Annotated in this window: 49 protein-coding genes (2 of these 49 cut by a window edge); 20 read left to right on the top strand and 29 right to left on the bottom strand. The window is 47.5% G+C overall.

The features are described 5' to 3' along the window. The 4 genes from OZ401_RS19730 to OZ401_RS19715 form a co-directional block, all read right to left on the bottom strand. Window positions 1-864: the 5' portion of an MFS transporter gene (locus OZ401_RS19730; protein ID WP_341470236.1), read on the bottom strand. It extends 402 nt beyond the left edge of the window; 864 of the gene's 1,266 nt are visible here — the first part of the coding sequence; its start codon is at window positions 862-864; its stop codon lies beyond the left edge, outside the window. Then, window positions 846-989 carry a hypothetical protein gene (locus tag OZ401_RS19725; RefSeq protein WP_341470235.1) on the bottom strand — a complete coding sequence of 48 codons (144 nt, stop codon included), beginning with the start codon at window positions 987-989 and terminating at the stop codon, window positions 846-848. The genes OZ401_RS19730 and OZ401_RS19725 overlap by 19 nt, the downstream gene beginning before the upstream one ends. 90 nt (window positions 990-1,079) lie before the next feature. Then, on the bottom strand, window positions 1,080-1,361 hold the full coding sequence (locus tag OZ401_RS19720) for a hypothetical protein (RefSeq protein WP_341470234.1): 282 nt from the start codon (window positions 1,359-1,361) through the stop codon (window positions 1,080-1,082). Window positions 1,362-1,406: 45 nt separating this feature from the next. Continuing rightward, window positions 1,407-1,574 (bottom strand): hypothetical protein, encoded by a 168-nt coding sequence (locus tag OZ401_RS19715; protein ID WP_341470233.1) that lies wholly within the window; start codon window positions 1,572-1,574, stop codon window positions 1,407-1,409. A 609-nt stretch (window positions 1,575-2,183) separates the two neighbouring features. Here OZ401_RS19715 and OZ401_RS19710 point away from each other — a divergent pair. Then, a complete protein-coding gene (locus OZ401_RS19710) occupies window positions 2,184-3,215 on the top strand; it encodes a HEAT repeat domain-containing protein (RefSeq protein WP_341470232.1) in 1,032 nt (343 codons plus the stop codon). A 383-nt stretch (window positions 3,216-3,598) separates the two neighbouring features. Beyond that, a complete protein-coding gene (locus tag OZ401_RS19705) occupies window positions 3,599-4,675 on the top strand; it encodes an IS110 family RNA-guided transposase (RefSeq protein ID WP_341470231.1) in 1,077 nt (358 codons plus the stop codon). A gap of 172 nt (window positions 4,676-4,847) precedes the next feature. Here the strand turns inward: OZ401_RS19705 and OZ401_RS19700 are convergent, their stop codons facing one another. Beyond that, window positions 4,848-5,507 (bottom strand): transposase family protein, encoded by a 660-nt coding sequence (locus OZ401_RS19700; protein WP_341470230.1) that lies wholly within the window; start codon window positions 5,505-5,507, stop codon window positions 4,848-4,850. A 67-nt stretch (window positions 5,508-5,574) separates the two neighbouring features. Then, on the bottom strand, window positions 5,575-5,868 hold the full coding sequence (locus OZ401_RS19695) for a transposase (RefSeq protein WP_341470229.1): 294 nt from the start codon (window positions 5,866-5,868) through the stop codon (window positions 5,575-5,577). A gap of 387 nt (window positions 5,869-6,255) precedes the next feature. On the opposite strand from OZ401_RS19695, the gene OZ401_RS19690 reads away from it, so the two are divergent. Then, window positions 6,256-7,236, top strand: coding sequence for a tyrosine-type recombinase/integrase (locus OZ401_RS19690; protein WP_341470228.1), 981 nt, complete (start codon window positions 6,256-6,258; stop codon window positions 7,234-7,236). A gap of 239 nt (window positions 7,237-7,475) precedes the next feature. Further along, window positions 7,476-8,632, top strand: a protein-coding gene (locus tag OZ401_RS19685) for an IS3 family transposase (protein ID WP_341470227.1) whose coding sequence is annotated in 2 segments (ribosomal slippage) — window positions 7,476-7,743 and window positions 7,743-8,632 — 1,158 coding nt in all. Because the reading frame shifts where the segments join, the coding sequence is not laid out codon by codon here. A gap of 16 nt (window positions 8,633-8,648) precedes the next feature. Here OZ401_RS19685 and OZ401_RS19680 read toward each other — a convergent pair. Next, window positions 8,649-9,266 carry a trypsin-like peptidase domain-containing protein gene (locus OZ401_RS19680; RefSeq protein WP_341470226.1) on the bottom strand — a complete coding sequence of 206 codons (618 nt, stop codon included), beginning with the start codon at window positions 9,264-9,266 and terminating at the stop codon, window positions 8,649-8,651. Between the two features lie 314 nt (window positions 9,267-9,580). On the opposite strand from OZ401_RS19680, the gene OZ401_RS19675 reads away from it, so the two are divergent. From OZ401_RS19675 to OZ401_RS19650, 6 genes are all read left to right on the top strand, one after another. Continuing rightward, window positions 9,581-13,069, top strand: coding sequence for a PAS domain S-box protein (locus OZ401_RS19675; RefSeq protein ID WP_341470225.1), 3,489 nt, complete (start codon window positions 9,581-9,583; stop codon window positions 13,067-13,069). Between the two features lie 361 nt (window positions 13,070-13,430). After that, on the top strand, window positions 13,431-15,128 hold the full coding sequence (gene kaiC / locus OZ401_RS19670) for a circadian clock protein KaiC (RefSeq protein ID WP_341470224.1): 1,698 nt from the start codon (window positions 13,431-13,433) through the stop codon (window positions 15,126-15,128). Between the two features lie 128 nt (window positions 15,129-15,256). Next, the gene (locus tag OZ401_RS19665) at window positions 15,257-15,592 is read left to right on the top strand and encodes a circadian clock KaiB family protein (RefSeq protein WP_341470223.1); all 336 of its coding nucleotides are present in this window, start codon (window positions 15,257-15,259) and stop codon (window positions 15,590-15,592) included. Then, a complete protein-coding gene (locus OZ401_RS19660) occupies window positions 15,589-15,960 on the top strand; it encodes a circadian clock KaiB family protein (RefSeq protein WP_341470222.1) in 372 nt (123 codons plus the stop codon). The genes OZ401_RS19665 and OZ401_RS19660 overlap by 4 nt, the downstream gene beginning before the upstream one ends. A gap of 13 nt (window positions 15,961-15,973) precedes the next feature. Further along, window positions 15,974-17,131, top strand: coding sequence for a PAS domain-containing sensor histidine kinase (locus OZ401_RS19655; protein WP_341470221.1), 1,158 nt, complete (start codon window positions 15,974-15,976; stop codon window positions 17,129-17,131). A 4-nt stretch (window positions 17,132-17,135) separates the two neighbouring features. Then, window positions 17,136-21,314 carry a hybrid sensor histidine kinase/response regulator gene (locus OZ401_RS19650; protein ID WP_341470220.1) on the top strand — a complete coding sequence of 1,393 codons (4,179 nt, stop codon included), beginning with the start codon at window positions 17,136-17,138 and terminating at the stop codon, window positions 21,312-21,314. Between the two features lie 116 nt (window positions 21,315-21,430). Here OZ401_RS19650 and mreB read toward each other — a convergent pair whose 3' ends face one another. From mreB to OZ401_RS19625, 5 genes are all read right to left on the bottom strand, one after another. Further along, window positions 21,431-22,441 (bottom strand): rod shape-determining protein, encoded by a 1,011-nt coding sequence (gene mreB / locus OZ401_RS19645; protein ID WP_341470219.1) that lies wholly within the window; start codon window positions 22,439-22,441, stop codon window positions 21,431-21,433. A 78-nt stretch (window positions 22,442-22,519) separates the two neighbouring features. After that, window positions 22,520-24,553, bottom strand: a complete 2,034-nt coding sequence (locus OZ401_RS19640) for a peptidase C39 family protein (protein WP_341470218.1) — start codon at window positions 24,551-24,553, stop codon at window positions 22,520-22,522. 32 nt (window positions 24,554-24,585) lie between these two features. Further along, window positions 24,586-25,122: a GNAT family N-acetyltransferase gene (locus tag OZ401_RS19635; protein WP_341470217.1), complete on the bottom strand. Its 537-nt coding sequence runs from the start codon at window positions 25,120-25,122 to the stop codon at window positions 24,586-24,588. 32 nt (window positions 25,123-25,154) lie between these two features. After that, on the bottom strand, window positions 25,155-26,408 hold the full coding sequence (gene hemW / locus OZ401_RS19630) for a radical SAM family heme chaperone HemW (protein WP_341470216.1): 1,254 nt from the start codon (window positions 26,406-26,408) through the stop codon (window positions 25,155-25,157). Between the two features lie 371 nt (window positions 26,409-26,779). Then, complete coding sequence (locus tag OZ401_RS19625; RefSeq protein WP_341470215.1) at window positions 26,780-27,991, bottom strand: MFS transporter; 1,212 nt, start codon at window positions 27,989-27,991, stop codon at window positions 26,780-26,782. A gap of 118 nt (window positions 27,992-28,109) precedes the next feature. Between OZ401_RS19625 and OZ401_RS19620 the strand changes: the two genes are divergently transcribed. Beyond that, on the top strand, window positions 28,110-29,003 hold the full coding sequence (locus OZ401_RS19620; protein WP_341470214.1) for a LysR family transcriptional regulator: 894 nt from the start codon (window positions 28,110-28,112) through the stop codon (window positions 29,001-29,003). Between the two features lie 109 nt (window positions 29,004-29,112). On the opposite strand, the gene OZ401_RS19615 is transcribed toward OZ401_RS19620, so the two are convergent. Then, window positions 29,113-29,583: an NUDIX domain-containing protein gene (locus OZ401_RS19615; RefSeq protein WP_341470213.1), complete on the bottom strand. Its 471-nt coding sequence runs from the start codon at window positions 29,581-29,583 to the stop codon at window positions 29,113-29,115. Between the two features lie 147 nt (window positions 29,584-29,730). Between OZ401_RS19615 and OZ401_RS19610 the strand changes: the two genes are divergently transcribed. Further along, window positions 29,731-32,181: a penicillin acylase family protein gene (locus tag OZ401_RS19610; RefSeq protein WP_341470212.1), complete on the top strand. Its 2,451-nt coding sequence runs from the start codon at window positions 29,731-29,733 to the stop codon at window positions 32,179-32,181. A gap of 225 nt (window positions 32,182-32,406) precedes the next feature. On the opposite strand, the gene tgt is transcribed toward OZ401_RS19610, so the two are convergent. The 6 genes from tgt to lepB all read right to left on the bottom strand — a co-directional run bounded on the left by tgt (window position 32,407) and on the right by lepB (window position 37,479). Further along, complete coding sequence (tgt, locus tag OZ401_RS19605; protein ID WP_341470211.1) at window positions 32,407-33,594, bottom strand: tRNA guanosine(34) transglycosylase Tgt; 1,188 nt, start codon at window positions 33,592-33,594, stop codon at window positions 32,407-32,409. A gap of 12 nt (window positions 33,595-33,606) precedes the next feature. Further along, window positions 33,607-34,341 carry an SDR family oxidoreductase gene (locus OZ401_RS19600; protein WP_341470210.1) on the bottom strand — a complete coding sequence of 245 codons (735 nt, stop codon included), beginning with the start codon at window positions 34,339-34,341 and terminating at the stop codon, window positions 33,607-33,609. An 8-nt stretch (window positions 34,342-34,349) separates the two neighbouring features. Next, window positions 34,350-35,417 (bottom strand): tRNA preQ1(34) S-adenosylmethionine ribosyltransferase-isomerase QueA, encoded by a 1,068-nt coding sequence (queA, locus tag OZ401_RS19595; RefSeq protein ID WP_341470209.1) that lies wholly within the window; start codon window positions 35,415-35,417, stop codon window positions 34,350-34,352. 3 nt (window positions 35,418-35,420) lie between these two features. After that, window positions 35,421-35,921 (bottom strand): DinB family protein, encoded by a 501-nt coding sequence (locus tag OZ401_RS19590; protein ID WP_341470208.1) that lies wholly within the window; start codon window positions 35,919-35,921, stop codon window positions 35,421-35,423. A 94-nt stretch (window positions 35,922-36,015) separates the two neighbouring features. Continuing rightward, the gene (locus tag OZ401_RS19585; RefSeq protein ID WP_341470207.1) at window positions 36,016-36,546 is read right to left on the bottom strand and encodes a bifunctional nuclease family protein; all 531 of its coding nucleotides are present in this window, start codon (window positions 36,544-36,546) and stop codon (window positions 36,016-36,018) included. 105 nt (window positions 36,547-36,651) lie between these two features. Then, window positions 36,652-37,479, bottom strand: coding sequence for a signal peptidase I (gene lepB, locus OZ401_RS19580; RefSeq protein ID WP_341470206.1), 828 nt, complete (start codon window positions 37,477-37,479; stop codon window positions 36,652-36,654). A gap of 216 nt (window positions 37,480-37,695) precedes the next feature. Here lepB and OZ401_RS19575 point away from each other — a divergent pair, with 216 nt between their 5' ends. From OZ401_RS19575 to ispE, 7 genes are all read left to right on the top strand, one after another. Further along, window positions 37,696-38,778: a radical SAM protein gene (locus OZ401_RS19575; RefSeq protein ID WP_341470205.1), complete on the top strand. Its 1,083-nt coding sequence runs from the start codon at window positions 37,696-37,698 to the stop codon at window positions 38,776-38,778. A 233-nt stretch (window positions 38,779-39,011) separates the two neighbouring features. Continuing rightward, window positions 39,012-41,141 (top strand): beta-alanine-activating enzyme beta-propeller domain-containing protein, encoded by a 2,130-nt coding sequence (locus OZ401_RS19570; RefSeq protein ID WP_341470204.1) that lies wholly within the window; start codon window positions 39,012-39,014, stop codon window positions 41,139-41,141. 17 nt (window positions 41,142-41,158) lie between these two features. Next, window positions 41,159-42,202 carry a PP2C family protein-serine/threonine phosphatase gene (locus tag OZ401_RS19565; RefSeq protein WP_341470203.1) on the top strand — a complete coding sequence of 348 codons (1,044 nt, stop codon included), beginning with the start codon at window positions 41,159-41,161 and terminating at the stop codon, window positions 42,200-42,202. An 18-nt stretch (window positions 42,203-42,220) separates the two neighbouring features. Beyond that, on the top strand, window positions 42,221-43,561 hold the full coding sequence (locus OZ401_RS19560) for a vWA domain-containing protein (protein WP_341470202.1): 1,341 nt from the start codon (window positions 42,221-42,223) through the stop codon (window positions 43,559-43,561). A gap of 36 nt (window positions 43,562-43,597) precedes the next feature. Next, window positions 43,598-44,164, top strand: a complete 567-nt coding sequence (locus tag OZ401_RS19555) for an FHA domain-containing protein (RefSeq protein WP_341470201.1) — start codon at window positions 43,598-43,600, stop codon at window positions 44,162-44,164. Between the two features lie 53 nt (window positions 44,165-44,217). Continuing rightward, window positions 44,218-44,460, top strand: a complete 243-nt coding sequence (locus OZ401_RS19550) for a hypothetical protein (RefSeq protein WP_341470200.1) — start codon at window positions 44,218-44,220, stop codon at window positions 44,458-44,460. Further along, window positions 44,457-45,410, top strand: a complete 954-nt coding sequence (gene ispE, locus OZ401_RS19545; RefSeq protein WP_341470199.1) for a 4-(cytidine 5'-diphospho)-2-C-methyl-D-erythritol kinase — start codon at window positions 44,457-44,459, stop codon at window positions 45,408-45,410. Before OZ401_RS19550 ends, ispE begins: the two co-directional genes overlap by 4 nt. On the opposite strand, the gene OZ401_RS19540 is transcribed toward ispE, so the two are convergent. From OZ401_RS19540 to OZ401_RS19500, 9 genes are all read right to left on the bottom strand, one after another. Further along, window positions 45,374-46,501: a beta/alpha barrel domain-containing protein gene (locus OZ401_RS19540; RefSeq protein ID WP_341470198.1), complete on the bottom strand. Its 1,128-nt coding sequence runs from the start codon at window positions 46,499-46,501 to the stop codon at window positions 45,374-45,376. The genes ispE and OZ401_RS19540 overlap by 37 nt on opposite strands. A gap of 38 nt (window positions 46,502-46,539) precedes the next feature. After that, complete coding sequence (locus tag OZ401_RS19535; RefSeq protein ID WP_341470197.1) at window positions 46,540-47,064, bottom strand: hypothetical protein; 525 nt, start codon at window positions 47,062-47,064, stop codon at window positions 46,540-46,542. A gap of 55 nt (window positions 47,065-47,119) precedes the next feature. After that, window positions 47,120-48,133, bottom strand: a complete 1,014-nt coding sequence (gene pyrB / locus OZ401_RS19530) for an aspartate carbamoyltransferase (protein WP_341470196.1) — start codon at window positions 48,131-48,133, stop codon at window positions 47,120-47,122. A 95-nt stretch (window positions 48,134-48,228) separates the two neighbouring features. After that, the gene (locus OZ401_RS19525; RefSeq protein WP_341470195.1) at window positions 48,229-49,317 is read right to left on the bottom strand and encodes a dihydroorotase; all 1,089 of its coding nucleotides are present in this window, start codon (window positions 49,315-49,317) and stop codon (window positions 48,229-48,231) included. A 5-nt stretch (window positions 49,318-49,322) separates the two neighbouring features. Beyond that, complete coding sequence (locus tag OZ401_RS19520; protein WP_341470194.1) at window positions 49,323-49,976, bottom strand: orotate phosphoribosyltransferase; 654 nt, start codon at window positions 49,974-49,976, stop codon at window positions 49,323-49,325. Then, window positions 49,976-50,863 (bottom strand): orotidine-5'-phosphate decarboxylase, encoded by an 888-nt coding sequence (gene pyrF / locus OZ401_RS19515; RefSeq protein ID WP_341470193.1) that lies wholly within the window; start codon window positions 50,861-50,863, stop codon window positions 49,976-49,978. The genes OZ401_RS19520 and pyrF overlap by 1 nt, the downstream gene beginning before the upstream one ends. Before the next feature lie 192 nt (window positions 50,864-51,055). Beyond that, entirely contained in the window at window positions 51,056-51,904 is an 849-nt protein-coding gene (locus OZ401_RS19510; protein ID WP_341470192.1) for a class I SAM-dependent methyltransferase, read from the bottom strand. Between the two features lie 6 nt (window positions 51,905-51,910). Beyond that, window positions 51,911-53,410: a glycoside hydrolase family 13 protein gene (locus OZ401_RS19505; protein WP_341470191.1), complete on the bottom strand. Its 1,500-nt coding sequence runs from the start codon at window positions 53,408-53,410 to the stop codon at window positions 51,911-51,913. Window positions 53,411-53,423: 13 nt separating this feature from the next. Beyond that, window positions 53,424-54,188 (bottom strand): enoyl-ACP reductase FabI, encoded by a 765-nt coding sequence (locus OZ401_RS19500; protein WP_341471842.1) that lies wholly within the window; start codon window positions 54,186-54,188, stop codon window positions 53,424-53,426. 226 nt (window positions 54,189-54,414) lie between these two features. Here OZ401_RS19500 and OZ401_RS19495 point away from each other — a divergent pair, with 226 nt between their 5' ends. After that, complete coding sequence (locus OZ401_RS19495; RefSeq protein ID WP_341470190.1) at window positions 54,415-56,550, top strand: N-acetylmuramoyl-L-alanine amidase; 2,136 nt, start codon at window positions 54,415-54,417, stop codon at window positions 56,548-56,550. 2 nt (window positions 56,551-56,552) lie between these two features. Here OZ401_RS19495 and OZ401_RS19490 read toward each other — a convergent pair whose 3' ends face one another. Further along, a protein-coding gene (locus tag OZ401_RS19490; protein ID WP_341470189.1) for an alpha/beta fold hydrolase crosses the window boundary here: on the bottom strand, window positions 56,553-57,671 show its 3' portion. The gene runs 606 nt beyond the window's last position; 1,119 of the gene's 1,725 nt are visible here — the last part of the coding sequence; its start codon lies off the right edge, out of view — the gene reads right to left on this strand; its stop codon occupies window positions 56,553-56,555.

Here is a 57,671-nt window from a genome sequence, read left to right as displayed (position 1 = left end):
CCAAATACCACTTGCAATTGCCCCGATACTGGCTACTCCTAGAACCAACCCTACCGTATCATCGCTTTGCTTAAGTGGGGTTTTTAGGTAAAAGATAAATAGATCTAGCCCGGCAGTGGATATAAGCGAATTTACCGCCAGCAATAATGCTACCGCGCGTAGCACCGGTTGCCGAAATAGGAACTTTGCCCCATTCAGCCATTCGTTCCAGATATTAGGTTTATTCTCTTCTTCAGGTTGTGGCTGTATCTGCCAGCGTACCAACCAGAGTGAGTTTGCCGAAAGCAGGAAAGAAATTGAATCTAAACCAAGCGCAACTACCGGACCGAAAATGGCTGAAATCAACCCGGCTAACATCGGACCGGCTACATAGCAAATGCCTACCGTTACCTGCAATCTCCCATTTGCTTCTGTTACCTGTTCTCGTTCAACCAATCCGGCTACGGCAGTGATATAGGCAACCTGAAAGAAGGCTGAAAGAATTGCTCCTGTAAAGGTGAGAAGGTAAATCAACCAGATTTGTGTGCCAATTAACCACCAGCCTATTGGTACCAGTATATAAACCAACGCCTGTCCGATGTCACACATTATCATTAATTTGCGGCGGTTTACACGATCAACTACTAATCCTGCAACTAAATTTGCTAGCAATTGCCCCAAACCAAATATTCCGGTTACTAAGCCCATTTGCGCTATTGAGCCTGTTGCTTGCAAAACCAGCAAAGGTAGCGCAATAAAAGCGAAAGAATCTCCGAGGCTATTTATGGTTTGTCCCACCCAGAAGATATTGAAATTGCGGTTGTGCCACAGGTTTACCGGAGCAATTTTGCTTTCTATTGGAGAATCTAATAACCCACTTGACATAAATACTCAGCTTCTTCTTTTTTCAAACCACTTACCTCTGTCGGTTCTTCGGCAAGTTGCTCTATGAGGTCGGGGCGTGGGTTACAATGTTTTGCATTTTCACACGCACCAACCCGGCTACCCATGTGGCGGCTTTGATGCAACTTACATAATAACACTATCTTTGCACTTTAGAATTCATTGAACAGCAACGCGCCCGACTAATAGTCTATCAATTATCGGCATACTCTCCAGATTACAATCCGATCGAGTATTTTTGGCGGAAGACCATGCGCAAAGCAACCCATCATAAATATTTTACCTAGTTTGGCAAGGTGGCGGAAAGGGTAGAGCAAGCCCAAGCGTGTTCTCAGCCAGCCCCTGAGGAAAGGATGCCCTTGCACCCACAGGGTCAGATTACGTAAAATGGCTAGAATATGGGGACCCTCCCCTCGATGTAAAGTGCTGGCAGCTTCCCCAAAGACTACATCTCGCACCCAATGCAGTTTATTCTCCAATGCCCGCGCTTTAGTTCTAACAGCCGTGGCAGGTCGGCAACTTCCTTATAGGGCTAGCAGCGCCCCTAATAGCATACTGCTCAAACTATATTGCAGATTTCGACCTTGCGGTAGATCAGGTATTTTGCCGAATACTTGTTTTAGTGTCTTAAAATCCAGTTCATATTCTATTGCTGGAGTTGCGTCTAGTTCCCCATTAGCGTTATAGTACATTTTGCGTTCCTTTTGTTTGATTTTAGTAGGCTAACCAAAATCTTACCAGAGAAACCCCCTCTCCAAAACGCATAACCCCTGGGGTGGGAGCAATATTAAATGTCAGCATACAATTGGATTGATATACAAGAAAATTGCATATCATGCTTAACTTTCTCGGTAATACGTTGCCAGACCCATATTGCATCAAGTTATCTTGGAGACTCAACCGGGAGATTTCACAATAGAGTATATAGGATTGGTCAAAAAATGGCTTGGTGGTTGCTATCAGACCCTAGGTATTTTAGTTGGTGTGTGAATAATTTAAAGATGAACGAAATTTATCAGTTTGAGAACTGCGAAGAGTGTTGTTATGCAACTTGTAGTAATTGCAATTGCGAGTTATATGCTATTTTACGCTTTAAAGATATTACTCCAGTTGAGTTAATTGAGATTGGCAAAATTGAAGATTGGCCGGATAATTTTTTGAAGTAGTGCAAGTTAAGGGGTTGCGCTAGTTACAAAATTACCCTCAAGCTTCTTAAGTAAATCTCTGATTTTAGCCTACTCTGTCAGATTTTGAACCAGCTTTGAGTTTAACTAGCACAATCCCATAGTTAGGGATTCATAATGATCGAAGCATATGACCAAAATCAAAAAGATTTTAACGACTACATTGGCCTGCTAATGCATGATAGTTATACGATCAAGGGGAGAGTAATTGTTTCGCTTATTAAAATAGCCAAAACTTCTTCGATCAATACCTTAGAATTATTGTTGAACTATTTTAAAGATGATAATTATAAAGAAATAAGAGAATCTTTAGCGATTATATTGGGTAGTTCTAATCGACCTGAGTTATTTGAGCAACTTGCGCCTTTGCTTGCCAGCGATAATTGGAGTGTACGTGCGTATAGTGCTGAAGCTATTTCTAGAATGTCTTGGGAGAGAAGACGGGAAGCAAATGGTCTTATTCTAAAATTGTTAGAGGATACTAATACATTTGTGCGTGAAAATGCTGCAAATGCTATTGCAAAAATGGGTACTCTGAAAAACGAAGAAATCTCTCAGATTCTCAACTATCTCGATGATAGTTCAAGCACAGTTCGCATCAAGCTCATTTATGCTTTAGGTAAAGATGATCCTACCTATTATAGTGCGATAAAACCGTTAATTAATTTTTTAGATTCTTCTGAGGAGGAGCTAAGAAGTAGTGCTGCAATAAGTTTAGGAAGAATTGGAAGTGCTGCAAATGAAGCCGCGGAACCACTTTATAAGCTATTGAGTGATGAAAATGTTCAAGTAAGACGGCAGTCTGCATCAGCGATAGGAAAGATAGGAGTTAAAAACCCTGAAATTATAAGCAAATTGTTAAGTTTAACACACGATGATGAGCGTTTGGTGAGGCTTGCTGCGATTCAAGCTCTAGGTAAGCTTAAAGTAGGAACACCTGAAGTAGTACATATTTTAATAGCACTGTTGTATGACGAGGATGTAGATGTACTAGGCAAAACAATTCAAACTTTAGGGGAAATCGGAAACACACAGGTTATAGTTGCACTTAAAAGGTTCCTAACAAAATCAACTCTTTATACTGAAGATGGATTTAGTATAGGTAATTTAGCAAAGAAATCAATCGAACTTATTCAAACTTTAAATTAAACGTGTTCAACACATCCTGCGCTATTTGTTCGGATACTTTGAAATGACCCAGTTTGTCAAGACAAAAATAAAAGCTTGGTTAAGGAGTGTCGCTTTTATGTCCTACATCTGTCCAATATGTGGCTATGATGAGTTAAAAGAACCTCCTTGTATAATGAAAATGTACGACACCAGGTTAAAAGAGAGGTTCAGAACCTCCTTGCGGCCAGACCGCCTCAAAAAGATAGACCCTCTTTTGATCTGGGCCACCTAATAATCTCAACCGTATCTAGCGGCTAAGCAGACCGCCCATACAAGGCCAGAAATAAGGGTAGCCCCGGTGTCAGTTACTGCTAACTAACTCCCGACAAACCTGTGGACTTAATGGAGGCACCATAATTACAATGGCCCCTGCTAAAGACCCGCCTGTCCTCAAATCCCGCCCGAAATATGAGTATTACGCCGGGCTGGATATAGCCGCCAAAACCTTCACCGCGGCGACTTGCTACCGCGATGCTGAACCTACCCGTGCGGTTAGCTTGTCTCAATCGCCCGAAGGCTACGCCAGCCTGACCAAGCTCTTACTTAAAGCCGACCATCCGCTTGACCAGATTCTGGTAGTGATGGAAGCCACCGGCACTTACTGGATCGAACTGGCTACCTACCTGCAAGGTGAAGGTTTCGCAGTTAGCGTGATCAACCCCAAACAGGCTCACGACTTCGCCGGCGCGCTTGGCCTCAAGCCTAAAAACGACCGGTTCGATGCTCAACTCCTGGCCCGGCTTTCGGCTACCCTGCAACCGGCTCGTTGGACCCCACCACCCCAGATTTACCGCGAGCTTTACCAACGTCTTACGCACCGTCTCAGTCTTTTGGAAGCCCGCCAGCAGTTCCGTAACCAATTGCATGCTCTTTCAGTCGCCCAGCCAGTGGAAGGGGTAGTGACGAGCCTGGAGAACCTAATCGCCACCCTGACCGAACGCATCAAGCAGGTAGATAAGGAGATAAAAGAGTTCCTCAAGCTGGACCAGGAATGGGCCGCTTCAGTTACTCTTCTCCAAACTATCACCGGCATCGGACGGTTGACGGCGGTGTGGCTGGTGGTCGTGACCCTCAATTTTACGAACTGCTCCAGCGCTGAAGGGTTGACCCTCTTTACTGGCTTGGCTCCCATCGAACGCAGTAGCGGGACCAGTGTGAGAAGCCGGCCAATGATCGGAAAAGGCGGTCATAGTCGGCTACGTGCGCTCCTTTATATGGCGGCAGGCAGCGCCATGCGGTTCAACCCGGTGATAAAAGCCTACTGTGAGCGCTTGCAAAAAACTAAGGGTCGGGCTTACAAAGAAGTGCGGTGTGCCGCCGCCCGCAAGCTGGTCCACCTGGGTTTTGCCGTAGTTAAGAGCGGGCTGCCCTTCGATCCGGCCTACCAGCCCTCGCCCCAGAAAGAGGCGGGTGCTTCACCGGAGGCAAAGGCCAGCTAGGGCAGTGCGGTTAACGAAAACTAGAACTTATTCTTGCGCCGAGCGAGGACAGCCGCCGCTTGGTTTATTTGTGTTGCGGCTCACTTTGCGCCTGTTCGCAGCGCTGGTGTGGTGGCGGCTTTGGCTGCAACTTTTTGAATTTTTCTGTCCTTAACAAATTCCTTTCGTCATTTCAAAATTGGCTCTTGACAGCTAATACCGTATCTCTATCGCGGCAGATTATTTCCACCCCTGGATGCGTCTGCAACCATTTAGCGAAAGTTTCTGCCGTGCGATCTTTGAGCAATTCCACCGGTGAACGACGCTCTAGGTCCACCAGGATCGCCCCGTATATTCCCCCTTTTTTCCAGGACCATTCATCTACCCCTAAAACCCGAGGAGTAGGGTATTGGGGTATTGGCTGAGCGTTGAGCAAGCGTAACAATGTGCGGGAACTGCTAGGCATTTTTAATAGAAAAGCTAAACGGGCACCAGCTTCCCCGACCAAACCATAAGTAATATTCACGAGGGCTTCAGTAAGACGTTGAGTACGTCTAGCAAAAGGAGGGATGGCAGGACTCAGTGGTTCCACAAAAGTAAAAGATGAACAAGCCGAATTAGCACAAAAAAAGCGCCTGACTTTGATTTTAAGCTTGACTATTCGATCAGAAAAAGGCAAATCGGCAACAGTACGGGTATACCGACTATGGACCCGCCGAGAATAATGGTGGCAAGCTGGGCAGGCTACTAAAAGATTAGTCCTCGAAATTTGTAACAAAATAGAGGTTCCAACGATTTCAGTGAAATTCAAATGGAAAGCTCCAAGGGTTTGTAACATTAAAGCATCTAACAAGGTAAGTTCCTCCTACATTAGAAATGTATATTCCATGTACGTTGGAACCTACTACTCTATTTCTTTTTCACGCAAATTGGCGAGGAGCCAGCATATGAGCTAGTCTGGTGCGCACCATCTGGGCGGCTTGCCGATCGGTGATATTTTCGAGAAACTGGAACAAAATGATAAGGGCTAATCGCCAGAGCGCCAGTCCAGGTTGCCTGCGAGTTGGAAAAAGGGTGGTAAAAGCTTGATCCTCAAAAATTAAGCCAAAGTCATCTCGAAAACGCATTATGAGACAGCTTTTAGGGAAGACTGCGCGGGCTACTCGGGCGGTTTCTGTTGGAATTGGGTTTATTGTTTCAGGTTTTAGTGGCATTTTTGCTTTCTAACTTTGATTTGAATTAGGCTTGATTTGTTTACTCGCTTATTTTATCAAAGTTCTTTCTGCTTTTCTGCCTCGCTTGAATTCGCCAACGGTATCTTGCAAAGGCTTAACTTCATTGAGTAATTTGAGTCTTAAGTTCCCTATCAGGTTAATCAATGAGCCTTAGCTGAGCTCAATCGGTTGCGAATTAGACGCTAATAGACGTTTTCTGTCCAAAAATTGCTCTGACCCGAATTACTGAAAACCTAAACCCAGGAGAGGTGAATTAATCTGATTCCTGGTTTCAGGTAATGACAATTAACCTTGTGGGAACTTGGATAGCTGTGGTACACTGTAATAGAAATAAATCAGGTTAAAAACCTCAGCGAAAGAACAAATATGGCAGATGAGCAGGTAATACCAGTAGCACAATCAGTAGAAATAGTCTCGGTAAACCAGGAGGAAACTAACTCGCTGCCGCTTGATCAGAATCCGGCAGCGGTTTATCTCGCTACTCTGCGCCCGGTTGGTCGGCGTGGAATGCTCCGTGCTCTCACTCTTATAGCCGAAGTCGTCAGTGGTGGCAAACAAACTGCCCTGACCCTGCCCTGGCATAAACTGCGTTACCAGCATACCGCTGCCATCGCCCCCGTCCTGGTGGAACGCGGCTACCGCCCCGCCACCGTCAATCAGGCTTTGTCAGGCTTGCGTAGTGTCCTCTACCATGCTTGGAAATTGGGGCTAATGGAAAGCGAAGATTACCAGCGTGCCCGCGATGTTAAAAACCGCCGGGGTGAAACCCTCCCGCGGGGTCGCGCTTTGGATAAAGATGAGTTAAAGGCCCTGATCAAAACCTGCCAAGCTGAAAAAACGCCGGGCGGGTTACGGGATGCTGCCCTGATCGGGTTGATGTACGGCACCGGACTGCGCCGTTCGGAAGTGGTCAAGCTAGAGCTGAAGGATTATAACCCTGCCACCGGGGCGCTAACTATTAGAGGAGCCAAGGGTGGCAAAGACCGACTGGTATATGTCAAAGGTGGAGCCGCTAAATCTCTGGCGGTATGGCTGGGGCAACGGGGTGACACTGCCGGAGCGCTCTTCTGCCCGGTGCATAAAAGCGGTAAAGTCAGAGTGGTAGTTATGACCGACCAGTCGGTAATGAAGATATTAAAAAAACGTGGTTTACAAACCGACTTAGAATCGTTTAGCCCCCACGACCTACGACGCACCTTTATTTCGGATCTCTTAGATGCAGGAGCGGATATAGCCACTGTTCAGAAGTTAGCGGGACATGCCAGTGTCACCACCACTGCTCGTTACGATCGACGGGGAGAAGCAGCCAAAAGCAAAGCCACCGACCTGCTTGAAATTCCTTACTAAACCGTTGTCGCACTGGAATTCGTTTTCTTCCCACGAAATCTTCTGCCAAGTTGGGCAAAAGAGTTAGTTCTCAGGTATATTTTTGTCAGAATGGCAAAAAAGCCTCATGCTACAAAGCCTGTTAAGGCGGCTCTTGCGCGAATTGTGCCATATTGGTACACTTTGAAGATTGAAGTTGACCCGGAATCGTGGAGTAAAGGAAGAGGCAGATGCTATAATAAACCACGAAAGGGGCAGAAATGGGAGATAAGCAGAAAGAGTATCCAGTAGAATTTAAGCGAGAAGCAGTGCGGTTAATGGAAACCAGCGGTAAAACAGCGGTACAAATCGCTAGAGAACTAGGGGTATCCGACAGTGTACTCTACCATTGGCGTAAAATATTGGCTGAAAAAGGAGAGCAAGCTTTTCCTGGTAAAGGTCATCAAACTGAGGCTGAAGAAGAACTCCGTCGGCTGCGAATGGAGAATGAACGACTGCGGATAGAAAGGGATATCTTAAAAAAAGCCCTAGCCATCTTCACGCAGAACCAAAAGTGAAGTTTCAGTTCATTTATGAGCACAAGCAGGAATTTGCGGTGAGGTTAATGTGCAAGGTGCAGGTGGTTTCTGAGAGCGGCTATTACGCCTGGCGGAAACGACCAGAAAGTGCCAGAGCCAAGGCTGACCGAGCACTGGAAGCAGAAATTGAGCCTATATTCGAGCAGTCTCGGCAAACTTACGGTAGTCCCAGAGTAAAGGCGGCGTTAAGGGGTAAGGGGATAAACTGTTCGAGGAAGCGGGTAGCCAGACTGATGCGGTTGCTGGGGCTAGTCTCCTGTCATCGTCGTAAGAAGCGAAAGGTCATAACGACTGATAGCCAGCACAGCAATCCGGTGGCACCCAACCGGCTAAAGCGGAATTTCACGGCTACCAAGCCTGATGAGAAATGGGTGGGAGATATTACCGGGGTGTTGACTAATGAAGGTTGGTTGTACCTAGCAGCCTTGGTAGATATATATTCGAGAAAAGTGGTGGGTTGGTCGATGGGCGCCAACCGGGATGAAGCGTTGGTGGAAAGAGCTTTGGTTATGGCATTGGAGCGACGTAAACCGGGAAAGGGTCTTTTACATCATACCGATCGAGGTAGCCAATACACCAGTAGGGGTTACCGAGGATTGCTGGAGCAGTACGGGATCGAAACCAGTATGAGCCGAAAGGGTGATTGTTGGGACAATGCTCTCATAGAAAGCTTCTTTGGGACATTGAAAGTGGAATGTACAGATCGTTATAATTTTAAGACTATGACAGAGGTTAGAACAGTTATTTTCGAATATATGGAAGTATTTTACAATCGGCAGCGGCTACATTCGGCGTTGGGTTTTATGACACCTACAGAATTTGAACTATTGCCTGTCTGACTATTCCCACACTCCACTAAACCGGGGCAAGCTCATCCCCAACCTGTAAGACACTTGAGTCGCCTAATTCTGCTACTGTAAGTTCGCTTCCGGTAGGGTCAATTTTGATTACCGCCAGATCGTTTTGTGGTTTTGAACCTACTACTGTAGCCTCAAGCGTAGTTCCATCGGACAAGGTAACTTCTAGGCTGTTTGTATTTTCTATGACATGGTAGTTGATTAGAATGTAACCAGCGCTGTCGATGATAATCCCTGAACCTACTCCGGTTGCCTGTGTGCTACCAGAACCTGCTGAGAAGCGGTTTGAAGAAGTTGTCACCTGAGAGGTTATCTGCACCACTGTGGGACATACTTTTTGCGCAACCTGTGCCACAGTTAGAGTTTGGTTTGTCTGTAACGCAATTATATTTGTTGGTATAGAGGCGGCAGCTACGGGAGCGTACACTGGGGCGCTAACATTGTTATTATTCAAGTTATCGGCAATGAAATAGCCTGTGCCAAAGGTAAACATAAGGGCTAACGCTAACAATCCTCGTTTGACCGGTTTAGCCCAATGGTTAGGCTTTTTCTCATATACGGGTGGCAGCGGATTATTATTTGGCGGTTGGTTACTTTGATAATTAATAGTTGACATTTTTATTACCTCTTCTTTTTTGATTTTTTATTCTGTATTTAGCTTGGGCTGAAATTTTATTCAGCCAGAGTAATATTTGCATTTCTTGTCTCTATAACCAGCTTATAAACTTCAAATGAAGTTTGTATTGAAAGTTTGTGAGGAATTTCTCATAAAGGGTAATCAAAGGCGTACTCGCAGTGTGATTGTACTGAGTCGGGTACTGTTCGTAAGAATTGTTCGATTATATAATTAGTTATCTGCTCAAAATGACACGCTTGACAACGTCCTAGAAACGTTAACAAGCTAAAAAATTGACATCTCCAAGAGGCAATATGAACACTAATGTTCTGAGCGAATCCTACACAGTTCTAATCGTTGATGAATCTGCAGAAAATCGAGCCACCGTTAAGAGATACTTAAACCAAGACCCCGATCACACCTACCGCTTTGAAGAAACCGAATTGGGAAAAGCCGGGCTGGAACTGTGCGTATCTCGGCAGCCCAATCTTATTCTACTGAATTGTAGTCTCCCAGATATTACCGGTCTGGAATTTCTGAAGGCTTTGACTGCACGGATGACAGAAGGGCATTGCCCGGTAATAGTGCTAGCTGACGAGACTAGCGCTGCCGGGTGTATGAAGTACGGGGCGCAGGATTATCTGGTTAAAGACAAGCTCACTCCCGAAAGCCTACGCCACGTAGTTCAAGTTAGCCTCCAAACCTACCAACTCAAGCTACAAGAACGTCACTTTCTAGCTACCTCAATTCTGGAAAGCATCAGCGAGGCTTTCTGTGCACTAGACGCGGAAGAACGCTTTACCTATGTGAACCACAGAGCAGAAGAATTCTGGAATATATCTCGGAAAGAACTACTGGGCAAGAAGTTTGGGGAAATCTTCCCCCGGATGGCAGGCATAGCGGAGTACCAATACTTACGTCAGGCTATAACCGAGCAAACTCCACTTAATTTTGAAAGCTACATAAGCGCTATCCAACGGTGGATAAAGATCAAAGTGTACCCGGCTAATGATGGGGTTTCGGTTTATTTTGAGGATATAACCGCCCAAAAACAAGCCGAGGAGCAACTACGGCGTTGGAATGAAGAACTAGAAAAGCGGGTGGAGGAGCGTACTGCTGCACTGACAGCTGAGATTGAGGAGCACAAGCGAACAGAAGAAGCCCTGCGCGAGAGTGAGGAGCGTTTTCGCTTGGTGGCTGAAAACTCGACTGATGTGATTTGGACGATGAATATGGAAGGACAGTTTACCTATGTCAGTCCTTCCGTACTACAACTTAGAGGCTATACTCCCGAAGAGGTTTTAAAACAATCTATGGCGGAAGCTCTCACCCCAAAATCTGTGATAATTGCCCGTGAGGGCTTGCTGGGAATTTTGCAGGTTACACAGGAAGGTAATCCTGGCAGGAGACTGGATCAAATGGAGCAACCCTGCAAAGATGGCAGTACCGTTTGGACAGAGGTTTCAACCTGCTTGATGTATGCCAGCAACGGAGAGTTCAAGGGTATTTTGGGTATCAGCCGGGATATTAGCGAGCGTAAGCGAGCGGAGGAAGCCCTGCGCGAAAGTGAGGAGAAGTTTGCCGCTATCTTCCAGTCCAGCCCGGTAGCAACTCTCATCTCAAACCTAGCAGATGGGCTGATCCTCGATGCAAATAGCCAAGCCCAGGAGTTTTTTGGTTACAGACATGACCTGTTGGTGGGGCATACTTCTCTAGAACTAAATATTTGGCTGGACCCCACCCTCAGAGACCAACTGCAACAAAAGCTGATCCAACAGGGCAGTATCAGAAATTTTGAAACCTCTTTCAGACGCAGCAATGGTGAAATCCGGCACGCGCTGGCTTCTTATGAGTTGTTAGAACTGGGCGGTAAAACACTAGTGCTATCCCTTCTGCACGATATAACCGAAATAGCCAAAGCCAATCGTGCCCAGGCGATGTTAGCGGCAATCGTCGAGTCTTCTGAGGATGCCATACTCAGTGTAAACTTGGCAGGTTGCCTCCAGAGTTGGAATGCGGGCGCTACCAAATTGTTTGGCTATACTGCTTCAGAAATCATGGGTCAGCATTTTTCGCTGCTGGTAACGTCTGAACAACTTGAGGAACAATCTAGGATTGTAGCAAAAATCCTAGGTGGAGAGGTTGTAGGACATTTTGATACCTTTCGAAGACACAAGAATGGAACTAAGATAGCGGTTTCAATGGCGGTCTCGCCGATGAAAACCTCCTCCGGGGAAATTATAGGAGTCTGCACTACTATCCGAGATATTACAGCGAGGAAAGAGGCAGAAGAAGCCTTACGGCAAAGCGAGATGCGTAATCGCCTGTTTGCCGAAGCTATTAGAAATGCGGACGATGCCATAGTTATCACAGATGCAGTCCTAGATTCTCCTGGTCCACAGATTATTTTTGCCAACCCGGCTTTCACCACCATGACCGGATATACCCTAGAAGAGGCTTACGGAAAAACGCCCCGGATACTCCAGGGAGCCAAGTCGGATCGGGCTGTGCTGGATTGCTTGAGGCGAAACTTAGCAGCAGGGGAGAACTTTCAGGGAGAAATAATAAATTATCGCAAGGACGGGAGCGAGTTATATCAGGAGTTCCGCATTTCACCGGTGAAAGACGAACAAGGCAAAACCACCAATTTTATTGCCATCAAACGGGATATAACCGCTCGGAAGCAGGCGGAAGCAGCGTTACGTGAGAGCGAAGAGCGTTATCGCTTTCTCGCCGAGAACAGCACCGACACGATCAGCCGACTATCATATGCGGGAGTTTTCGAGTATGTTTCCCCTGCTTCCCAGAAAATCATCGGGTTTGCCCCTGAAGAATTGGTGGGTCATACCTTCCTAGAATTTGTCCATCCCGATGACCACGAACAGTTTCTAAAGCTTCTTTCAAATTGGCAGGGGCAAAACAACTTTTTAGTGACCTACCGTGCTTGCTGCAAAAACGATCAATACATCTGGGTGGAAGCCAGCGTGCATCTCACGAGCAATCCCGATACCGGTCAAGTGCTAAATGTCATCATGGTAACCCGCGATATAACCGAGCGGCGAAAAATGGAAGAAGCGTTGGCGGCTGAGAAACTCAAAGCTAAAAACCTCGAATCGTTGGGAGTGCTGGCGGGGGGAATTGCCCATAGCTTTAATAATGCCCTGACCGGAGTGACCGGCTATATGTCCCTAGCCAAGCTTGAACTGGAGGAAACCAGTGAAGCTTATACCTGTTTGGAGGAAGCAGAGAAAGCTACCCAGCACCTTACAGAATTAGCACAACGGTTGGTGCCCTTTGCCAGTGGGGGCGCGCCTGTTAAACAAAAAATCAAGCTCGAAAACATAATCAAAAACGCCGCCAGCTTTATGACCCAAAACCCTAACCTGCGCTACCACTTTGATTTGCCTACCGAGATCTGGCTTGTGTCGGCTGACTCTGTCCAAATTAGGGAGGCGCTCCAGAACCTGATCAAAAATGCGCTGGAAGCGATGCCGGAAGGTGGAATTATCGGGGTTAAAGCTACTAATGTTACGTTGGAAGCAAATCAGATTCCCTTACTCAATCCGGGTAGGTATGTGCGGGTGACGGTGCAAGATCAAGGCTGTGGGATTAGATCGGAAGAGTTAGCGCGTATATTCGACCCCTATTACACCACCAAATTTATGGGTAATGGCTTGGGACTTACGCTAAGCTACTCCATAATCCGGCGGCACGGAGGTCAGCTTGTAGTGGAGAGTGAGTGGCGCAAAGGTACTACCGTACACTTTTACCTACCTACCCTACCCGAAGAAGCAGGAGTTTGAGGTTGAAGAAAGGCGAAAAACGCTTGAAAAAAACGGAAGTTGGGGAATTACCAAGTGATTACTCCCACGCCCAAAGGTTGGTAAATCCTTTTGAATGGGAAAGGTATTAGTCAATTTCGTTGCTAAAATGGGGAAACATCTTCATTTTATGCCGATAAATAGACCTGAAGTGGGGCTAAAACCTCACAAATGTTAATAAACCAACAGTAACCCTAAAGCTAGAGGACTTACAGCACGTTTGTTAATCCGGAACCGCCTGCGATTTTCAGTTACAAATTCCATCGACAGGTGCGAATGATTATGACACACTTACTTGCTTAAAGAAACGCAAGGGCAGGTTGCCAACAGAAGGAGCAAATTGATGAGTAAAATCCAGGACAATGTGGCGGAAACACTGCCCAAATGCCCTACCGGCATTGATGGGTTGGATGCTCTGCTGGAGGGCGGGTTGCCGAAAGGTCGCCCCACACTGCTATGCGGTGGAGCAGGTTGTGGCAAAACTTTAGTCGGGGTGGAGTTCTTGGTACAGGGCGCTCGCAGATTTGGTGAACCCGGTGTCTTAATAACTTTTGAAGAAAACGCGGAAGAAATAACCAAAAATGTGAACTCCTTGGGCTTTAATCTCAATGAATTGGTTGCCCAGAAAAAAATGGTGTTGGATCATGTATATATCGAGCGTTCCGAAATCGAGGAAAGCGGGGATTTTGACCTAGACGGGTTATTCATTCGCCTAGCGTATGCCATTGATTCCATCGAGGCTAAACGGGTGGTGCTGGACACCCTCGAAGTGCTTTTCTCAGGCTTTAGCAATGAGGCGACCCTTCGCGCAGAGCTTCGCAGGCTCTTTCGGTGGCTGAAAGATAAAGGGGTAACCGCCATTATCACTGCCGAGCGCGGTTCAAACGGTACGCTCACCCGGCAAGGGTTGGAAGAATATGTTTCGGACTGTGTTATTGTGCTGGAACATCGCACCGTTGATTCTATTTCCACCCGGCATTTGCAAGTCATCAAGTATCGCGGTTCCGCACACGGCACTAACGAGTATCCCTTCCTGATTGACGAAAGCGGCATTTCGGTACTCCCCATAACCTCTAGCGGTCTCGAATATTCGGTATCAAATGAACGAATCTCTACTGGGATACCCAGCCTAGACGATATGCTGGAAGGGAAAGGTTTTTATCGTGGCAGTTCGGTACTGATTTCTGGTACCGCCGGAACCGGTAAAACCAGCATAGCATCTAGCTTTGCCAACTCCGTCTGCCAAAATGGGGAACGTTGCCTTTATTTGGCTTTCGAGGAATCTACCGGACAGATAGTCCGCAATATGCGCTCCATCGGTTTGGATTTGTCGCCATGGATTGAGGCTAATCTCTTGAAGTTCCATACCACCCGCGCTACCATGTACGGTCTGGAAATGCACTTGGTGGTGATACATCAATTGGTTAAAGCTTTCCAACCCTCAGTGGTGATTATTGACCCGGTGACAAATTTCCTTAACAACGGTAGCAACCTTGAAGTGCGCTCGATGGTCACCAGATTGCTGGATTTCCTCAAAATGCAGCAAATAACCGCCTTTTTCACCAGCCTAACTTTTGCCGGAGGCTTTGAGGAACATACCCTGACCAATATTTCCTCCTTGATTGACACTTGGCTATTGTTGAAAGACATCGAAGTTGATGGGGAGCGCAACCGGGGATTGTTCGTGCTTAAATCACGCGGTATGGCTAGTTCTAACCAGATTCGCGAGTTCATTTTGTCCCACACAGGCATCGAGCTTAAAGAGGCATATCTAGGTCAGGCGGGAGTGCTTACAGGCTCGGCACGTTTGGCACAAGAAGCTAAAGAAAGAGCGGAGGCACAGTTACGGGAACAGGAAGCAATGCGAGTCCAGTTCAACCTTGAGCGCAAACGCCAGATGCTGGAAAACCAGATTGCGATTATGCGGGCTGAATTTGAAGTCGAAGAAGCCGAAAGCCTAAACTTGCTTAAACAATCAAAGGCAATTGAGGAGCAGTTGGAAATTGAGCGAAATAAAATGAAAATAAGCCGTAAAGTATAAGCGAGAGTCTTTCATAATTCGATTTCTGGCGTTTTTGCAATCATTTTTGATAAGCGATCAGGTTAAAACAGCAATTTCACCCTCCAAAAACGCTTTCAAATCAGGTCAAAATGTAGAGGAGTAGGAAAATGGATGACGCTAACGAATTGGGGAAAGCTAAATGGGAGTTGCGGCTATATGTCGCGGGACAAACTCCTAAATCGTTAATCGCCTTTGCCAACCTAAAGAAGATTTGCGAAGAATATTTAGAGGGGGAGTACCAAATAGAAATAATCGACCTGTTGGAAAAGCCGCAACTTGCCAGCGGAGATCAGATTGTAGCAACCCCCACCCTTGTACGCAAACTGCCTGAACCGGTGCGTAAAATAATTGGCGATCTCTCCAATACAGAGCGGGTTCTGGTAGGGCTAAACCTGATTCAAATTGGGGTAGCTAACCATCAAAAGGCAGTGGGTGATATATGAAAGATTCAGAGAATGAGGATACCGATAGTACCCTCGATGCTTTTGAAAAAGCGCTGGAACAGGTGAATTCTGAGCATTACATCCTGAGATTATTCGTAACCGGAACCACTCCTAAATCTGCTCAAGCTATCCAGAACATCCAGAGAATCTGTGAAGAGCATCTTCAAGGGCGGTACAAATTGGAAGTGATTGATATTTACCAGCAACCGGAGAAAGCCAAAGAAGCCCAAATCGTGGCAGTGCCCACTCTCATAAAGCAACTCCCGCTTCCCTTGAGAAAAGTGGTAGGCAATTTATCTGATGTGGAACGAGTAGTAGCAGGCTTGGGCTTGCAGATGGAAAACCCGGGCAACAAGCCCCAAAAATGAATTCAGGTAAGGTATGAGTGATCAGCTAAAAACGTTACTTGAGGAAGTAGAGTCGTTACGGGAGCAACTGGCGGAAGCGAGGGAAACCCTTGATGCTATTCGGCGGCACGAAGTTGACGCACTGGTTATGGAAGACCCAAATGGAACTTACGAGATTTTTACCATAAAAGGGGCAGATTTCCCCTATCGTCTCTTTGTGGAACAAATGTCGCAGGGTGCTGTTACTTTGAATCTATCCGGTATTATCCTTTATTGCAACCAGCGCTTCGCCGAACTTATGGAACTGCCGATAGAGCAGATTATCGGCTCATATTTACAACAGTTTGTTGCCATTGAAGACAAGCCTTTTCTTGAGGGGGCGCTGGAGAAGGGTAGTATAGCAAACTTTCGGTATGAAATGAATCTCAGCACGGTTACTGGCAAGCAGGCGCCTTTCGATCTAGCTTTTAGCCCTATGCAAGTTGACGTGCTTCCCGTAATTTGCCTAGTGGCAACGGATTTGACCGCGCAAAAACAGGCAGAGAGTCAAATAAGGGCGAACCTTGTAGAGAAAGAGACCTTGCTCAAAGAGTTGCACCATCGCGTCAAAAATAACTTGCAGGTGGTTTATAGCTTGCTGAAACTTCAGGCGGCTAATATAAAAGACCCAGAGATTGCTGACTTATTTATTGAAACCCAGAACCGGGTGCAGAGTATGGCGCTGGTACATCAAAAGCTCTACCAAGCAGAAAGCTTTTCAAGGGTTGATATGGAAAACTATATCCAGAGCTTAATTACTAATCTGCATCATTCACTGAGCTTTGATCCCAAAAAAGTATTTTTAGATGTAAAAATCGAAGGGGTTTTGCTCAATATGGATACGGCTATCCCATGCGGTCTTATTATAAATGAGCTTTTATATAATGCCTTTAAACACGCCTTTCCGGACAACCGCAATGGTATCGTCAAGATTGAGCTTTCAAGAGATGCGACAGCTATGTTTTGCCTGCGAATAAGCGATGATGGAGTTGGTCTCCCTGAGAATTTAGATCCTCACAATACAGAAACGCTTGGCATGCAGTTGGTAGCTATGCTAACCAGACAATTGGATGGAACGCTGGAATTATTGAAAGAGCACGGGACTACTTTCATAATCAAGTTCCGGGAACTAAGATACCGGGAGAGGGTGTAATGCTATGGCTAAAGCACAAATTCTGGTGGTTGAAGATGAGGAAATCGTAGCGGCAAGTATTAAAAGAACCCTTATGGCGCTTGACTACAGCGTATTGGCTATGGTTTCTTCGGGCGAAGAAGCGGTTAAAAGTGTAACTAAGAACCGCCCAGACTTGGTACTGATGGATATTATCCTGAAAGGTAAAATGGATGGGGTTGAAACCGCTTCCCAGATTCATGCTATTTACGATATTCCGGTAATCTATCTCACTGCTTATTCAGACGATGCTACGTTGGAACGCGCCAAAATCACCCTACCGTATGCCTATATATTGAAGCCTTTCGATGATCGAGAGTTAAAAGTTGCAATCGAACTAGCGCTTCACAAAAGCCAGATGGATCACAAAGTGAAAAAGCTGGATGAATGGCTCACTATCACTGTAAAGAACCTTGGCGAGGGGTTGATTGCCGTTGATATGGCAGGAGCTATCACTTTCATAAATCCGACTGCTGAAGGTCTAATCGGTTGGAAACAAGCGGACGTGCTGGGCAAACATTTAGGCGAAGTTGTAAGGTTACAATACGAGAGTAGGGGACTTCCGGCGGAAGCTTTAACTATATCGGCTATTACCAATGGGCTGTTTTCAAAACAGGACGAGCCTTTGACCTTGGTGGCAAGGGATGGGCGCAAATTATTCGTCAAAATGAATACCGTACCTGTTCAAGACGAGCAAGGTAATATCAGTAGGGTAGCGTTGGTTTTTCAGAATATTACCGAACTCATAAAGAGCGAGGCAAAATTCTCCAAAATATTCCAGTCCGGTCCGATAGCATCTTTTATTTCTACGAGCGAAGGACGTATTCTGGAGGTCAATGATTACGCCCTGAAGCTTTTCGGCTATACCAAAGAGGAAGCAATCGGGCGCACTTCGTTTGAGCTTGATTCGCTGAATGCCTCTGACATCAGAAAGCAGTGGCAAGCATTAGTCCGTAAAGAGGGTTATCTGCATGGGGTGGAGATGTCCTTGAAACGACGGGACGGGGATGTGCTGCACTTGCTGGGTTACTTCGAGCTAATAGAACTGAACGGGGAAAACTTCGTACTAAGCCAACTTCAGGATATTACCGAACTTAGAAAAGCTACTACAGCGCAGGCGCAGTTGGCTGCCATCGTGGAATATTCCGAGGATGCAATCATTAGCAAGACGCTGGAGGGGATAATTCAAACTTGGAATGTCGGCGCAACCAAAATGTATGGCTATACCGCTGAGGAAATGATTGGTTGTTCTATCAATCTACTGGAGCTTCCGGGGCATCACGCTGAAATGTCCTCGCTAGTAGAAGCTCTCCGGCGGGGCGAACGTGTTAGCAGTTATGAGACGGTGTGTCTCCGCAAAGACGGCACTGAAATTGATGTTTCATTGACCCTTTCGCCGGTGAAGGATATCTACGGAAACATTATCGGCACTTCTGTCATTTCCCACGATATAACAGCCCGTAAACAGGCTGAAATTGCTTTGCAGAAGAGTGAGGAACGCTTCCGGCTTGTCGCGGAAAATTCTAGTGATGTGATATGGACGATGAATATAGAAAGGCAATTTACCTATGTCAGCCCGTCAGTGCTATATCTTCGAGGTTATACTCCAGAAGAGGTTATGCACCAAACTATTGAAGAAGCTGTGACCCCTAAATCTGCCGAGGTGATGCGGCAGAGCATGGTCAGTCTTTTTCAGGATGCCCAAGCAGGTAAGCTTCGGCGGAGAATACATCAGGTGGAACAACCTTGCAAGGATGGCAGCACCGTCTGGACTGAGGTATCAACCAGCCTGATGTTTGATTCTGCTGGTACTTTCAAGGGAATACTGGGTATCACCCGCGATATAACCGAACGCAAGCGGCTGGAAACTGCCCTGTATCGGAGCGAAGCGCGGTTCCAGGCTTTTATGGACAATTCCCCAACGCTCTCCTGGATGCTGGATGCTGCGGGGGGGGTTCGCTACATAAACAAATCTTTCGCACGCCTGATCGGGCGGGAAAAGGAACAAATCATTGGCAAGACCGCCTTTGATATATTTCCTAAAGAAATGGCAGAACAATACCAGCTAGACAACCTGAAAGTATTTGAAAACAATGAAACGCTCGAAGTGGAAGAGAGTTATGTGCGGTGGGATGGTTCCATAGGGTATGTGCTGACAAATAAATTCCCACTTGGTGATTCGGCGCTAATAGGCGGAGTAGCAATAGATATTACAGAGCGGGTGCGAGCGGAAAAGGCGTTGCGACAGAGCGAAGCCAGTTACCGCTTGCTGGCGCATAACCTGCCAGATAGCGCCGTAATGGTTTTTGATGGTGATTTGCGTTTCTTGGTGGTAGAAGGCGATGCTTTGGAACGGGACAGCTTTGTCACTAAGGATTTGGAAGGTAAAACCCTCCACGAAGTGTTGCCGCCCGAATCGGTGGACGCACTTTTGCCCTATTACCGGGCTGCCCTTGCTGGAATTGAAAGCACCTTCGAGACTTCCTTTAACGAGCGGGCATTTCTAGTCAAGGCAGTACCTATCAAGGATGAACAGGGGAATATACTCAGTGGCTTAATTTTAAGTCAGGATATTACCGACCTCAAGCGAATCGAGCAATCCCTGGCGGATGAAAAAGAACGACTTTCCGTGACCCTGCGTTCTATCGGGGATGCGGTAATCACTACCGACCTGAAAGGCAATATTACGCTCCTCAACCGGGTAGCGGAAGAGTTGACCGGTTGGCGCCACACCGAAGCAATCGGACAACCGCTTGATATGGTCTTTAGCCTTTGGGACAAAGAAACCCACCAACCTCGCCAAAGCCCGCTCTGGGAAACTCTTAATAGCGGACATGTAATATTGCTGCAAAATAATACCTTGCTGGTAGCCAGTGATGGGGTTGAGCGCCTCATTATGGATAGCTGTGCCCCCATTCGAGACCATAGTAGTAATATTATTGGGGCAGTGTTGGTCTTCCGGGATGTTACAGAACAGCTAAAGTTGGAACAAGAAGTACAGAAAACGTCAAAGCTGGAATCGTTGGGGGTATTTGCGGGCGGTTTGGCACACGATTTTAACAATTTGCTCACTGGCATAACCGGGTACTTAGACCTCAGTAAATATTATCTTGAAAATAGCGAATCGGTACAAATTGCAGAACTCAAAGATTTTATTGAGCAGGCTCAAATCGCCACTCAGCGCGCGCGCGAACTAACCATCCAGCTTTTGACCTTTTCTAAGGGCGGTCACCCGGTTAAGCAAATCATTACCCTTCCGCAAATAATTGAAGAATCTTCCAGTTTCATTCTGCACGGTACCAACGTAAAGGCGGTGTTTGACCTGCCACGAGACCTGTTCGCGATAGAGGCGGATGCCGGGCAATTAGGGCAGGTTTTTCAAAACTTGGTGTTGAATTCAATTCAGGCAATGCCGCAAGGCGGTATCATTAACATCTCAGCCCAGAATTTGAGGCTTGGAGCGGACACGTTACCGGAATTAGGGGCAGGACTCTATGTACAGCTTAGCTTCCGGGATGGGGGAGCGGGTATCCCTCATGAAAATCTGTTAAAGATATTTGACCCTTACTTTACCACCAAGAAAGCCGGTAGCGGATTGGGGCTGGCGGTTTGCCATTCCATTATCCGACAACATAATGGACATATTGAGGTAGAAAGCGTGGTAGGTAAGGGTACAACCTTTACCATTTATCTGCCTGCCACCAATCAACAAGCGGATTCTGCTGTGCGGAGTCACATCGCGGCGGTTTCAAGACTTACGCAAGCAGTTACCCCTATGAAAATATTAATCATGGATGATGAGCAACTCTTGAGAAATTTGGTGAAACAATATTTGCAGAGACTAGGGCACACGGTGGCAGTAGCCGAAGAAGGAGAGGTAGCCTACCAACTTTACAGTACCGCATTCGAAGCTGGTCAGCCTTTCGATGTGGTGCTGCTCGATCTAACGATTCCGGGCGGAATGGGTGGCAAACAAACTATGAAAAAGCTGTTAGAACTAGATCCACAGGTCACAGGGGTGGTGTGTAGCGGCTACTCCAATGACCCAATAATGAGTAATTATATGCATTTTGGCTTCAAAGCAGTGCTACCCAAGCCGTATCATATGGCAGATTTACAAAGAGTACTAGACAAACTGTCAGCGGAAAAATCTGGAAACTTTTAGGGGTGCTTACACCGAACTCTCAACAACGTAAGGCAGAGAAACGAAAAATACGACACTTGGAAATAAATACAGGGCGTGGTTATTCCACACCCTGTTTATATTAAATGCTTTTCTGGTTAAAAATCCCCACTGAGTGAGTCGCGCAAGAGGTCGATGTATTCCAATGCTACGCCCGTACCGATGGCTACACAGTTCATCGGGTTATCCGCCACATAGCATGGAACGCCCGTTACGTCTGCCAATAACTGGCTGATATTGCGCAATTGGCTACTGCCCCCCGTCATGACCATACCACGATCTATAATGTCGCTGGCGAGTTCGGGTGGAGTATCTTCCAGCACCGTTCGCACCGCCCCAATAATGGATTCGAGCGGGTCTGCCAACGCTTCAGTTATTTCATTGCTGCGTACAATGACGGTACGCGGCAAACCGCTCACCTGATCGCGCCCACGCACTTCCATTGAGAGTTCTTCTTCCATCGGGATGGCGCTACCGATGCGGATTTTGATTTCTTCAGCGGTACGCTCACCGATCATCAGGTTATACTTGCGCTTGATGTAGCTGGCAATCGAATCATCCATTTTGTTACCACCAACCCGGATGCTATTGCTGGTAACGATACCGTAGAGGGAGATAACCGCTACTTCGGTTGTACCACCACCTATATCAATTACCATGTTGCCGGTTGGCTCGGCGATAGGGATTTGAGCGCCGATTGCCGCCGCCAAAGGCTCGCGGATAAGCCAAGCGCGTTTTGCACCCGCTTGAATCGCGGCATCATGAACCGCGCGCATCTCTACGTTGGTAACCCCGGCGGGGATACAGATCATTACATCGGGCTTCACTACCGCGAACCGTCCAGTTGCGCGACTGATAAAATGCTTCAGCATCGCCTCGGTTACAACGTAGTCAGCGATTACGCCGTTTTGCATAGGGCGAATGACTTCGACCGTTTCAGGGGTACGCCCCATCATTTCATAGGCAGCCATGCCTACTTGTAATACACGATTATCTTTGGTTGAAATTGCCACCACGCTTGGCTCGCTCAACACGATGCCTTTGCCTTTTACATACACCAGTACATTTGCGGTACCGAGGTCAATTCCGATTTTGGTAGAAGTCCACATTAGGAGTAATTATATTCCTTAAATTTATAATTTATACTAGTTTAACCTTAAAAATTATACCACAAACGTAAGGCTTGCTCATCCGCCGTAACGCCAGCGGTAATAATGCTGCCCAATATTGCCCATTTCCACCTGCCACTCTGCTGGATTAGCCGGGTTATAGGTGAGGGCGCGTCGCTCGTACAGTTGCGCCAATACTCGCACCGGTTTCCCCCCAATATTCACTTGAACCCAGTAAGGTTCACTGATGGGATAGCCTAGCACGAAAATCCAATTGTCGATGCCACTACGCGCCGAGTTATTCATCCAACTCCACAGCACGTCCGGGATATTGTGTCCCAATTTCGCGTCATAGTTAGCGTATTTCAGCCCACCAGAACTACCCTGTGTAACATTCCCTTGCCTGTCGAGGGTTTCGCTAATCGGCTGCCCAGTGTGATTGGTAGCTCTCCGCGTCTGTTCAAAACCGGGCAGCGTGGCAAGGTTCTCAAAGGTAGCATAAGTGGGCGCAAGCGGGCTGTCTGGGTCGCCTGCTACCGGAATATTGGCGGGAGTGCGATTCTCAAAACGCCCGTTGCCCACCTGCATCTTGCCCGACACCAGTTCTTCTGTCAGTAAGCCGTTAGTCACGAACCACAGCGAGTTGCGGTCGCCTTGTGGGATGGTAATCTCCATCCGGGTTTTGTCAAAATATTGCACCACCCGTAATCCGTTCACCCCTTCATCATAGTTTTCCAACATAGCAGGGGTACTGGGTCCTGTTCCCCACACCCAACCACGTCCGCTCTTGCCGCTCAGAGTGGCGGCATCGGCATCACTCCAGAGTTTACCGATTTCAGGGTAGGCGTACTGACTTCCCACATAATCGGGAGAAATCCACTGGCGCGGGTCTGTCCAACCGTTGCGCGGATAGAGCAAGTAAACAGCCCCGCCCGAACCATCCTGCCAAACACGCTCGAAAGCAGCGCGAGGGTACACAATCCTCACGCTCTGCCCCTTGCGCGGGTCACCGGCGGGGTCATTCACAATCGGGTTGCCGTTGGTATCAAAACCGCGAATTACCAGCAAATGCCCGTCAGTAGCGCTAATAGGCGAACCGGGCAATTGACCGGGCGAATATGCCACACTGGCAATTACGGGGATGCCCTGCTCAATCCAGCGTTCTACCTGTACCAGCGATTGATAGCGCATCACCGCACCGTTTAGTGCGCCGTTTAGCCCAGTGGTAGCGTGCGCCACGTTAAAGGGCCAGTTGCCGTTACCTTTGTAAATCCAATCGTAGGTCGCCTCGGCGGTTTGTGGCACAGTGCGGGTCAAACCGCTTAAGCCGTATTTGCCATCCAGAAAAGCCATTACCATCGAGAGCGAAGTGGGGCTACACCATACCTCTCCTCCATCAGGATAAATCATCTGGCTGCGCTCTGGCACAGGCAAATCCTTGCCCCACGCCTTTCTATCAGAGCTAAAAGCAGGAGTTGTGCCGTTTCGCAACGTGTTGACCGAAACATGCCACAGATGGGGTAATGCTAGAGTTGGGTTCGCGCTGTATAGCGTTACTTTTAGCTGGAAAGCGACGGCAGACGAGTTCAGCGATAGCGTATCGGTATCTACCCGCCCATCTGCATCGTTCTGCCCATCCACACTGTGCCTACGAACAGTAGCATTATCGGCAGCCCACACTCCCATCGTGTAAAACTTTGTCCAGCGTCCATTCACCAACGCACGCAAGCTCACCATTACCCATGAACCGGGTGGCGCATCGGCGTTCCAACTCGCAATTGCACTGTTAAAACCACCGGGCGAACCATAGTATGGGGCTAGTCCTTCGCCATAGTAGTAACTGCCGCCGTTAAAGTAATTGCCGCCGTTATAGCTGCCGGGCGCGTAAGGATCGTTGGCGTTTTTACTGTGAATCGGGTCGAGTGTCAAAGCCTCACCATCAAGTCGCAATCCGTCTAGTTTCCAACCGCTAAATTCTACGGCGCTGCCTTGATACCATAGTACACTGGCACGGTTTTCTGCTGCTTGCGCCGTCGGAAGGTCAAATGCGCTTGCCAGCATTACCGCCAGCAGCATTGCTACTATCACGCCACCAAACCTATATTTCAACATCACAACCCTCTAGTTGCTACCGTGTAAGAAACCTACCATGGCGCACGAATATCCAACTCAAGGTGAATATCCAGCGGTTCCAATTCAAATAACTCAGGATCAATCTCACTTGCAAGTTGTGCGCCTATCCCCATATAAAATTGCACCGTATTGCGGGATGGGGTAGCAGAGATGTATAGTTTTGTTGCACCCATGTCCCAAGCTTTCTGGGCGATTCCTTCCACCAACCAGCGCCCAATCCCTTGTCGGCGATAGGGCTTGCTCACAAATAACGCCAGCAAGTTCATAGTATCACGGTCGCTACCTCTAAACTTGACCTCCAATGCAGCAATTCCTGCAATGGTATTGCCCTCAAACGCGCCTAATACCGTGCCGCCCTCATCGTAGAGCGCGTAGATGCGCCGCACCAATTTGTCCAGTTCGCCCGGAGCAAAACCCGGCATATCGCAAAATTCTTGCTTTAAGTCGAGCGTGCCGTCTTGATTGTAGTAAATTTCTTCGACGACTTCGCTGCGGTCAATTCGGTACATCAGGTCAATTTCACCTCTGGACAAGACCCGGTATTCCATCCCAACCCCACTTTCCCTTTGTCTCTTAATCTTTATACATCTGGCAAGAACTCTACAAAAACATTATTACTGAGCAAGCGTCCCCGCACTGTAAGACGCAAAATCGGATTACCCACAGCGTTGAACCCTTCTTCTAGCAAGCCAAGTTCGAGGAATCTGGCAACCTTGCCGGGATAAAATTCATCTAACGACTTGCCGAATTCTGCCTCGAACGCTTGCAAATCTAATCCGGCATTGGTGCGCCACGCCAGAATCACAGTATCGGTTCGTTTCAATTCGGGCGTAACTTCTTCCGCTTCAGTGTTATCAATCACGCTCTCACCCGTTTGTATTCGCTGGATATATTCGCGCGGGTCTTTGATAACAGCAAAACGATAGCCTGCAAAGCAGGAGTGCGCCCCCGGTCCGAAGCCGATATATGGACGGTTTAGCCAGTAAGTCAGGTTGTGGCGTGAGGCGTATTTTTCCAAACTGCCCCGCGCCCAGTTGCTGATCTCATATTGCAAATAACCCGCCTGTGCTAACTTTTCTAACGCCAGCAAGTACATATCGGCGGCAGTATCATCCTCCGGCAGCGGTAATTTACCCGCCAGCACGCGCTTACCGAGAGAGGTATTTTCTTCTACAATCAGCCCATATAACGAGAGATGTTCCGCTTCCAACGCGAGAGCCTTATCTAGCGTATCGCGCCAACTTTCCAGCGTCTCACCCGGCAAACCGTAGATAAAGTCAAGGCTGAGGTTATCGAATCCGGCTTCTCGTGCCAGCGCAAAAGAGCGCCCAATTTCGGCGCTATCGTGGGCGCGCCCCAGTTTTTTCAGTTGCGCGTCGTCAAAAGTCTGCGCTCCATAGCTCAAGCGGTTGATGCCTATTGCCCGTAGCGTCTTTAATTTTTCGAGATTGAGCGTGCCGGGGTTTGCTTCAAGCGTGATTTCTGCATCTTCTCGAATTGTCCCATAACGTCTGATTGAAGTCATGATGCGTTCTAACAGCATAGGAGAGAGCAGCGAGGGAGTGCCACCGCCCAAAAAGACCGTCTCTATATCTAACGGTGGAAGCGCATCCCCAGTTTCCGAAACAAGAGACAGTGGCGCAAGTGGATTGTAATCCCGGCGCACAACCGCTGCCAAAGTGCGTTCCACTTCGAGGCACAATGCCTCGGTGTAAGGTTGGTATAGATGGCGCAGGTTGGTATATATATTGAAATCACAATAGGTGCAGCGCGTGCGGCAGAAAGGAATATGCAGATACAGGCTCAGCCCGTGTTGTAGTGGTGATAATGTCATATTTTTGTCGGGCGGGGTGTTTGGTTATCCGCTAATCCGATAAGCCCAAGTTTAGACAGAGCAGGGGGGAATGTCAAGCGGTTACGTAACCCTAGGGCGATTCAATGTTTAACAAGTTGAACTTGGCATCGCTTCTGAAATTTTGTAACAGCTCAGGCGGGGAAAAGGGTTTACGAAGAAAAGCCTGAAGCAAAGTGCTGAGAGTGGAAAATAAATGGTGTAAATGGAAAAGTAGGTGTTGTCATATTTTTAAGTATAAACCCTAGCAAACCCTTTTTGGTTGTTCAGTTTTCGGTTCATTATAACAAGCCAAGTTTTGGGGTTGGGTAATGAGCTATAAGCGTTTGCTCCGGTGATTAGCCGATTTTAGTTTAGCGGCAGACCCACATGACGGCGAGGAATCCGGCGAGCAACACGGCAAGGCATCCGCATATCAAGGGTAACCAACCGCCGCTTTGCCACAACAAACCGGGAACTATGCCACCAACAGTACCGCCCAGATAGAAAAACATTTGGTAGATTGCCACCGCACTACCGCGCCCCTGATTTTCCTGAATATTATCGCCGACGTAGGCGTTGGTAGTGGATTGCACCGTGAACATACCAAAGCATAAAAATAGCAAACCAGCAAAAACGGATAACAGCCAGGGGGTTAAAGTCAGGGCAACCCCAAACATCATTATCAACAGCCCTATCCCTATAACCACCCGACGACTGTACCTATCGCTCAGTCTGCCCGCGATAGGCGCGGAAAAAGTACCAATCAAATATACCACGAAGATAAAACTGACCAGCAAGGTAGAGAGATTGAAAGGGGGTTTGGTTAGATAATAAGGTAAGTAGGTAAACAAACCGATAAAGGGGAAAAATATTGCAGGACCTACCAGAAATGCGCCTACCAGATTGCGGTTTTTAAAGGCAATAATAAAACTGTTTAAACTATGTCCTTTGCTGCGGATGGTAGCATTGCGCGAGGAATGCTGCGATTCCGGTAAGTAGCGGCGCATTATCAAGTAGGCTACCAGATTAAAAAGGGCAAACCCCACAAAGGCAGTACGCCAATTTACAAATTCGGTCAGTAAACCACTGATTACTCGCCCGGAAAAACCACCAAATATAGTGGAGGCGGTGTACCAACCGATTGCCATGCCGCGCTTGCTGGAAAATTGCTCATGAATATAAGCGAGTACCCCGGCAATAAACCCCGGAATTAACAGACCTTGTGCTACACGGAACAGCAGTAGAAACTGGAAAAAAGGCGAAACGGCACACAGCAGGGTAGGAAAGACCAATGCCAGTGTACTTGCCACCATCACCCGGCGAGGTCCAAAGCGATCTATCAGGAATCCGAAAAATAACACGCTACAACCTACCGCCAACACCAATGAGCTAACAGTCATACCTGCTTCGCTGGGCGTTAAGCCGAATTCCTCACCGATTATCGGTAATATCGGCTGAGTAGCATACATATTTGAAAAAACCGCTACGGTAGAACCGCCTAACACCCATAAAATCGTGCTTTGCGAAACCGTTTTATGTTGCGAATCTACTCTAGTGGACAAGAACGCTTCACGAATCGACATTTGAAAGTAATTTTCCCATATTATAAAAATGATTACCGCAGTTAAATATTACCTGTTATAATTTATGCCGTCCAATACATAATTAGCAAGAAATCAATGCATATAGGACATTATTCAAATGGAACTACAACAATTGAAATACTTTTTGAGTGTAGCAAAACTCCAACATTTCACCCATGCAGCGGAAGAGCTTTTTATATCGCAATCCTCTTTGAGTCGGGCAGTGGCTCATTTGGAAGAGGAATTGGGCGTACCTTTGTTTGAAAGGCAAGGCAGGCAGGTTAAGCTAAACCGGATGGGTCAGCTTTTCATGCGAAAAGTGGAAAATGCGCTAAAGGAATTGGAAGACGGTCGCCGTGAGTTGGAAGATATGAACTCATCAGAAAAGGGGCAGATGGCGTTGGCAATTTTACCAACAGTAGGGGTACATCTTTTACCCGGTCTGTTGAGTACCTTTAGAGCAGAACATCCCCTGATAACCTTTCGCCTTTTTCAAAACTCGGCTACAGCAATGATAGACCAACTTGAGCGCGGAGAAATTGACCTGTGTATTTCCGCACCTGTAATCGAAAAAACCCAAGTAAGTTGGGAAGTTTTGATGACCGAAGAAATGTATCTAGCAGTGCCACCCGGACATCGGCTTGCCAATCGTCCGTGTATTAATCTCGTGGAAGTAGCAGAGGATAATTTTATCAGCCTCAAGCATGGCTATGGTTTGCGTGATTTGGCAGATAACCTATGCCGTGAAGCCGGATTTGAACCTAAGATTGCTTTTGAAGGAGAAGAGATTGGAACTGCACGAAGTTTGGTAGCGGCAGGACTGGGGGTAGCGCTGATTCCGGCGTTGGCTTGGCAGGGCGTAATTGACCCTCTTCCGGTACAACTTAAGGTGGAAAAGCCATTATGCCAACGCCAGATCGGGTTGGCTTGGGTAGATAGCCGCTATCTTTCGGCGGCAGCACAGTTATTCAGGCAATTTGCTATAACCTACTTCCATTCTCATTTTAAGTAGTCCTTCTTTCCAATTGCATCAATAGTAATTGGAAAACAGATGTGTAGATTTGATTTTGGAATTTTGAGGAATTTTTGCACTCAATTTCTTAAGAGCTATAGCACTTTATTTACTTAATATAAATCTTATCTGAATTGGTTTGAGCATCCGTTATCCATTCGAGGTGCGGTTCAAGAATATCCATTTCAGAAAGTGATTCAAACGGGTAAAAACCTACCTCAGTAGTTTCATCACTCAAACCTAATCGCCCTCCGACAATCTCTGCCACAAAGCATAACCCTACAAGTTGCCAGCGGTTATCTTCAGCATAGACCGTAACTCGGTGAGGAGTAGAGTAAATGCCCACCAACCGTTTGATTTTTACATGTAACCCGGTTTCCTCCCAGACTTCGCGGATGCAGGTTTCTTCTAAATTCTCGCCCGGATCCATCGCACCGCTTGGTAAGCACCAGCGTCCGTTATCGCTTCGGCGGGTTAGTAAGATTTTACCATCGCTATCATAAATGACAGCAGCACTTCCGGTGCGAATACGAGCGGTGCGACCAATTCGGTCGCCATATTCATAATAAGGTATGTTCATTCCACACTCGCTTGATAGTAAGTTTAGCTCAAAATCGTGCTAATTATATTTCAGCTTGCTAGAAAAAATGCTATACTATGTAACATTCTACCAGAAAACAATTTCATTAATTTCTACTAACCCCAAGCTTGCATCAAGGAGGATGTAATGGCAAAGCAACTTAATCGTGCTCAAGTTGCGCCTGTTGCGCCGAAAAAAGTACGTAGCCGAGGAAAAACAATACTGCGTTTCTCGCTATTCGGTTTACTCTCGGTAGTGGTGATAGTTATAGTAGCAGTTGCAATTTTATTCTACTGGTTGTTAATTCGACCACAACCAGAAACTAACACTACCTTGAAAATCCCCGGTTTAACCGCTGAAGTGAAAGTAGTGCGAGACAAAGCTGGTGTCCCACATATTTATGCCAATAACCTGACCGATCTTTTTATAGCGCAAGGTTATGTCACAGCCCAAGATCGTCTCTGGCAACTTGAATTTAACCGCAGAGTCGGCAGCGGGCGACTTTCCGAAGTTTTGGGCAGCGCCGCTCTTGATAACGACAAATTTCTTCGCACTATCGGCTTGAGACGTGCCGCCGAACAGGAACTGCCGCTACTTGCTCCCGAAGCACGAACAATCATTGAGAGCTATTCGCAAGGTATCAATGCCTTTATTGATACCCATAAAGACAACCTCCCAATCGAGTTTACGCTGTTGGGCTTTACCCCCGAACCTTGGACACCCCTCGATTCTGTCACATGGGGTAAGGTGATGGCATACGATTTGGGTGGTAATTACACCAATGAGATACTTCGGGCAGCGTTGGTAGAAAAATTAGGTGAAAAAGATGCGGCGCTGTTATTACCTTTAAACGGTGCAGAAGGAACTCCCTTGATTGTACCTAACGGGGTAAGCTATGTTGATATGGAAAAGAGCCTTGCGCTGGTTGATTTAAATAGCGCGGCTTCTATTATAAGCAATGGGGATATGTCTGGACAAGGCAGCAACAATTGGGTGGTAGGTGGCACTAAAACCACTACAGGCAAACCGATGTTGGCAAATGACCCACATCTGGGCATTCGCAACCCTTCAGTTTGGTACGAGGTTTCGTTGCATGGCGCAGGTTTTAACGTGGCAGGTGTCACCTTCCCCGGAGTACCGGGCGTAGTTATCGGGCATAATGACCGGATAGCGTGGGGTGTTACCAACGTTGGCGGCGATACGCAAGACCTTTTCATGGAGAAAATTAACCCTGCCAATGCCAATCAGTACGAGTTTCAGAGCAAATTTGAGGACATGAGCCTTATCAAGGAAGAAATAAAGGTAAAGGGTAAAGCCACCGAGACTATTACGGTGCGTGTTACCAGGCATGGTCCGATAATGAACGATGTGGTGGATTCAATTAAAAACAGCCAATATCCAATGGCATTAGAATGGGTTGCCCTGCAAAAATCTCCGCTGATAGACGCTGTTTTAAAATATAACAGAGCCAATAACTGGAACGAGTTTCGAGAGGGGTTAAAAGGCTTCAATATTGCGGGGCAAAACTTCGTGTTTGCCGATGTAGATGGCAACATCGGTTATCAACTTACCGGGTTATGGCCTACCCGCGCCAAAGGTGATGGTTTGCTACCCGTTCCGGGTTGGAACGGTGACTATGAGTGGACGGGCTTTGTTCCGTTTGAACAATTGCCTTCGGTTTACAACCCGCCCAACGGCTTTATCGTAACAGCTAACCAACGTCCTGCAAATATGAAACCCGGCTTGAGTATAGGCGAAGAATTTGACCCGGGTTGGCGTGCGCAACGTATTACTGATCTATTACAGGCTAAAGAGAAACTTTCTTTGCAGGATTTGGGAGCTATCCAGTTTGACACCGTAACGTTGCCCGGTAAAGAGCTTGCTAAAGTGGCGGGTAGCCTACAAAGCAACGATTCCAAGTTGGTAGAACCATTAAAGCGGTTGCGCGAGTGGGATGGGAATCTTACCGCCGATTCGTCTCCCGGTGCGTTGTACAAAGTAACCTACCAATACCTACTTGAAAACATGTTCAAAAACAAAATGGGTGACGCTTACGAGCGTTATATCGGTAATCAAGCTTTTCATGTACCATTCGTTATTAAATTGCTAAAAGACCCCCAGAACGCTTGGTGGGGTGAAGGTGGGCGCGATGCGATGTTGCTAAAATCGCTAGGACAAGCGGTAGATTATCTAAACGGCAAATTCGGTAGCAACATTAATGATTGGAAGTGGGGCAAATTGCATACGTTGAGCTTTACCGAAACGCCAATCGGAGACGCTGCGCCTTTCCCACTCAATGCCATCTTGAATCTGCGTACTCTAGAACGCGCCGGAGATGGCAATACTGTAAATGCTGCCAGTTACCGCTATGTGGAGCCTTACAAACAATCGAGTGGCGCATCTTTCCGGGAGTTGATAAACTTGGCAAGCTTTGACGACTCGCTAATTACCAACACCATCGGACAATCGGGACAGCCTTTTAACAGCCACTACGGGGATAATATTGACGATTGGCAAGGAGGCAAATACCATCCTTTCTTGTTCAGTTCTTCCGCGGTGGACAAAAATAAAGAGGCAGTATTGACTTTAGGGAAATGAAAATAAAAATGTCCCAAATCTGAGATGCTCTCCTCAAAAGTGAAACCACAGTATTATTCGCAAAGGCACCTAGGAATTAAAAAGTGAGGTGCCTATTGCGGATAATTTCCAGTCTTCTAAAGGGCGTAAAGGTCTGAGGAGCGCTTGTCTAATCTGCTGACGGATATGCAAGAAAGCTGTGCTGGCTTTGACGGCGCTAACTGCTATAGCGCTAATTACTTGTGGCTAATTCTTCTTTTTATGGCTGGCAGCACGTGCCTCGCGATTCTTCTCGCGAATTTCATGTGGGATAATACGGAAATTTGCCAGAAATTGTTCGCGGAAGTCCTCGAAGCGATCTTCAAAAATAGCCACTCGCGCCTCTTGCATCATAGCCACCAGAAAATGGACGTTATGAATTGTAGCCAGTTGCAAGCCCAAAATCTCCTCGCAACGGAACAGGTGGCGTAGGTAGGCACGACTATGATTCTGACAGGTATAGCAACCGCAACCCTCCTGAATCGGTCGTTCATCGCGGGAATTGCCAGCATTGCGCAAATTCAACCGCCCGTCCTTCACGATACATGCACCGTTCCGAGCGATGCGGGTTGGCAGCACGCAATCGAACATATCTACCCCATGCAAAATACCTTCCAGTAAATCTTCGGGTGAACCCACGCCCATCACATAGAGCGGCTTATGGCGAGGCATAAGCGGGGCAGTGGAAGCCATCATTTCATAGAAAATTTCCTTTGGCTCACCCACACTCAAACCACCGAGCGCATAGCCCGGAAAATCTAGTTCTTGCGTAAGATAGCGCGCGCTTTCGTGGCGTAGTTCGTGGTAAAAGCCGCCCTGTATAATTCCAAATAACGCTTGTTTATCAGGTGTACCGCTGTGGTGATATTCTTCCAAGCAACGCGCTGCCCAACGATGGGTGCGATCCATAGCAGCGCGGGTATATTCCGGGACGCTCGGATAGGGTGCACACTCGTCAAAAGCCATAATAATGTCTGCGCCGATGTCACGCTCAATATTCATTACCACTTCCGGGGTAAAGCGATGGGTGCTACCATCGATGTGCGACTTGAAGGTTACCCCTTCCTCATCAATCTTACGCAACGGACCGAGGCTAAACACCTGAAAACCACCACTATCGGTCAGAATAGGGCGTTTCCAGTTCATAAAACGGTGTAGCCCGCCCAACTCGCGGATTAACTCATGACCGGGGCGCAGATACAAGTGGTAAGTGTTGCCCAAAATTATCCGTGCATCCAGATCGTAAAGATCAGTGTTGTTGAGAGTTTTAACGGTTGCCTGCGTACCCACCGGCATAAATACAGGGGTTGGAATATCACCGTGCGGGGTATGCAAAATACCTGCTCTTGCCGCACTATTGTTAGATCGCTTCAGTTCTTCGTACTCGAACGCCACCTTGCCCCCATCCTAAAGATAAATAATATGCCCGGATTCTACTTCCGGCTTTTTCAGATATGAAAGAGTCGCTTCCGCTACCGTCTCCGGCGAAATCATGCGCCCTTCCTCCGCTTCTTGTGCCAGAGCTTCGCGATGACGTAGCTTTATCACCGCATATGCGCCGGTATCGCTGACCAGCGGCGCAACCACCACGCCCATCCCCACTCTATTGTGCGCTAGTTCTGGTATCAAAGCCAGCAAAGCATCTTCGGCAGCGCGTTTGGTAGTGGCTACCGGCAGATAGAACGAAGGGGGTTCAATCTGCGGGTAATCATGCGCCCATGTGCTAGTGATGAAAATTGCCCACGCCCCATTACCCAGCAAACCAATTTCTCGCGCCTCGTTCACCAGCCACAAATTCGCATCACGGTTAAAGCGCATTGCGTAGTCCGCATCTTTGTCTGCTTCCAAGCCACCCGCCGCATTCAGCACCAGTGCGTCAATTTTCCCGAAAGCCTGCTTGGTTTCTTGCAAGCCTTGACGAATTTGATTGATATCTGTTATGTCAAGTTGCAAAAGCAAGACTTGCACCCCGCTCTTTTCCAGTAAGTGCTTAGTTTGCGTGGCGCGGCGGGCTTTTGCATGGTCGCGGTAGGTAATTACCACCTGTGCACCCTGCTGCGCCGCCGCCAGCGCAATCGCTTTGCCGATGCCGCGCGTGCCACCTGTAATAAAAATTGTTTTTCCGGTTAATAGCTGAATCATCCTCAAACCTATAGTATTAACATAGCGTCACCAAAACTGAAAAAGCGATAGCCCAGCCTGACCGCCTCATTGTAAGCCTCTAACATAAACTCTCGTCCGGCAAACGCACTCACCAACAAAAGCAAGGTGCTGCGCGGCAAGTGAAAATTAGTCACCAGCGCATCAATCGCCCGCAACTGCTTGCCGGGATAGAGATAAATCCGGGTATCGCCTGAATAGCTTGCCAACTTGCCGCTACTTTGGTCAAAGGCGGTTTCAAGGGTGCGAACAGTGGTAGTACCAACCGCAATTATGCGCCCACCTTGCTCCCTTACCCGATTCAACCGCTCTGCCACTTCCGCTTCAAGCTGACACCATTCGCTGTGCATTTTATGCTCTAGCGCGTTCTCTTCCTTGACAGGCTGAAAGGTATCCAAACCCACATGTAGCAGCACCCGCTCGAAACTGACTCCCTTACCGGCTATTCGTTCAAGCAATTGAGGGGTAAAATGCAACCCGGCGGTTGGAGCAGCTGCACTACCCGGGGCGGTGGCATACACCGTCTGGTAACGATTGGGGTCGGCAGGTTTGGCGTGAATATAGGGAGGCAGAGGCAATTGCCCGAATTTGTTCAGAAAGGGTAATGGCGGTTCGTTAAACTGTACTATTCGTTCGCCGGTAGGGGTTATTTCCAATACCTCTGCCGTAAGTTGCTGCTCATCTCCGAAAACAAAGATTGCACCTACGCGCGCCCCTCTACCGGGACGCACCAACACTTCCCAGATAACCGCATCGAGGATATTAGGGCGATGATCGGCTGGTCGCAGCAACAAAAGCTCCATCTGACCACCGCTTGCCGCTTTACGCCCAAACAAGCGCGCTGGTATAACTTTGCTCTCATTCACTACCAGCGCGTCACCGGGCTTGAGATAATCCACAATATCGCGAAAAACCGGGAGATGCCCAATTTGCTGCTCCCGGCGATTTAGTACCATCAACCGCGAACTATCGCGAGGCTCGGCAGCCTGCTGCGCAATAAGTTCGAGTGGCAAGTGATAATCGAAATCGGCGATATTTATAGCTTCAGTTCCGCTCATCCATTATTTTCCGGCAGCAGCCAATGCCTCCTTAATATTCTCGGTATGGTCGCGTTCGTGCCTGTAAATCACCACATACAACCCGTAGAGGTCAATCTCACCGGCAGCAGGGTGTTGTCCGCGCAAGCTCAACTGCTCATCAGTAGCGCTATCCAGCACCGCCATCATACGGGCACGGCTCTGGTTTAGTTCTTCAATCATATCGGCAACTAGCTTTCCCTGCCGCTTTTTCACCTGTCCGGCATTAAAACGATTTATATCAAAGCCTTCTACCATAGTTTGTTCGCCAGACAATATACGCTGTGCGATTATTTCCATTCCGCCTTCTGCCCCGGTAATATGGCATAGCATATCGTAAATTGTCCAACCGGGATTGGCGGTAGGCAGCTTAAGTTGCTCATCAGTCAGATTCTTGATGGTATCCACCAAATCGCGGCGGGCTTCCTCCATCTTATACTTCAAACGAGTCTTTCGATCGCTCAAATCAGGCTGTGTAGTGGTCATATAAATATCTCCTCGTTGAGAAAAATTCCAAAAAAAGAGGGTGAAACAGAGTTCACCCCGAAAAAAATAGAATTTCAGGATTCAATTAACAGGACTAGTCGTCCTTGCCCTTGCCTAAATCATCAAGGTCAAGGCTGTTTATGAAGTCGCGAAAGACCGCCAGTTTCTCATCGTCAACCTTATCAGCTTTAGGATTTTCAACTTTGGTCTGTTCTTTACCCTGTCCATCCAGCAATACGCCGGCTTTATCCATTACCGCTTCATCTACATAAATTTGAGAGCCAACCCGCACCGCCAGAGCCAGCGCATCGCTGGGGCGTGAATCGACTTCGACATGCCGCCCACCAACATCCATAATGATACGTGCATAGAAAGTATCATCATGCAAATCATTAATCAAGATACTGGTAACTTTTGCGCCAAGCTCACCAATAACAGAACGTAGCAAATCGTGGGTTAAAGGACGTGATACAGATACATCCTGTAACTCAACCGCAATTGCATCCGCTTCATAAGCGCCAATCCAAATTGGCAGGTAACGCTCGGCGTTAACTTCCTTGAGGATGACAACTCTATGCTGAGTCACAAGACTCATCCTTATGCTAAGAATTTTTGCTTCAATCATGATGGCTCTCCCTGAAAAAGCTAGAACCGAAAACCCTGAGCGAGGCTTTCTTATCCCGTAGTATAGCATGTTTTAAATGCTGTGGAAAAGTATCTCAGAGTAATATTAGTTGTAACTAGCCTCGTTTACTATGCCCCAACCTTTACCGAGAGGCCAGTAGGCAATCATAGCTTTTCCGATTATCCGGTCAATTGGCAGAAAACCCCATGCACGCGAGTCACTACTGCCGTTTCGATTATCACCAAGTACAAATAGAGTCCCCTCAGGTACAACCATCGGTCCGTAGGGAGAAAGCGAGGCTTCCTTTATGTAAGGCTCGGTTAAAGGTTGGTCATTGACATAGACCACACCGGAGCGTACTTCCACTTTTTCACCCGGAAAACCTATGACTCGTTTTATATAGTCCTGGCTTGGGTCACGTGGATATTCAAAAACCACCACATCTCCACGCTTTGGTCCGCCAAAGACCCACCAAACACTTGAGCCTTCCGCCTTAACACCCGGTATTAAACGCAACCAAGGGTTAACATCAAAATGAAAATAGGCTGCTTTATTAACCATCAATAACTGGTCGGTGTGAAAATTCGGCTCCATACTGCTGCCCTGAATCCGAAAAGGCTGGATGAGCGATTGAGCAAGGAAAAAAATCAGTATGGTAAGAATAACAGTTTCCAGCACCTCTCTCCAAAAAGATTTATGCGGTTTGGGGGATACCGCCTTCGCTGGAACTGGAGAAGTAGTGGGCAAGTCGTCTAAGCTTTGACTCTCCTCAGAAACTATCTGACCCTCCATCGGTTCAGCGGAAGCATCGGCGGCAGAGTTCCGGTAACCATATTGCTCAACAACCACTTCAGAGGTGGGTTGCGGCACGATTGGAGATTCCATAGCCTGAGGCAAAGTTGGCTGAGGTTTGTAATTATTTTCTTCGGACACCGCGATAAAAGCTCCTTAAAAATCCATGCTTTTTAATGACCTTTAAATTATAGCATAATAAGCCAATAGCAGTTAGCCTTACTTTTGGGGATTATTTGATTTAGCCCTATAAGGTTTGTACTGACAAATAAGGAGTATTTGTGCTATACTAAAATTTAATAAAATTGTGAAGCTAATCGTAACAATTGTTGGTATTCAGCTTAAAAGCAGGCGCTTGTGACCGAGAATAATCAGATTGGCGGAAATATACCAGATACCGCTATCAAGCCTGTGCCTTTATTTGAGGCAACTTCCTCTGAGGCTATACGCTGCAAAGTTTGTGAAATAAGCTGCGAACTGTCAGAAGGTCAAAGCGGCGTATGCAAAGTACGTACCAACCGTGCCGGAAAACTCGTCACCCTGAACTATGGCATAATCAGCCACGCCGACCTTGAACCGATAGAACGTAAGTATTTCTACCATTTTTTCCCCGGTACAAAAGTGTTCTCGATTGGCGGTTATGGGCTGAACTACCCCAGAGTGGGTGGAGTGGATCATAATGATGATTTTCCTTCAGGCAATATCAGGGTATTACCCGTAGAAAAGATCATAAAGTTCAGTATTGAGCAACGCTGTCGCGGCGTGGTATTTGCTTATAACGAACCAAGCATGTGGTATGAATTTCTTTACGATGCAATGCGACTGGTTAAAGCTAACGGCATGTTCACTGCTATTGTTTCGAACGGCTATTTCACCTCAGAAGTATTGAATAATATCGGTGATTATCTTGATGGTATTTTGTTAGAGATAAATTCGTTCAACGAAGAAACTTTCCGGGTATTCAGTGGACAAACCCAATTCCAGCAGATTCTGGAAAATGCCAGCCAAGCGCAACGTAAATTCAAAGTTCATGTGGAAATAAATACCAGAATTGTTCCCGGAATAAACGATTCTACTACCGAAATGAAAACTATTGCAGCATGGATTAAGCAGGTATTAGGCGAAACCACTCCCTGGCATTTGTCATTGGCAGGCGATGGAGATCCCACCATCTTATGGTATATTAAATCACTGGCAGAAGAAAACGATTTGAAGTACGTATATCTTCATAATGTGGAGCAACAAAAAATCCAGTTGGCTAGTGCAGGAGTGACAATAAATAGCGATAATACTGCCGGAGGTAATACATTTTGCTATAAATGTCATAGATTATTAATTTCACGTACTGAGACAGAAGCTGTCTCTAGCGGTTTAGAGCGAGAACGTTGTACTTACTGCGGGATCGAAACCAGCGTACATAATACCATCTGGAAACTCTAAAAAAACCTGACAAAAATTTCTTATAAGCGCGCTCTTCCGGCTACGTATTGCAATGAATTAATATCTCTTTTATAATCAAGAATAGCTAATACTAAGAATAATCAGTATTCTGACTAAATATAAGTTACATAAAATATCTTCAATTAGGTCGTGAATATGGGCTGAGGGTATGTTACTCACTTCAAGCTATTTGGATACCCCATCATCGTTGCTAACCAGAGAGAGCAGCACAAGTGCAACCTAATAAATTACTAAAGAAAATAGGAACGGGACAACTCGGCAAAGATGTTAAACCGCGAGACGACCAAACATCTCAGTTGGATTCGTTGCGCAATAGTCTAGGTACAACTAGTACCATGTCGCGTGGGCATGTTTTACAGGGTCGCTACGAAATTGAGCAAGTAGTAGGTTACGGCGGTATGAGTACCGTTTACCGCGCCCGTGATATGCGATTTACTCAAACCGTAAGGGTATGCGCCGTCAAAGAAATGTTTGATATGTCCACCGACCCGGCGGCGCGGCGTGATAAAATGCAACGCTTTGAGATGGAAGCAAATATTCTTGCCAAGCTCAATCACGCTTCGATTCCCAAAATTTATGATTTCTTCGGAGACAATGACCGCTTCTTCTTGGTGCTGGAATATGTAGATGGGAAAAATCTTGAGTCCCTCCTTGAAGCTGCAAATTCTCCGCTAGATGAACGCGATGTGTTGGAATGGGCTATAAAGCTTTGTGAAGTGCTCAGTTATTTACATAATCAAAAGCCCGGTCCTATCATTTTCCGCGATATGAAACCTTCAAACGTGATGCTCAATAATGATGGACGTTTGATGCTAATTGACTTTGGTATTGCTAAAGTCTTTTTAGACGACAAAAAAGGGACTATGATCGGCACAGAGGGCTATTCGCCCCCGGAACAATACAAGGGTATAGGTCAACCTGCCGGGGATATTTATGCCCTTGGCGCTACCATGCACCACCTTCTTACCAATAGCGACCCTCGCTTGGAAATTCCCTTTACCTTCCATGAGCGCATGCCAAAAACGCTTAATCCTAAAATCTCGCCTGAGATGGAAGCGATTGTAATGAAAGCGTTGGAGTTTTCTATTGAGGATCGTTGGAAAAACGTTGAGGAAATGAAAGCAGCGCTCGTAAGGTTTCAGTACAAGTTAAGCGGACTTGTAGAAGCTACCAGTCATGGAACGCACGCCCTTAACCTAGATATGTCAAAGGTAGCCGAAGCCAAACTCAACGCTACGCCAACACCGGGCACTAATCCGACAATACGCCCCCATACCGGAACAGATGGCACAAAAATGGTTCCTGTAGCTCGTCCCGGACAAGCATCTGCTAAGGATGGGATTCTTTCTGTGCCAGAGTATTTGCCTCAAGCCAAATTGTTATGGGATTTCAAGGTAGAAGAGGAAATCCGCGCAACGCCGCTAGTTTACGGCAACTCGATTTTTATTGGCAGCTATGACACCAATATATACGCCCTTGATGCAAAAAATGGCTCATTCTTATGGAAAACCCCCACCAGTGCCGGAATCAGCAGTAGCCCTTGTATAGCAGAAATTCCCGGTGGGACTCAACTGCTAATTGTAGGCAGTGAGGATCACAAGCTATATGCGCTCGAAATCCAAAAAGGGCAGCAAATGTGGGATTTCCAAGCACAAGGTCCTATTCGCAGTTCACCGCGACTCTACCAATCCTATGTGTTCTTTGGCTCAGATGATAACCATGTTTATGGGGTTGATATTCGGGGCGGCAAAGCGCTGTGGAAACAGCGTACCTTAGGCAGGGTGCGCAGTTCGCCTACTATAGCCAATGGTTGCATCTACATCGGTAGTGAAGACCGTAAGCTTTACTCGCTGGAAATTTCACGAGGCAACATCAACTGGAAGTTTGATACTTTGAACAGTATTGTGAGTACGCCAGCAGTTGCAGACGGGTATGTATATATCGGTTCGGAGGACTCCAATTTTTATTGCATCGATACCCAAAACGGTTTTCTGGTGTGGAAAGCTAAAACGGGTAAACCAATCCGCTCATCTCCTAGTTTCCACAATGGGAAAGTTTATTTTGGATCAGGGGATGGTATGTTGTACTGTTATGATGCTAAACGTGGTGCTAAACTATGGGCTTTTAACACCGAAAGTCAAATAGTAAGTTCACCGCGAGTAGCAAATGGGCTTGTTTTCTTCGGGGCTGCAGACGGCAATATTTATGCGCTGGATGCGGATAAAGGTGATGCCAAATGGTTCTATCCAACCGGTAACGCGATCGTATGCTCACCTGCCATTGCTAATGATACTCTTTACATCGGTTCCCTCGATAACCGATTGTATGCCATCGCAATATAGTCATGGGAGAAATGAGCTTGTTTAATAAAGACATACCCGGTTCTGGCGAAAAAAAGAAAAGCAAAAGTAGTCGCAGTAAAACTCGCAAAGAAAAGGCTCCGGTAGTTACAGAAAATCTACCCGTAGTAGCGCCAACCGAAGAGCTTACAAGACCTGATCCTGATATGGCTACACAACCGCTTTCATCAATGGATTTTTCTCAACTTGAGGTGAAACCTATTGATGTAACGGTTAACGGCACGAGTTCGCTGATTCCTCAAAAAGTCAAATGCCAACAAATTGAGGCAGCCTTTGCTTCTCATGTCGGCATGATTCGGGACAATAACGAGGATAGTTTGACTGTTTTTATGGGCACTATTCCGCGAAGCGAAAATGTACCAGAGCAATTATTCGGCTTTTTTGCGGTTGCGGATGGAATGGGTGGACATGAAAACGGGGAGGTTGCCAGTAATATTGCGATTCGAACCACTTCGAAAAACGTAGTTAATGAGTTTTACTTGAGAGCTTTATCTGGCTTAAAGCCGGGTTCAACCGGTGAAACTCCGGGCGAAATACTTGTACGCCTGATAGAAAATACCAATCAGTTAATAATTGAGCAGGGACAGGAAGCTCGCCATAATATGGGAACAACCTTGACCTGTATTATAATTCTAGGTTCAATGGCATATGTAGGGCATATTGGGGATAGCCGATTGTATGGCGTGAACAAAGAAACCCGGCAATTGCAGCAAATAACCAAAGATCATTCTTTGGTAGCGCGACTGGTTGAAGCAGGGGCACTTACCGCTCAGGAAGCCTTGGATAGCCCACAACGCAGCGTGTTGTACCGTTCACTAGGACAACGGTTAGAAATGTCAGCCGATACCGATTTCTTTCGAATTTCTGAATATACTCATTTGGTATTGTGTTCTGACGGTTTATGGGATATGCTACCTGATATGTCAATTTCATATATCATCAACAAATATGATGAGCCGGCTACCATATGCCAAGAACTTATTAATTCTGCTAATTCTGCGGGTGGTGAGGATAACGTTAGTGTTATTGTTATCAAACTATAACCCGATGAGGCTTGTGCTATGAGCGAACGTAATATAGTTCCGCTCGATAATAATGATAAATTAAAAGGCGGTAACAACGAGCGTCTAATATCGGCTTACCCAGGATATGAACCTGTAACGCTGGATTATATGCCCTCGCAGCAAGCTTTTCCTGCTTCTAAAGTAGAGAAAGTTATTTATCTGCTTTTCACACTCAGCACCCATGAGCATTTATCAAATAGCGGAAATGTTCCTCTCAACATTTGTCTAGTAGTTGACCAGAGCAGTTCGATGCGTGGGGAAAAGCTATTTGCGCTGAAATCAGCCGCTAAACAGGTGGTTGACCAACTTGCCAACGAAGATTTTTTCAGCCTGATCAGCTTCAATGACCGGGCAACGGTAGTGGTGGGTTGCCAACGAGTCGATAGTCGCGAAAACATCAAAATGCTGATCGACTCAATTGAGGCAAAAGGTGGGACTGAACTGGCGCAAGGTCTGAATCAAGGCATCATGGAAATGAAACGCGCCACAAATTTCACCGAATTAAACCACCTAATGCTTTTTACCGATGGTCAAACCTACGGCGATTCCGAACAATGTGTTTACCTTGGTATGGAAGCCGCGCGTAATAACATTAGCATACACCCAATGGGTATCGGTACAGACTGGAATGAGGATTTGCTCGAAACAGTTGCAGCAAAAACAGCCAGTTCATCCGAATTTATTAACTCCGCAGACCAGATTATCAAAATATTCCTTCAAAAAATCGCGCAGTTCCGGGCTACTCTTACTAATAATGCAACCCTAATATTTCAGCCTGTTCAAGGCATCAAAATTAGAAATGCCCATAGAATAGTGCCGACTATTAGCGAAATGGAAATTATTCCCGGCAATAATAAAGGCGAATTGAATCTCAAGTTAGGGGTTATGCGATACAAGCACGACTACAAAGTATTAATAGAATTGCTATTGCCTACCTGCCCGCCGGGAGTTTTTCGTGTTGGGGATTTCTCGTTGCGCTACACCCCTATTGAAGCACAAAAAAATACCGTGCATTTAAAACTTCCAGTGGGTATAACCATAGCTGAACCCATCCATAGTTCCCCGATAAACCCGGAAGTTAAGAGCATTCTGGAAAAAATCACTACTTTCAAGCTTCAGGCTAAAGCATGGCAAGATTTGAGTAGTGGAGATATTGAAGGTGGTAAAAAAAAGTTGGCAGCAGTTGGCACTAAGCTTCTCAATATGGGGGAATCCATTCTGGCTTCGCAGGTAGAGCAGGAATTGAACAATTTGGAAGTTCGAGGTATTGCTACCGCTGAAGGGAAAAAACGGATAAAGTACGGGACAAGAGGGCTAACCGGACTTTTTGAAGATTAGTACATCGTAGCTACAGCTAGAAAAAAGGTCATATTAATGATTATCTGTCCAAACTGTGGAACAAAACAAATAGAAGGTACTCTTTTTTGTAACGATTGTGGAGCGGACTTAACCGGGTTAGAGGAAGGTATTGACCCCAATCTCGACCTTTCTCGCGAGAGTAAATATACCACTGCCAATATCCCGCCTTCTAACTTTAGCATACCCGTTATTCCACAGGGGACATTTCCGGTAGCGCCACCTGCTCCGGTTAGCGGTCCGGTGCGCAAGGATTTAAAGCTTGTGGTATTAAATACCGGGAGACGGATGGAATGCCCCGACCGTTCTAATATTATCATCGGCAGAAGTGATGCAGTTTCTGGTGAAACCCCTGATATTGACCTTACCCCGGATGATGCACTAGAATTAGGGGTATCGCGACGGCACGCTTGTATTACTTTCCGCGATGGTGTTCCTTTTCTTACTGACTTAGGTAGTACGAACCGTACCTTCATCAATAGGCAAGTGTTAATGCGAGGACAACCCAGTTTGCTAAAAGATGGCGATGAAATCCGGATGGGCAATGCTATTATAAAAGTGTTATTTAAGCCGGATGCTAAATAGTCCATTCAAATAAACCGGATACCTTGGGTCCCTTTAAAATACGGAGAGTAGTTGTGGCTATAGTAATTTTACATGTACTCAATCAGGACGCGATTGTTGGCGAAATGGAGAAGCTTCCTGACCCTAAAGATTCTTTTGTTTCTATCTCCAACCCGCGCAAGATGGATAATCGCCCTGTCACCTTTATTGATAAACGGGCGCGAGTTATAATGTTTCCTTGGAACCAAATCTTCTTTATTGAAGTAATGGAGAGCGAAGAAGAAAAACGCGACACCTTGAATATTTGGCGAGAATGAGCGAAATTACTGATACTGAAACTTCGGAAAACGCCGAAGCAAGCACCCCAACCGTTGCTGCTGGAAATCCTGACAACCCCGAAAGGCAGAGTTTTCCAGCTTACGCCAAGTTAAATCTTTCCCTCGAAATTCTGGGCAAACGCCTAGATGGATTTCATGACCTGGCTTCGGTTATGCAAACCGTATCGCTGGCAGATACCTTATACCTTGCGCCTTCAGAGAATATTGAGTTTGATTGTAATCTACCCGAATTGGTGGACGAAACCAATCTGGTGTGGCGGGCTGCCAATTTGCTGCACGAGTTGTTGCCAGCCGAGAAGAAGCGAGGCGTGAGCCTTTATCTCGAAAAAGCTATTCCGGTTGCCGCCGGTTTGGGCGGGGGTAGCAGCGATGCCGCTACCGCGCTTTTCGCCATAAACTGGTTCTGGAATTTGGGGCTTAGCACAGAAAAACTGGAAGAAATGTCGGCGAGGTTAGGCAGCGATGTGCCATTCTTTATCAGAGGTGGTACTGCGCTAGTAGAAGGGCGTGGCGAGAAACTTACAACCTTACCACCGTTGGGCAAATACTGGATGGTATTACTTTATCCCGAAGTAAATTTGCCCGCTAACAAAACCGCCACCCTCTATCGCAGCTTGGAACGAAGCGACTTTAGCGGAGGGCAAATCACCCGCGAACTGGTGAAATCTATAAGGGTGGGAAAGTCACTATCCGAATCGTTATTATTCAATAGTTTTGAACGGTTGGTATATGAGCTGTTCCCAGAAATAGATTTTTACCGCAACGCAATGGTGAACGCCGGAGCAGAGTTCGTGCGCGTTTCAGGAAGCGGACCGACCCTCTATGCGCTGGTTAGCAGCCAAGAAGAGGGTCGCAACATTGTTAATACCCTTGAGCAAGCAGGGTATTTGGTTTACCTAGCAGAAACGGTGGAATCCACCTTCGCATAGAGTTGCTTGAACTCTTGCGCCAGATAAGGATTCCACATCGCCCCTGTTCCGCTCTGTACTCCATCCACACCAAATTCTAGATATTCCAGCGCATCGGGCGCAGTCATTACCCCACCCACCCCGATAATAGTAAGGTCGCTTGAAGAAATGCCTAACGCGCGTCTGGTTTCCAGCAAGCGTTTTACCATTGCCTGCCCTGCCGGTTTGATAGCTGCCCCACAAATGCCACTAGATAAGCGACCGTTACCGGGTAGAGCCTGAACACCTTCAGGAGTACGCACATTCGCCGGAATAGTATTGATAGCCGCCAGCGCGTTTGCGCCACCGCGAACCGCTGCCGAAACCACCTCATGAGTTAGGTTGTCATCATCCAGAAAGCCCATTTTCAGGATTAATGGGGTACTTCCAAGCCTTTTCCGCATCGCCGCCGCAATTATCCCCACTGCTTCGGGACTCTGGTATAAGCTGCCTTCGCCGCTCTGTACGTTCGGACAACTGAAATTCGCCTCCACCGCTTCTGCGCCCGCCTGTTTAGCCCATTCGCCCGCCAGCGCAAAATCTTCCGCCAATTCTTGCAGTGTGCCGCCCGCCTTGACAGTGCCGACCACGCTCACCACCAACATTTGCCCCTCGTGAATGGCTGCACGCGCCTTCGCCACATCCTCTTGCCATGTTTGCGGATCGCGGCTTGGCATTCCAAACGAGTTAGTAATACTAAGCTGTTCAAGCGGGCTGCTATCATCAGGAAGGCAGATCAGTTCCGGTTTAGCGCCGCGCGGCATCATCTGTTCCGGGGAAGTGGCTACCGCCAGCACGTTGGGGAAAGGATGAACAGGGATACGCAACGTTCGAACTGTTTTGTAGGTCAGCACATCAAAACCCAAATCAGCGTACAGCTTGATATAGGCGGAATTGAGCAAAGGGCCTGCAGGAACGCCCAAAGGAGAGTTTAGCTTTTTGCCGAAAAAGCTATAAGCAGGCAACCCCCGATTGATTTCTGCCAGTTCGGGCAGCGTTCCACTAAATTCAGGTCCGCGCTCGTAATTTTCGTCATAGCTCAAACCGATGTTATAGGTTGAATTTGTTTTCATCTATATTGCTCTTTTTCAGATTTTAAGGAAAGTTCTGATTATCTTTCGTAAAAACGTTCACCTTGCGTGCCTTCGGGCGAACGGGCAAACACCTCGTCCATGAGCTCATCAAACTCACGGGTGTTGCGCTCGTCCAGCACGCTGCGCACTTCTGTTTCGCGATCCCGCCAATCAATTACCAGCCCACGATACCACGTCTTGTATTTCTCAAGCTGTGGGTCGTCTGTACTCACGATAAAGGCTTTCCCTTCATTGACTGCCGTAATTTTGTCAAAAGGGATTTCCAGTTCGCGCTTACCATCTTCAGTTTCAACCCACAGTTTAGCTTCATCCAGAATAACCCGGCGTGGTTCGTTTTTCAAGGCGTTGGCGATTAGTTTGAGGCTGAGCAACCACAAGCCCACCATTACCAGTTCTACAATAAGCCAGACCGCCCACCCCGGATTCATGGTACTGAGTACCAAAAATGCTACAGAAACTAATATAAACAGAATACTAAACGCAATTATAACAAAGCCACTGTTCCGAGTAGGATGATGCGGCTCGTAAATTTTCTGTGTCATAGCCAACCTTGAGAACAGGGGACAAATTAGATACTTACCCCCATCGCATTTTACTTTACCATTTGCCCAGTACGCCAGACAATAACGCCATACGCACATACATGCCGTTGGAAGCTTGTTCGAAATAAACTGCTTGTGGTAATTCATCCACCGCTTCGTCAATTTCACCGACACGCGGCAATGGGTGCATGATTATGGCAGTGGGCTTCATACTTGCCACCGTATCTAGCGTCACACGGTAAGAACCGCTCACCGCTTGATATGCTTCCTCGCTCTCGAAGCGTTCCTTCTGCACACGAGTAATGTACCACACGTCTGCCTCGTTAGCCACTTCATTGATGTCTTTAGCAACACTCATCTGCACGCCCTTCGCCTTCAGTTCCTCTACCAGTTCTTCCGGCATATTCAAAGATTCAGGCGATACAAATATAAGCTTGACATTGCGGTATAGGCTTAACAGTTTTGCCAGTGAGTGGACGGTGCGCCCGTGTTTCAAGTCGCCTACCAAACCCACGGTTAGGTCGTCAAGACCGCCGCACTTTTGGTTAATGGTATAGGTATCCAGCAACGCCTGAGAAGGATGCTCGCCCACGCCATCACCCGCATTTATCAACGGAATGTTAGGCAAGCCTTGCTTGGTGCGCTCTTTATGAATTGCTAAGGCTGCTTCTGCGGCTGCGCCCTTCTGGTGGTGACGCAACACAATCAGGTCGGCATAACCGGACAACACCCGCACTGTATCGGACAGAGTCTCGCCCTTTGAAACCGAACTGAACTGCACCCCTACGATGTTGTGAACCTCACCTCCCAATCGCTTCATAGCAATGCTAAAACTGGAGTCGGTGCGGGTACTGGCTTCATAGAACAAGTTGACCAAGATTTTGCCGCGTAAAATATCGGTTGAGCCGTTCTGCTCTTTAATACGCTTCATCCAGTCGGCTTCTTCAAAGAAACGGTCAAGGTCGCTGCGGCTGAATTGCTCAACCGATAGCACCGCTTTTCCGGTCAAGTCACCGTTTATAGGCTCTGCTATTGTAAATAGCTTACTTCGTTCCTCGTATGTTAGCATACTACCCCCTTAATTTTATGATGAGTTTTGCAATCCCATCAGTAGGAAGTGGGAAATTGCGTTCGGGCGAACTTCACCCGAATCGTTCAGGAAACTCACCCCTCAAAACTTAATATTTTAGCGCTCCCCGATGCAGCCAGCACCTTCCCGTCCTCAAAGACCAATTGCCCACGCAACCAAACCCGCCGCACGCGCCCCTGTCCTTTCATACCAACGAAAGGAGTCCAGCCACACTTTGTATATAGTCCCTCATTCGAAAATTCGTATTTATCAGTTTCGTCAATTTCCACCTCGCCCTCGCCTTCGGGCAGTCCGAAAACGCGGCGGGGCGCAATTGCCAACAATTCCACCAAGCGGGCAAGGTCAAATCCGGCGCGTCCTTCCGCCACCTCGCGGTACATCAGCCCGAAGGTAGTTTCCAAACCCGGCACGCCAAAGGGCGGTTTGCTGCTATCTTTTTCGGCGCGGGTGTGGGGCGCATGGTCGGTGGCAAGCATATCAATAGAACCGTCCGCCAAACCTTGCCACAGAGCGCGTACATCTTCTTCCGTTTGCAAAGCCGGACTCATCTTAGCATACGCGCCGAGTTTATCCGGCGCAGCCTCCTGCTCTGTCAAAAACAGATGGTGGGGCGCAGCCTCGCAGGTAATGGCAATGCCTTTTTCTTTAGCCGCCCTGATTACTGCCAGTTCAGATTTTTTGCTGAGGTGGCAAATATGGATGCGCCGATTGTAGAGCGCCGCCAGACCGATCACCGCTGCCACCGTCGCGCCCTCAGCATGGATCATAATCGGTTTGTGCGGATAACGCTCTGCCGGATACCAGCTTAAAAAAATAGCCAGCATAGCCGGCAATCCTTCAAAAATAATATTTCCATGTGTGTGTCCAAAATACGCTTTCAGCCCCGCCACTCGCTGGACGATTCTGGGGTATTCAGACCCGTTATCAGGAGTCGCCCCAAAGTTAAAACCAACATCACACACGATCTTCGCCCTTGCCAGCCCTATTTTCTCCTCTAACGCTGCCTCGGTAGTGGTGGGAACGGGGTTATTTGGCATGTCCAACAGGGCAGTATAACCGCCCGCCAACGCAGCACAGGTTCCGGTATAGAAATCCTCCTTATCGGTGCTGCCCGGTTCGCGCAAATGAACGTGTGGATCGGCGAAAGACGGCAATCTGAGCATATGCTTTACAACCCCATATACCGACGCACTTCATCGTAGCGCGCTCGGTCAATTTTGCCGGTTTCCAAATAGCGATTAAGCAATTGGGACAGCGTGATTACAGTATGGGTCAGGTAGCCTTTTTCTTCCAGCGCCTGTACGCCACCCTGTTGGCGATCTACCACCATCAAAAGGTCGCGTACTTTCAACCCGGCATGCTCCAATTTCTCTATCGCCTCAAACTTGCTGTATGCCAGCGAAACAACATCATCAATCAAGAGCGCGGTTTGCCCTGCCTTGAAATCGCCGTCAATCTCCACGCCTAGCCCGTAGCCTTTGGTATCTTTGCGGGGTGAAATCATCGGGCGAGAGGTGGTATAAGCCAGCACCGCCACCAACGGCGTAACGGCAGTGGGAATATCGGCGTACAGGTCGAAACTCAAGCGGCAACTAATTTTATCCAGCAAAGCGCAGGTGTAGGACATTACGCTAGGGTAGCTGCGTAAAATCCGCAGGTTCAAGTAAATTGGCGAAAGAGGCGCAGTTGGGTCGGTTTCGTGCTGTTTCAGCTTGAAAGCGCCAAACTTGACCGCCCCGATTTCAAAATACAGGTCTGCCAAACGGTTATATTCATCGGGTGTAATTTCAGCTACTGACAGGTCAATTGGGTAATCGTGCATTAGTCTATCCTTGTCTTGATTTCCTCGGCGAGCTTACGGGCAGCAACCCCAGCGGCTTCGGCGAAATTTTCATCTTTTCCGGCGTAAATAATGCCCCGGCTACTGTTAATTACCAGCCCGTAGCCTTGTGAGTCGCGTCCATACTTCAAAACTGCCTCAAGGTCGCCCCCTTGCGCACCCACACCCGGTACAAGCAAAGGTACATCCGGCGCGACCGCTCGGATTTGCGCCAGTTCGGCAGGATAGGTTGCACCCGCCACCAACCCGACGTTGCGATTACTATTCCAATCGTTGGCGGCAAGTTGCGCCACTTTCAAATAGAGCGGTGTACCCTCAGCCCCAGCCGACAACATCTGTAACTCGGCAGAACCGGGGTTAGAGGTGCGGCATAGCACGAATACGCCTTTTTCGGCGCGTTCCAGATATGGTTCGAGCGCTTCGCCGCCCAGATAGGGCTGCACCGTTACCGCATCTCCTCCAAAATAGTCAAAAAGAGAGGCGACATAGCCTTTGTTGGTACTGGCTATATCGCCTCTTTTCGCATCCAGAATCAATGGAATCTCAGGGAAGCGGCTACGCAGGTAGTCGCCCAAACGCTTCAACGCCTTTAATCCGGGCGGACCTGCTTGTTCAAAGAAAGCCAAATTGGGCTTGAAAGCGCACACCGATTCGGCAGTAGCCTCTACAATAGCGCGGCAGAAAGCATAATAGCTTTCCTCCACTGCTTCCTCTTCCGTACCTTGCTTGAGGAAAGCGGGTATTTGGGAGTATTCGGGGTCAAGACCCACACATAGAAAAAAGCCATCTCGCCAGCGCCTTTCGAGTAATCTCCCGAAGTGGCGCGCGGATGGACTTGTATCGCTACTAAGCTCGCGCGGTTGTATCACCGATTCCTCTTATTTTCAAAATTATTAGTCACTCATCCCAGCCAAAGTTTTGCATATTATACAACATGATTTTTGATTCGCAAAGCTTTAAGCGTGATATGTCGCATATTAATTTTCATCGATTCATCCGAAGTTTTGCACTTCTTCGTTTCACCCGTTGCTGTCATTGCTGTAAACATTAACTTATCGTATCTAACGATACGCCACTACCCCGAAGGCAGCTTCGCGCACGATTACACGCTTGAATCCGGCGCTTTGCAGACGGCGAATTACCCCCTTGAAGGTGCGTATGCCGTAATTGCTCTTGGGATCGCCAATATAGTGAAAGAGGATACCGCCACGTTTCAGCACCCGATATAACTGACGGTAAAATTCTTCGGAGTAAAGCTGCCCCGCAAGACTGAAAGTGGGCGGGTCATGCACAACGCGGTGGAAAGATTCATTTTCAAAGCTCGGCACAATTTCGGAGCTATCGCCCCGCATACGAGTGATGCGCGGGTTATCGAACAGGGCTTGCGACCATGGATTGAGCCACTCAATTTCCTGTACTGCCGGATCAAACTCGATGGTGGTTACGCGCTCTGCTCTTTTGGCGGCTTCTATCGCGGTATAGCCAAGCCCGGTGCAAGTATCCAGCACATTGCCTGTAATCGGTTCTATGGCTTTAATTTTGCTCAACGTATCTTGGTAGGGGTCTGTATCTTTGATGCGGTGCATGAGAATACCGGAAATCAAAAGAGTAGGCGCGGCGCGGGTAGGTAACAAGCTACAATAACGGTTGGTTTCGTCCGAATAAGCCTCTACCTTGTTAAGGCTGCCGTCCTGCGAAAGTACATAGCAACTGTTTTCAGCCTCGCTTATCTTTTCAGCATCCGCCCACGACAACGCTTCCCCACCCGGAAATAGCACACCCTTAGCAGTAAGTTGAACCCCGACCTTTGAAAGCGAAAGGTCAGGGGAAATTTCGGTTTCGGTTGCACCCTCGCGGTAGAGCTTGAGCAAGGGCACAACCTGTACGTGGGAGAGAACTACCCGCTCCATTACGCCCTACCTTAGTCGCTGTAAAACAGTGGCGCTACGAGGTGAGAGCCGAAACCCGCTTTCTGCCCCTATACCCGGTGAAAAATCATAGACTTCACCCGGTTTGTCAAACAAATCACGGTAGTGGTAGCCCCCCTCCAAATATTCCATCGAGTCGGCAGGAGTAAAGAGCGGCAACTCAGACAATACCATTTCGGTCAAGTTCATTACCACGATGAAATGCTCATTCTCCATACGCCGCCCGTAGATATACATATTATCTTGCCCGTAAAGCGTATCGAATTTGCCGCGCCGGAAAGCGGGATGCTGCTTGCGGAGAGCGATAGCGCGTTTGAAATAATCGCGCAAGTCGTTATCCCACTTCTTTTCATCCCACGGAAATGAGCGGCGGCAATCAGGGTCGCGGGCGCCTTCCATCCCAATCTCATCGCCATAGTAAATGCTAGGCGCGCCGGGATAGGTCATCTGAAAAAGAGTAGCCAATTTCAACGCGCTTTTATCGCCTCCAGCGATGGTCAGAAAGCGTGGAGTATCGTGACTATCGAGCAGATTCATCAAGACCTGATTGATTTCAGGCTGGTACAATTCCTGCAATTCCTTGATAAAGATGCCAAACTGAAGCCCATCAATCATGCGGATACCACCATGACCATCCAGCCCGGTATCGCGAATAGTCTCAGGGTTAAATTTGGAAGTGCGCATGAAAAAGCCCATCACGGCACGGGTAAAGAGATAGTTCATCACCGCATCAAATTGGTCGCCTTGTAACCAACGTTTGGCATTTTCCCAGATTTCACCGCAGATATAGGCTTCCGAGTTCACACCCTTGACCTGCCGCCGAAATTCGCGCCAGAACTCATCATCGTCAATTTCGCTAGGGACATCCAGCCGCCAACCGTCTGCGCCGAACTCCAACCAGAAGCGCCCCACCGACATAAGATAATCACGTACCGCCGGGGTTCTGACATTAAATTTTGGCAGCGCCGGAATACCCCACCATGCATCATAGTTAAGATCACCTGAATAGGCATTTACCGGAAAGCCTCGAAAATTAAACCAATCGAGGTAAGGTGAATTTACACCGTTTTCAAGAGTATGGTTGAACTGGTAAAACCCCCGACTGGCATGATTAAAAACACCATCCAGAATTACGTGCATGCCGCGCTTATGAGCTTCGTCCAGCAACTCTCGAAAAGCGGGGTTTCCGCCTAGAATTGGGTCAACTTGGAAATAATCATGGGTATGGTAACGATGATTAGCAGGGGACTGAAAGATGGGGTTGAGATAGAGGGCGTTAATTCCTAAATCTTGAAGGTAATCCAGCTTTTCGACAATTCCTAGCAGGTCGCCGCATTTGTAGCCGTGCGTGGTGGGTGGGCTATCCCAGCTTTCCACATATGCCGGTTTTGATACACGACTACTACTGGCAAACCTGTCTGGAAAAATCTGGTAAAAAATTGCATCCTTTACCCAATCAGGGGTATGGATACCGTCTGCGACGCTCAACTGCAAATCCTTTCTATTCGTCCGCCACCATTAGACCTAATAAATGGTAGCCACTATCTACATGGATGACCTCACCAGTTATCCCTCGCGCCATCTCACTGGCAAGGAATACAGCAGTATCACCCACCTCCGCTTGTTCAGTATTACGCTTTAGGGGAGTTATATCTTTAACATAATTCAGCACTTTGCCAAAATCGCGTACACCTGAGGCTGCCAGCGTTTTAATCGGACCAGCACTTATGGCGTTTACACGAATATTTAGACCGCCCAAGTCTTGAGCGCAATAGCGCACCGAGGCTTCCAGCGCCGCTTTAGCGACACCCATCACATTATAATTCTTCACCACTCGCTCTGCACCCAGATAACTGAGGCTGATGATGCTTCCACCGCCTACCGCTTCCATCAAAGGACGCGCCCGTTTGGCAGTGGCAATAAGCGAAAAGCTACTGATGTCTTGCGCCAGCGCATATCCGGCACGACTGGTATTGGTAAAGCTGCCCATCAGGTCTTCGCGATTGGCAAAAGCGAGGCAGTGAACCAGAATATCCAGTTTGCCGCCAAAGTGTGCGCTCACCTTTTCAAAAACCTCATCCAGTTCGGCATCACTCTGCACATCGCAAGGTCCGATAACAGTGGCATGAGGTTGCAGGGTTGCCGCAAGTTGTTCGACATTTTCTCTCAACCGTTCGGTCTGATAAGTCAGAATGATTTCGGCATTAGCCTTTGCAAAAGATTGAGCAATACCCCAAGCAATGCTACGTTTATTGGCAACTCCCATAATCAGAGCTTTTTTCCCCTCAAGCAATGGGTACAAGGCGTTATCTCCTTTAAACAAAATCACCTGTTTTCGCAATGTGTTCTATCGTAACATATTTAGTCGCGTCTGTACAAATAGACATTTAAATCCATTAATAGCCTGCAACCGTGCTATTATCTACCCGTTTAATAAAGTGGTTATACATCACCGGATTCGCTTGTTTTTATATGGGAGGTCTAATTAGAATATGCCCGGGGAATACGGAACTACACTTGGAGCGAGCAGAAGCCGTCGCCGCTTCCTCAAACTGGCGGGAGGCACGGCGCTGGCGGGAGCGGCGGTAGCAATGCTTCCATTGGCGCTGGCACATGCCAAAGCAGCGGCTTCTGATTTCGTAGAAAAAGATAAATTTCCTGCTTCCGGGGAATATATTTCTTCGGTTTTCAATGTAGGTCAAACTTTTAGTGCAGTAGGGGTTTATTGGGAAGTGCGTTCTGGTAGCTCCGCTTTACTTGAATTTCAGGTGCGAGTCAGTAGCGACGGCGCACAATTCAGTGATTGGTTCCACAGTACGCAAGAAAGCGATGACCGCACCGGACCGGCGGGACAATACCCGGCAAATCGCGTCTTTGGCAATCCGGTATTGGCAAGCGGGCAATATGCTCAGTATCGCGTGACTATACCAAACGGAGTCCAGCTTAGTCTAGTTGGGCTATCTTTTCTGGATGGCAGCGCTGCCCCAATATATGGAATGGCACCTCCCACCTTGCCTGATACGCCTAACCAACCCACTATAATTTCACGCACTGCATGGGGCGCAAACGAAAACCTGCGCTTTCAGAACGGAACCGAAATATGGCCCCGCGAGTATGTACCGGTAAAAGCGGTAATCATACATCACAGTGAAACCACTAACACTTACAATGCTGACCCTAGTGTGGATGTGCGCAGTATCTACTATTATCATGCTATTACCAAAGGCTGGGGAGATATCGGCTACAATTACCTAGTTGATTGGAAAGGCAATATTTACGAGGGACGCTATGGTGGCGATAATGTGGTAGCGGGGCATGCTTTACAGTACAATCCCGGTAGCATCGGGATTTGTATGATAGGCAGTTTTACCAGTACACGCCCCACCGATGCGCAACTGGCAGCACTGACCGCATTGCTGATCTGGAAAGCCGATGCCAAGAAAATTGATGCACTCGCACGTATTTTCTTTGTGGATAAGACCATCAATACCATTTGCGGACATCGCGACGTGCTGAATACCTCCTGCCCCGGTCAGGTAGCCTACGATTTGCTGCCAAAGGTTCGTGCCGATGTAGCCGCCAAAGTGATAATTACACCGGCAAAAACTGCCAACTATGGGGCAGAACTGGTGTTCCTTAGATTTTCCCCAACTACTTTGCCGGGAGGACAAAGCCTGCGAATTGATGCTACCATTAAAAATACCGGCGATACGGTACTGGAAACGCAAGGACCAGACCCCGGTTATACCTACGATGAAGCTCAAGATTATGCCGGGCAAGGTTTCCCTAAGATTAGCAACAAGTTTCGGCTGACGGTGGATTTCAGTGACCCTGACAACAAACCCAACCCTTATCGCTGGGGACTGGGTAAAAGCCTGCAACCCGGCGAATCTACCTCAATCTACGGTTACATAAAGCTCAATTCAAACAAAGTAACCGAATATTTCGGGGGTATTGTGCAAGAGTATGTAAAATACCACGCCGAGAATGTGGGGCGGCAGCCTGTTTCAGTAATACCTGCCGGATTTCCCACGCAGCGTGCCACTAGTCGCGCCACCGACTCCAATATTCGCTACTTCAACGAAACCGGGCACAATCTGGGCTATGCCTTCCGCACTTACTGGGAACGCAACGGGGCATTGCCGATTTTTGGTTACCCACTTACCGAAGAGTTTAAAGAGGTGTCGCCAACCGACAATAAAGTTTATACCGTGCAGTATTTCGAACGCAATCGCTTTGAATATCACCCGGAAAATAAGGGTACACCCTTCGAGGTGTTATTGGGCTTGCTAGGCGTACAACTGACAGTAGAGCGCAAGTTCCCTAAAGGCGATCCCTTTAAAAGCACTACCGATCGTTGGTATTTTCCTGAAACCGGATATAGCTTGGGCGGGTCGTTCTTGCGCTATTGGCTCAATAACGGGGGCTTAGGCATATTCGGCTACCCTATCAGCGATGAGTTTGCAGAGAAAAACCCGGATGACGGCAAAACCTACACGGTGCAATACTTCCAGCGCAATCGCTTTGAGTACCACCCTGAGTTTGCCAATACTAAATCCGAGGTATTACTGGGCTTGCTAGGCAAAGATGTATTGCGACGGCGTGGTTGGTTGCAACCCGGTTTGTAGCGTTATACAACCGGGAAGAAACAGGCGATTACCCAAGCAAAAATCAAGGTTTGCAATACCGCGTTGGTTACAAAATCGTGCATAAGCCAGAAGAGCCACAACGATACCAACCCGAATACTGCAAACAGCAAAAACAGCACAGGTAAAATAATTATCAGAAATCCCAATTGGGTGGGGCTGAGCATAACTGCCCCGAACAATACTGCAAACAGCCCGATTTTGCTACCGAGTCCGAGAAAATAGCCGCGCCATGTGGGCATACGCCGGAAGATACATTCATCTGCCAGAAAATAGGGCAACAAGCACAATACCAGCCCAATAAAAGGAATTATTCTGGCAGGGCTGAATTGGAGACTTTCCCAGCTATTCGCCGAAAACCAGCCGAGCGTAAAATAAACCAGCGCAAATAGACCAGCCGGAAGAAGCACCCACACAGTCAGTTTGGTCAGTATCACCCCGCCCCAGTAGCGGGAATAATCCTCGAAACGCGCCCCGAAACGCTGGCGGTTTTGATACCAGCGCAACCAGCCTAATACCAACAGCCCGGTTACAAGGAAAAAACCTGCTAGATAACTACCTAATTGCAATCCCAATAATTGGGGCGGTGGTTTAACCGGAGTCCATAGGAGCGCGGCAATAACCTCAGCCAGCAGCAATATCCCTGCCATCAGTAAACTTTGCGAGGTGGTAGGTGGTAAAGGGATACGACTCAAAACGGCACGTAGTTTGAAAACATCTACCAGCAACGAAGATACCGGATAGATTAAACATACAGCGAAAATAATCCCAACGATAGTCCAGCGTAGCCGGAAGCCCGCCCCGTTCTGATCATCCAAAATGGCAGCGCGCACCGCCTTTCCATCGCTCTTAAAGAGGGTGCGATCTAGCCAGCTATTCACTTCAGACAACGTATCGGCGGTATAAAGAATCGTAATATGGTTAGTACCTGACAGCACCCGTACGCGCTTTGCCGTACCATCCAATGGATCGCCCTGTTCTGCCCCTTCAACTTTTCGTGCTTCCGTTGGGTAATCGCTATCTGAGGGCATTCCGGTGCTGAGGGCATAAACTTTTTTGGCTTCGTCCAATGATTGGCTAATATCGCCATCGCCCACCAGCAC

The sequence above is a fragment of the Candidatus Chlorohelix allophototropha genome (assembly GCF_030389965.1).
GTDB classification, from domain to species: domain Bacteria; phylum Chloroflexota; class Chloroflexia; order Chloroheliales; family Chloroheliaceae; genus Chlorohelix; species Chlorohelix allophototropha.
Note: the sequence above shows the minus strand (reverse complement) of the source record. Positions and strands in the feature narration are given on the sequence as shown.

Coding starts and splice junctions, on each gene's coding strand:
- OZ401_RS19590 (WP_341470208.1), bottom strand. CDS start 35,921: ATGACCACTACACAGCCTGATTTGAGCGATCGAAAGACTCGTTTGAAG.
- OZ401_RS19680 (WP_341470226.1), bottom strand. CDS start 9,266: ATGTCAACTATTAATTATCAAAGTAACCAACCGCCAAATAATAATCCG.
- OZ401_RS19495 (WP_341470190.1), top strand. CDS start 54,415: ATGCCCGGGGAATACGGAACTACACTTGGAGCGAGCAGAAGCCGTCGC.
- ispE (WP_341470199.1), top strand. CDS start 44,457: ATGAGCGAAATTACTGATACTGAAACTTCGGAAAACGCCGAAGCAAGC.
- OZ401_RS19535 (WP_341470197.1), bottom strand. CDS start 47,064: ATGACACAGAAAATTTACGAGCCGCATCATCCTACTCGGAACAGTGGC.
- OZ401_RS19500 (WP_341471842.1), bottom strand. CDS start 54,188: ATGGGAGTTGCCAATAAACGTAGCATTGCTTGGGGTATTGCTCAATCT.
- pyrB (WP_341470196.1), bottom strand. CDS start 48,133: ATGCTAACATACGAGGAACGAAGTAAGCTATTTACAATAGCAGAGCCT.
- OZ401_RS19655 (WP_341470221.1), top strand. CDS start 15,974: ATGAGTGATCAGCTAAAAACGTTACTTGAGGAAGTAGAGTCGTTACGG.
- OZ401_RS19690 (WP_341470228.1), top strand. CDS start 6,256: ATGGCAGATGAGCAGGTAATACCAGTAGCACAATCAGTAGAAATAGTC.
- mreB (WP_341470219.1), bottom strand. CDS start 22,441: ATGTGGACTTCTACCAAAATCGGAATTGACCTCGGTACCGCAAATGTA.
- OZ401_RS19560 (WP_341470202.1), top strand. CDS start 42,221: ATGAGCGAACGTAATATAGTTCCGCTCGATAATAATGATAAATTAAAA.
- OZ401_RS19555 (WP_341470201.1), top strand. CDS start 43,598: ATGATTATCTGTCCAAACTGTGGAACAAAACAAATAGAAGGTACTCTT.
- OZ401_RS19705 (WP_341470231.1), top strand. CDS start 3,599: ATGGCCCCTGCTAAAGACCCGCCTGTCCTCAAATCCCGCCCGAAATAT.
- OZ401_RS19660 (WP_341470222.1), top strand. CDS start 15,589: ATGAAAGATTCAGAGAATGAGGATACCGATAGTACCCTCGATGCTTTT.
- OZ401_RS19525 (WP_341470195.1), bottom strand. CDS start 49,317: ATGCTCAGATTGCCGTCTTTCGCCGATCCACACGTTCATTTGCGCGAA.
- OZ401_RS19540 (WP_341470198.1), bottom strand. CDS start 46,501: ATGAAAACAAATTCAACCTATAACATCGGTTTGAGCTATGACGAAAAT.
- OZ401_RS19615 (WP_341470213.1), bottom strand. CDS start 29,583: ATGAACATACCTTATTATGAATATGGCGACCGAATTGGTCGCACCGCT.
- OZ401_RS19510 (WP_341470192.1), bottom strand. CDS start 51,904: ATGGAGCGGGTAGTTCTCTCCCACGTACAGGTTGTGCCCTTGCTCAAG.
- OZ401_RS19610 (WP_341470212.1), top strand. CDS start 29,731: ATGGCAAAGCAACTTAATCGTGCTCAAGTTGCGCCTGTTGCGCCGAAA.
- OZ401_RS19635 (WP_341470217.1), bottom strand. CDS start 25,122: ATGGAATACCGGGTCTTGTCCAGAGGTGAAATTGACCTGATGTACCGA.
- OZ401_RS19520 (WP_341470194.1), bottom strand. CDS start 49,976: ATGCACGATTACCCAATTGACCTGTCAGTAGCTGAAATTACACCCGAT.
- OZ401_RS19620 (WP_341470214.1), top strand. CDS start 28,110: ATGGAACTACAACAATTGAAATACTTTTTGAGTGTAGCAAAACTCCAA.
- OZ401_RS19725 (WP_341470235.1), bottom strand. CDS start 989: ATGGGTAGCCGGGTTGGTGCGTGTGAAAATGCAAAACATTGTAACCCA.
- OZ401_RS19665 (WP_341470223.1), top strand. CDS start 15,257: ATGGATGACGCTAACGAATTGGGGAAAGCTAAATGGGAGTTGCGGCTA.
- OZ401_RS19675 (WP_341470225.1), top strand. CDS start 9,581: ATGAACACTAATGTTCTGAGCGAATCCTACACAGTTCTAATCGTTGAT.
- OZ401_RS19650 (WP_341470220.1), top strand. CDS start 17,136: ATGGCTAAAGCACAAATTCTGGTGGTTGAAGATGAGGAAATCGTAGCG.
- kaiC (WP_341470224.1), top strand. CDS start 13,431: ATGAGTAAAATCCAGGACAATGTGGCGGAAACACTGCCCAAATGCCCT.
- OZ401_RS19710 (WP_341470232.1), top strand. CDS start 2,184: ATGATCGAAGCATATGACCAAAATCAAAAAGATTTTAACGACTACATT.
- OZ401_RS19715 (WP_341470233.1), bottom strand. CDS start 1,574: ATGTACTATAACGCTAATGGGGAACTAGACGCAACTCCAGCAATAGAA.
- hemW (WP_341470216.1), bottom strand. CDS start 26,408: ATGACATTATCACCACTACAACACGGGCTGAGCCTGTATCTGCATATT.
- OZ401_RS19625 (WP_341470215.1), bottom strand. CDS start 27,991: ATGTCGATTCGTGAAGCGTTCTTGTCCACTAGAGTAGATTCGCAACAT.
- OZ401_RS19695 (WP_341470229.1), bottom strand. CDS start 5,868: ATGCCACTAAAACCTGAAACAATAAACCCAATTCCAACAGAAACCGCC.
- OZ401_RS19640 (WP_341470218.1), bottom strand. CDS start 24,553: ATGTTGAAATATAGGTTTGGTGGCGTGATAGTAGCAATGCTGCTGGCG.
- OZ401_RS19585 (WP_341470207.1), bottom strand. CDS start 36,546: ATGATTGAAGCAAAAATTCTTAGCATAAGGATGAGTCTTGTGACTCAG.
- queA (WP_341470209.1), bottom strand. CDS start 35,417: ATGAGCGGAACTGAAGCTATAAATATCGCCGATTTCGATTATCACTTG.
- OZ401_RS19600 (WP_341470210.1), bottom strand. CDS start 34,341: ATGATTCAGCTATTAACCGGAAAAACAATTTTTATTACAGGTGGCACG.